Annotated in this window: 40 protein-coding genes and 1 pseudogene (1 of these 41 running past the window's edge); 14 read left to right on the forward strand and 27 right to left on the reverse strand. The window is 42.5% G+C overall.

Going from position 1 to position 57,671, the window contains the following annotated elements:
• Positions 1 to 112: 112 nt before the first annotated feature.
• From H5181_RS14615 to H5181_RS14630, 4 genes are all read right to left on the reverse strand, one after another.
• Positions 113 to 427, reverse strand: a complete 315-nt coding sequence (locus H5181_RS14615) for a hypothetical protein (protein WP_182751386.1) — start codon at positions 425 to 427, stop codon at positions 113 to 115.
• A gap of 1,306 nt (positions 428 to 1,733) precedes the next feature.
• The gene (locus tag H5181_RS14620; protein ID WP_182751387.1) at positions 1,734 to 2,780 is read right to left on the reverse strand and encodes an oxidoreductase; all 1,047 of its coding nucleotides are present in this window, start codon (positions 2,778 to 2,780) and stop codon (positions 1,734 to 1,736) included.
• Positions 2,781 to 3,922: 1,142 nt separating this feature from the next.
• A complete protein-coding gene (locus H5181_RS14625; RefSeq protein ID WP_059747951.1) occupies positions 3,923 to 4,231 on the reverse strand; it encodes a DUF962 domain-containing protein in 309 nt (102 codons plus the stop codon).
• Positions 4,232 to 4,300: 69 nt separating this feature from the next.
• Positions 4,301 to 4,930 (reverse strand): GNAT family N-acetyltransferase, encoded by a 630-nt coding sequence (locus tag H5181_RS14630; RefSeq protein WP_011636729.1) that lies wholly within the window; start codon positions 4,928 to 4,930, stop codon positions 4,301 to 4,303.
• A gap of 173 nt (positions 4,931 to 5,103) precedes the next feature.
• On the opposite strand from H5181_RS14630, the gene H5181_RS14635 reads away from it, so the two are divergent.
• Positions 5,104 to 5,340, forward strand: coding sequence for a DUF2789 domain-containing protein (locus tag H5181_RS14635; protein ID WP_011636728.1), 237 nt, complete (start codon positions 5,104 to 5,106; stop codon positions 5,338 to 5,340).
• A gap of 34 nt (positions 5,341 to 5,374) precedes the next feature.
• Here H5181_RS14635 and H5181_RS14640 read toward each other — a convergent pair.
• Positions 5,375 to 5,758, reverse strand: a pseudogene (locus H5181_RS14640) (DUF3192 domain-containing protein).
• Positions 5,759 to 5,917: 159 nt separating this feature from the next.
• On the opposite strand from H5181_RS14640, the gene H5181_RS14645 reads away from it, so the two are divergent.
• The 3 genes from H5181_RS14645 to H5181_RS14655 all read left to right on the forward strand — a co-directional run bounded on the left by H5181_RS14645 (position 5,918) and on the right by H5181_RS14655 (position 9,768).
• On the forward strand, positions 5,918 to 6,283 hold the full coding sequence (locus H5181_RS14645) for a hypothetical protein (protein WP_123777022.1): 366 nt from the start codon (positions 5,918 to 5,920) through the stop codon (positions 6,281 to 6,283).
• Complete coding sequence (locus tag H5181_RS14650) at positions 6,284 to 7,057, forward strand: Zn-ribbon-containing protein (protein ID WP_123777023.1); 774 nt, start codon at positions 6,284 to 6,286, stop codon at positions 7,055 to 7,057.
• 602 nt (positions 7,058 to 7,659) lie between these two features.
• Positions 7,660 to 9,768: an AAA domain-containing protein gene (locus H5181_RS14655; protein ID WP_259397059.1), complete on the forward strand. Its 2,109-nt coding sequence runs from the start codon at positions 7,660 to 7,662 to the stop codon at positions 9,766 to 9,768.
• Positions 9,769 to 9,902: 134 nt separating this feature from the next.
• Here the strand turns inward: H5181_RS14655 and syd are convergent, their stop codons facing one another.
• Entirely contained in the window at positions 9,903 to 10,553 is a 651-nt protein-coding gene (gene syd, locus H5181_RS14660; RefSeq protein ID WP_182751389.1) for a SecY-interacting protein, read from the reverse strand.
• A gap of 54 nt (positions 10,554 to 10,607) precedes the next feature.
• Between syd and queF the strand changes: the two genes are divergently transcribed.
• On the forward strand, positions 10,608 to 11,465 hold the full coding sequence (gene queF, locus H5181_RS14665; protein ID WP_059747945.1) for an NADPH-dependent 7-cyano-7-deazaguanine reductase QueF: 858 nt from the start codon (positions 10,608 to 10,610) through the stop codon (positions 11,463 to 11,465).
• A 142-nt stretch (positions 11,466 to 11,607) separates the two neighbouring features.
• On the opposite strand, the gene H5181_RS14670 is transcribed toward queF, so the two are convergent.
• The gene (locus H5181_RS14670) at positions 11,608 to 12,570 is read right to left on the reverse strand and encodes a LysR family transcriptional regulator (RefSeq protein ID WP_182751390.1); all 963 of its coding nucleotides are present in this window, start codon (positions 12,568 to 12,570) and stop codon (positions 11,608 to 11,610) included.
• Positions 12,571 to 12,785: 215 nt separating this feature from the next.
• Here H5181_RS14670 and H5181_RS14675 point away from each other — a divergent pair, with 215 nt between their 5' ends.
• Positions 12,786 to 14,777 carry an alkyl/aryl-sulfatase gene (locus H5181_RS14675; RefSeq protein WP_182751391.1) on the forward strand — a complete coding sequence of 664 codons (1,992 nt, stop codon included), beginning with the start codon at positions 12,786 to 12,788 and terminating at the stop codon, positions 14,775 to 14,777.
• Positions 14,778 to 14,933: 156 nt separating this feature from the next.
• On the opposite strand, the gene H5181_RS14680 is transcribed toward H5181_RS14675, so the two are convergent.
• Positions 14,934 to 15,929: a 4'-phosphopantetheinyl transferase superfamily protein gene (locus tag H5181_RS14680; protein ID WP_259397056.1), complete on the reverse strand. Its 996-nt coding sequence runs from the start codon at positions 15,927 to 15,929 to the stop codon at positions 14,934 to 14,936.
• A gap of 466 nt (positions 15,930 to 16,395) precedes the next feature.
• On the opposite strand from H5181_RS14680, the gene H5181_RS14685 reads away from it, so the two are divergent.
• From H5181_RS14685 to H5181_RS14710, 6 genes are all read left to right on the forward strand, one after another.
• Positions 16,396 to 17,277 (forward strand): helix-turn-helix domain-containing protein, encoded by an 882-nt coding sequence (locus H5181_RS14685; RefSeq protein WP_182751392.1) that lies wholly within the window; start codon positions 16,396 to 16,398, stop codon positions 17,275 to 17,277.
• Complete coding sequence (locus H5181_RS14690; protein WP_182751393.1) at positions 17,261 to 25,135, forward strand: type I polyketide synthase; 7,875 nt, start codon at positions 17,261 to 17,263, stop codon at positions 25,133 to 25,135. The genes H5181_RS14685 and H5181_RS14690 overlap by 17 nt, the downstream gene beginning before the upstream one ends.
• Positions 25,132 to 27,231 (forward strand): PfaB family protein, encoded by a 2,100-nt coding sequence (locus tag H5181_RS14695; RefSeq protein ID WP_182751394.1) that lies wholly within the window; start codon positions 25,132 to 25,134, stop codon positions 27,229 to 27,231. Before H5181_RS14690 ends, H5181_RS14695 begins: the two co-directional genes overlap by 4 nt.
• On the forward strand, positions 27,228 to 33,170 hold the full coding sequence (locus H5181_RS14700) for a beta-ketoacyl synthase N-terminal-like domain-containing protein (protein ID WP_182751395.1): 5,943 nt from the start codon (positions 27,228 to 27,230) through the stop codon (positions 33,168 to 33,170). Before H5181_RS14695 ends, H5181_RS14700 begins: the two co-directional genes overlap by 4 nt.
• A 17-nt stretch (positions 33,171 to 33,187) precedes the next feature.
• Entirely contained in the window at positions 33,188 to 34,816 is a 1,629-nt protein-coding gene (gene pfaD / locus H5181_RS14705; RefSeq protein WP_182751396.1) for an eicosapentaenoate synthase subunit PfaD, read from the forward strand.
• A gap of 64 nt (positions 34,817 to 34,880) precedes the next feature.
• Entirely contained in the window at positions 34,881 to 35,138 is a 258-nt protein-coding gene (locus H5181_RS14710; protein WP_059747937.1) for a hypothetical protein, read from the forward strand.
• Positions 35,139 to 35,233: 95 nt separating this feature from the next.
• Here H5181_RS14710 and H5181_RS14715 read toward each other — a convergent pair whose 3' ends face one another.
• From H5181_RS14715 to H5181_RS14735, 5 genes are all read right to left on the reverse strand, one after another.
• Positions 35,234 to 35,926: a fumarylacetoacetate hydrolase family protein gene (locus H5181_RS14715; RefSeq protein ID WP_182751397.1), complete on the reverse strand. Its 693-nt coding sequence runs from the start codon at positions 35,924 to 35,926 to the stop codon at positions 35,234 to 35,236.
• Between the two features lie 315 nt (positions 35,927 to 36,241).
• Positions 36,242 to 37,825 (reverse strand): PAS domain-containing methyl-accepting chemotaxis protein, encoded by a 1,584-nt coding sequence (locus tag H5181_RS14720; protein ID WP_182751398.1) that lies wholly within the window; start codon positions 37,823 to 37,825, stop codon positions 36,242 to 36,244.
• Positions 37,826 to 38,365: 540 nt separating this feature from the next.
• Positions 38,366 to 39,379, reverse strand: a complete 1,014-nt coding sequence (locus tag H5181_RS14725) for a succinylglutamate desuccinylase/aspartoacylase family protein (RefSeq protein ID WP_011636687.1) — start codon at positions 39,377 to 39,379, stop codon at positions 38,366 to 38,368.
• A complete protein-coding gene (gene rimK, locus H5181_RS14730) occupies positions 39,379 to 40,284 on the reverse strand; it encodes a 30S ribosomal protein S6--L-glutamate ligase (RefSeq protein ID WP_011636686.1) in 906 nt (301 codons plus the stop codon). Before rimK ends, H5181_RS14725 begins: the two co-directional genes overlap by 1 nt.
• Before the next feature lie 3 nt (positions 40,285 to 40,287).
• Positions 40,288 to 40,719 (reverse strand): RimK/LysX family protein, encoded by a 432-nt coding sequence (locus tag H5181_RS14735; protein ID WP_011636685.1) that lies wholly within the window; start codon positions 40,717 to 40,719, stop codon positions 40,288 to 40,290.
• A 469-nt stretch (positions 40,720 to 41,188) separates the two neighbouring features.
• Between H5181_RS14735 and H5181_RS14740 the strand changes: the two genes are divergently transcribed.
• Together H5181_RS14740 and H5181_RS14745 are read left to right on the forward strand one after the other, a co-directional pair.
• Positions 41,189 to 41,860 carry a DUF2461 domain-containing protein gene (locus H5181_RS14740; RefSeq protein ID WP_182751399.1) on the forward strand — a complete coding sequence of 224 codons (672 nt, stop codon included), beginning with the start codon at positions 41,189 to 41,191 and terminating at the stop codon, positions 41,858 to 41,860.
• Positions 41,861 to 42,303: 443 nt separating this feature from the next.
• A complete protein-coding gene (locus tag H5181_RS14745) occupies positions 42,304 to 43,680 on the forward strand; it encodes an RsmB/NOP family class I SAM-dependent RNA methyltransferase (RefSeq protein ID WP_182751400.1) in 1,377 nt (458 codons plus the stop codon).
• Positions 43,681 to 43,769: 89 nt separating this feature from the next.
• Here the strand turns inward: H5181_RS14745 and H5181_RS14750 are convergent, their stop codons facing one another.
• The 14 genes from H5181_RS14750 to flhB form a co-directional block, all read right to left on the reverse strand.
• Positions 43,770 to 44,168 carry a DUF2802 domain-containing protein gene (locus tag H5181_RS14750; RefSeq protein ID WP_011636682.1) on the reverse strand — a complete coding sequence of 133 codons (399 nt, stop codon included), beginning with the start codon at positions 44,166 to 44,168 and terminating at the stop codon, positions 43,770 to 43,772.
• A gap of 92 nt (positions 44,169 to 44,260) precedes the next feature.
• Entirely contained in the window at positions 44,261 to 44,755 is a 495-nt protein-coding gene (locus H5181_RS14755) for a chemotaxis protein CheW (protein WP_011636681.1), read from the reverse strand.
• 2 nt (positions 44,756 to 44,757) lie between these two features.
• Positions 44,758 to 45,840 (reverse strand): chemotaxis protein CheW, encoded by a 1,083-nt coding sequence (locus H5181_RS14760; protein WP_011636680.1) that lies wholly within the window; start codon positions 45,838 to 45,840, stop codon positions 44,758 to 44,760.
• Complete coding sequence (locus tag H5181_RS14765) at positions 45,824 to 46,618, reverse strand: ParA family protein (RefSeq protein WP_011636679.1); 795 nt, start codon at positions 46,616 to 46,618, stop codon at positions 45,824 to 45,826. The genes H5181_RS14760 and H5181_RS14765 overlap by 17 nt, the downstream gene beginning before the upstream one ends.
• 45 nt (positions 46,619 to 46,663) lie before the next feature.
• Positions 46,664 to 47,128: a membrane anchored protein in chemotaxis locus gene (locus tag H5181_RS14770; protein ID WP_182751401.1), complete on the reverse strand. Its 465-nt coding sequence runs from the start codon at positions 47,126 to 47,128 to the stop codon at positions 46,664 to 46,666.
• A complete protein-coding gene (locus H5181_RS14775) occupies positions 47,121 to 48,317 on the reverse strand; it encodes a chemotaxis response regulator protein-glutamate methylesterase (protein ID WP_182751402.1) in 1,197 nt (398 codons plus the stop codon). Before H5181_RS14775 ends, H5181_RS14770 begins: the two co-directional genes overlap by 8 nt.
• Positions 48,318 to 48,347: 30 nt before the next feature.
• Positions 48,348 to 50,558 carry a chemotaxis protein CheA gene (locus H5181_RS14780; RefSeq protein ID WP_182751403.1) on the reverse strand — a complete coding sequence of 737 codons (2,211 nt, stop codon included), beginning with the start codon at positions 50,556 to 50,558 and terminating at the stop codon, positions 48,348 to 48,350.
• Between the two features lie 15 nt (positions 50,559 to 50,573).
• Entirely contained in the window at positions 50,574 to 51,311 is a 738-nt protein-coding gene (locus tag H5181_RS14785; protein WP_182751404.1) for a protein phosphatase CheZ, read from the reverse strand.
• A 13-nt stretch (positions 51,312 to 51,324) separates the two neighbouring features.
• Positions 51,325 to 51,708, reverse strand: coding sequence for a chemotaxis response regulator CheY (gene cheY, locus H5181_RS14790; protein ID WP_011919599.1), 384 nt, complete (start codon positions 51,706 to 51,708; stop codon positions 51,325 to 51,327).
• A 44-nt stretch (positions 51,709 to 51,752) separates the two neighbouring features.
• Positions 51,753 to 52,472, reverse strand: coding sequence for an RNA polymerase sigma factor FliA (locus H5181_RS14795; RefSeq protein WP_011636673.1), 720 nt, complete (start codon positions 52,470 to 52,472; stop codon positions 51,753 to 51,755).
• Positions 52,465 to 53,346 (reverse strand): MinD/ParA family protein, encoded by an 882-nt coding sequence (locus H5181_RS14800; RefSeq protein WP_011636672.1) that lies wholly within the window; start codon positions 53,344 to 53,346, stop codon positions 52,465 to 52,467. The genes H5181_RS14795 and H5181_RS14800 overlap by 8 nt, the downstream gene beginning before the upstream one ends.
• Positions 53,347 to 53,350: 4 nt before the next feature.
• Complete coding sequence (gene flhF, locus H5181_RS14805; RefSeq protein WP_011636671.1) at positions 53,351 to 54,736, reverse strand: flagellar biosynthesis protein FlhF; 1,386 nt, start codon at positions 54,734 to 54,736, stop codon at positions 53,351 to 53,353.
• A gap of 29 nt (positions 54,737 to 54,765) precedes the next feature.
• The gene (gene flhA / locus H5181_RS14810; protein ID WP_011636670.1) at positions 54,766 to 56,865 is read right to left on the reverse strand and encodes a flagellar biosynthesis protein FlhA; all 2,100 of its coding nucleotides are present in this window, start codon (positions 56,863 to 56,865) and stop codon (positions 54,766 to 54,768) included.
• A 116-nt stretch (positions 56,866 to 56,981) separates the two neighbouring features.
• Positions 56,982 to 57,671, reverse strand: the 3' portion of a protein-coding gene (gene flhB, locus H5181_RS14815) for a flagellar biosynthesis protein FlhB (protein ID WP_182751405.1). Its footprint extends 444 nt past the window's final position; 690 of the gene's 1,134 nt are visible here — the last part of the coding sequence; its start codon lies off the right edge, out of view; it ends in the stop codon at positions 56,982 to 56,984.

Consider the following 57,671-nt stretch of genomic DNA (forward strand, 5'->3'; position numbering starts at 1 on the left):
TACTTGACTAACAACCGCTAATTTAAAGCCTAACGTGTAATCTCGTTGAGTACGTTTTATATTGATTGATACTGAAGGTTTCATAGATAAGTCTCCAATGTGTCAACTTATCTCAGGACGGGACAAGATCTTGTTGACGCTCTCGGTATTCAGTTAAGCGCTTTTTACCAGGAGTATCACCATTTTCAGACACCAAACTCCAACGTTCAGTTTCAGGTAAGGATGCATTGAATTGTTCAATACGTGTCATGTCGGGCATCACCGTTTGCTGTGAATACTGCCAAAGCACCTTGGTACCGTCATTATTACTATTGAGATCGCTGAACGCTTGCTTAACCCATTGTTGTTGTTCTTCGCTCACGACTGCATTGGCGTTATAGCAAACGAATGAAAAACCAACCAATAGTGCAACTTTAAACCCTTTCATGCTATCTCCTTATACAATGGTGAGTTAGATGTTGTGTACTTAAATGAGGTACTCAAATGAAGTACTCAAATGAAGTACTCAAATGAAGTACTCAAACCCTGCACATAGGCACTTTACAATTTGACAACATAAACACCATTAGTTCCACCGATACTGAAAAAAAGCCAAAAGAAAGGCCGCGACAGTAACTGTCGCGGCCTCTTTATCTCTTGTTAAGCTTTCCAGCTATAAATGTGCTCCCTGCACCATCCATGCGTATCGCTTGCTTCCTGCTCTATCCTTGTTCAATCCTTGATGTTCCTTGTACAATTAAGTACTTTCCCTCTTACTCGATTATCCTTTTACCGAGCCTGCTCTATCCTGAGCGTGTCCTTATATCATCCATGAAATTCTTAACGTATCCTGTCGCAAATCATTTGCGTAGAATCTTGCATCCATTGCACACTATCATCCTGATAATGTTATAAAACTTGCTTAATCCGCTATTGCGTCCATTGAGCAAGCTTAACGTTTCATCCTGAAACTCAATATCGTCCGTTATTTCCATATACTTATGGTCTTCCAAGACCTCTTTACTACCTTGTAATGTTCCCGTCCTAGGAACGAGATAAATAATAATTCATTTACCGCTACGTAAACAGGTACCTCTAAATGATTAAAATATCTCACAGATAACACAAAATAAAATAATCAGTTAAATCAATTAGTTGAGCACCATGGAGAAATGCCACCCCATAATTAAGTGATTTGGCTCACATGCTTTGTGAGATATATCTCACAAAGCGTCAGGCAGAAAAGGTAAGCGCCAAGTTAACTATTAACATTAGATAAACATCGGCAACTAACAAACAGCTCAAATTCCGACGCGAACTAGCAAATTCGGTTTGATCTTAATTGACGTAATCTGAAAAAGTTCAGCTTAGTGGCATATCTGTTAATTACATTGAATAGAGCTATTGTTGAGAGTTTTTGTATTGAACCATTCTGGCGATAAACATTGAGATGCGCTGCATTTGTTATCAGCCGTCAATACCTAATAACATGTTAATTCGCCCAATAGTCCACGCGATGTCACTTTTGAGTAAGAGTAATATTTAACCTTTACACGTAACACAACCACAAGCGCTTACTGATTTAACACTTAATGCTTACTTTTATGACTTTAACTTAAACAAGAGTTAAATAGCGACTCATTGAAAAGTATAAATAAAGCTTATCGACTATGACTTCATTACAGAACATAAGTTAATTGTTAATCAAGCAAACATTCTTGCTCGATTAACAATAAATGGACTAGGGTATGTGCTTATCGTTCAGACACTAACAACTTACGACCTTCTTGAGCACTGTCAATGCCGAGTTCAATAAGTCTCATGACCAAAAGAGCCTGCTCTGCTGTTACTGGATTTGGGCTCCCAAGACAAATCGCATCGCGGATGCCTTCATAATATGCTTGGTAATTACCTGGAGTCGTTATGATGTCTTGCTCGATAATCGCGTCTTTGTGTTTCAGCGATAATTTGCAAGAAAGTGGATCGTTCCCCCACCCCGGAATTCCAGGTTGCTGACCTGACTTAAGCGCATTTTCCTGCGTATCAAGACCAAACTTAGTAAAACTGCCACTAGTGCCATGCACGGTCATACGTGGGCCAGAGTTAGCAACCAATGCACTACCATGAAGAATTACCCGCATTTCGTCATATCTCAGCACAGCATGAAACCAGTCGTCTGCGACTGCTCCATCACGTTGTTGGGCAAGGTCTAACCACATTGTTTTTGGTGTACCGAACAACTGCAGTGCCTGATCGAGTAAATGCGAGCCCAAGTCAAACCACAAACCTCCGCCTAGAGCTGCCGACTCACGCCAGCGCGTTTGAACTTCAGGCCTATAGCGGTCAAAGTGTGATTCAAAATGTGTCACACGGCCTAGTGAACCTTCCCGCAGCACCTTCTGTAACGTCAGAAAATCGGAATCCCAACGGCGATTATGAAATACTGATAGCTGTCGATCACATTGCTGAGCGAGCTTAATAAGCTCTTTACCTTCATCGGTAGTGAGGGTGAACGGCTTATCCAAGACGACGTGCTTTCCGGCAGCTAGCGCTGCTGCCGCTAGTGGAAAATGCGTCTCGTTGGGAGTTGGAATAACCACCAAATCGATATCAGCACAGGAAAATAACTCTTCGGGGGATGAGTACACAGGCAAATCAGGTTGGTCTATATGCACCTTTGCCGGATTGCTGGAGGATATTGCGGCGAGTTGCAGGCCCGGTACAGCCTTAATCAATGGTGCATGAAACGTTTTTGCGGCATAGCCGTAACCAACAATGCCTGTTTTGAGTATCTTTGTCATAAACTAATTCCTAACATGGGCGGCAAAATATAATATTCATCAATACCTAAAAAAGCGGCTTTATTTTGTGAATTTACCTTACACAACGATTTGCAGCTGGACGATTTAAATTATAGAAAATGAACCATCATTATTTTTATAAATCGATTTCTAACCAGCCAGATACGACTATATAAAGTATTGTACTTAATAAAGCTTCAGGCTGAAATTGGCGGGGCAGTAACATCGATATTTTAGCGTTAGAACATAACATGATCTACTCACAACTGTATTAGCGTTAGTGTCGATTAACACACCGAAGGCTTAGCAAAACATATCGTGAAGTAAAATGTATTCACCACGATTTTAGTAAAATCAGTAAGGGTTCGCTGATGTTAGGATCGTTGGCTCAAACATGGCATGTAGCAAAATGAGTTAGTAGTTTATCAAGCTTGCTTAAGCTCTTTTTGCGACTGCAATCGCACAACTCAAATTCCAGAAATTTTTACGCCAGAAAGCAAAAAGGCACAACCTTAAGTTATAAGGTTGTGCCCGTTAACACTTTTGTCAGCAATCCGGCTGAAAGTTTGCTCCCTGCACCATCCATGTAAACATGCTTCCTGCAGTCCTTTTCCCTGTTCTCATTTCCTTGTCTATTTGTGTAACGCAAATAAACGCATGAGTTTCATTCCGTTGAACAGCCTATCCATTGGCTGAGCGATAAATCTATTCAATCCGTTGAATTTTCCCAGCTGCATCCTGCAGCTTTATCCTTTTTGTCCTTGTGTCGACTATTTACTGTCTTCACCCATCCTTGATTCGGCTATCCATTTGCCGAGCTTATGCCCTAATCCGTGAGCGTGTCCTAGTATCATCCTTAATATTCTTAAGCATCATTAGTCTTATTTCTCATCCTAAGAAAACCAACTGATGACCCGCTTTCGATAACTACATTCTAGCCAAAATAAACGCCGATAAAAGTCACTCAACTCCATTTAAATAAACATCCCACATGTCTGCAAAACGTTAAAACAGTGTAAACAGCTGATTTTAAAGGGTTAAAAACAATTTACAACGTTAAACACTGACAGCTTTAGATAAGATCCCTTACACACTTGTAGGATATTGCTTACAAAAGCGTGAGCAAGTTAATACTTCCAGGGTTATTTGCGCCATAAACGCCTTATCATTTGGCCAAACATTACCCAATCTGCCCATAAGCTGTATAGCGGATAAGTGAATGTTGCGGGGCGATTTTTTTCAAATATAAAATGCCCTAACCATGCAAAACCATAACCTACTACCGGCAACCATAATAACTGCCACCAATGTTGGTTAATCAAAGTGTTAATAATGATCACTAAAATAATGCTACTGCCAATGTAATGCAGTCTTCGACAAACGGGATCTTGATGTTGCGACAGATAAAATGGATAAAACTCTGCAAATGAAGAATAACGCTTAGGTTCCATTACTCACTCCTTATTAACAACTCGCTAATGGCATGCTCTGTTAGGGTTAGATTATTCTCAGTTTAGGCGCTAGGCCTTGCTGTAAAACAATATTTCGCCGTCAACATTGCCAATACTAACAGTGGCAATGCTGGTAAACTCTTGTTTAACGAACGCCTGATGGTGCGAAGGATTACTCACAAATACCCCGATGCCATCAAGCCCAGGTTGCTCATCACACCAACTCAATACCGCTTGAATTAATCTGGCACCATAGCCTTTGTGCTGTTCATTGGGGGATAACGCAATAAATTGTAAAACCCCGCATTTTTGCGAAGGAAGATGTTCTAAAATGCAGGTTTCTTTTTGCATTAATCCTTGAGTTGATTTCCATCCTGTTCCCAGCATCATTTTAAAACGCCAATGCCAATAACGCCCCTCCCCCAAAGGCACTTGTTGCGTGATCACACAGGCAACCCCGATTAAACGGTCGCCGTCAAATAGGCCAATTAAAGGTTGTTCTTGTTGCCATAACTCGTTTAACTCTTCACGAATCGCAGCTCGAAGTTTTTGTTCATATTGTTGATTGTCATGTTGGCCAAGTACTTCGATAAAATAGGGGTCATCATGATAAGCGTTATAAAGTATTGAAGCCGCCACTCGTAAGTCTTCTGCCGTCAAATACACTGCACGTAAAGTTTCCAAGGTGTTATTGTCCATTATTATTCCTTGTTGATTAACTCGCTAAACTTAACTTAACAAGTTTGAAACATTGTACAAGTTTTGTTTACCCATTTTACTTTTTAGCGGCAGTGAGTGTCAGTTGTTTGCTATTTATCTCATCAAGACGGATACTAAAATTGTTTATCTAACCATCACAAGGAATGCGTCAAATGGACACTACATCAAATGATTTAAGTCACTTATTTAAGCAATTAGGGTTACCTCATGATCAAGAGGGAATCGACGACTTTGTTATCCAAAACAAACTTGCTAAACACACATTGATTATTGATGCTGATTGCTGGAATCCAGGTCAAAAAGCATTTTTAAAAGAGGCATTATTAGAAGACGCCCAATGGTCAGAAGTGATTGACCAATTGGACGTGATGATGCGAGCTAAATTGTAATTAACGCTTAATGTCTGATAACGTCACTCGGCAATTAGTGTTGTCTATAGGCTGTGTCGCCCCAGCCCACTAAGACGTCATCTCTGAACACAATTGGCGTGCATTCATCTTTGGTTGTTTTACCATCTCCTTAAGCCCATTGGGTACGATAAAACAACACTTTGATGGATTGTTCTGCATTATTTTGAGTCGACTTAGTATAAGCTTCACTAAAATCAGCAGTTCCCATTAAAGTTGTCACTTGATCACTGCTCATTCCCATAGACAATTTGCTCAACAAGTCACGATTTTTATCTTGTTGCACTTGCCAATAATCAGCACTTTTACCCGATTCATGGTCACCGACACTGATAACACAACCACTTAATCCTAGTGATGTCGCGCCAATTAATGCCGCTGCGATAAGTTTTAATTTCATGTTGCATCCTTTTTGTTAAAATAAAATCCACATTGTATTTACAGATCCTTTAAGCCAAAATCGTGCCATAAAATAATGCACTGATTTATATAGCTTTATGTTTTAACTCAACAAGAATTAGTTAATCTCACTATATGGAATTAAGGAATTAAACCAACAATGAGTCCAATTGAACAAGTGCTTGCCGCAGCAAAATCGATTGCTAACAATGGGCATACGCCCAGCTTGGCCCTGATAAAAAGCCGTTTAGGCAATAGCATCCCAATGCCTACCCTTATCCAAGGTTTACAACAATTTAAGGCATTGCCTAAATCTGAGTGGCAACATTTACCGGAATTAGCAGACATTCCATCAATAGCCGACGTCCCATCACATGACCAACCCGATCTTGCTCAAGTGATCCAACAGGTTATAACCCTACAGCAACACATTGCTCAGCTAACCCAACGAGTTACTGAGTTAGAGCACCAAGCACAAAATAATATGGCTCAAAGCAACATAATCAATAATAAGGCTGACCAATAGATGTTTGTCACCGAACTACGCTTTGAATGTTTTGCCGATACGACGATTGAGACGGTAGAGAAAGCCATTAACGCTTTTCTTGAAGCCTTACGAGCTAATGGACAAATTTTAGGACGTGAATTTGCGGTAGCATTTAATGATGGTGAATTTAGAGTTCGTCTGCTGCTACCTGAAAAAACCAGCTTAGCAAACCGTCACAGTAGCCCATGGGTAAAAGTGACCTTAGCAGGCTTAACCGCAGCCAAACTATTGGCCCCTAGAGAAAAGTTTATCGGCCAAGACATTAATTCAGAAGCTAGCAATACCGACACGCCTTCATGGCAACTGCTGTATACCAGTTATGTGCACATGTGTTCGCCACTGCGTAATGGTGACAATCTATTACCGATCCCTCTTTATCAACTGCCTGCTACTTTCAATGGCGATCATAAGCGCATCATAAAATGGCAAACAGAATGGCAAGCATGCGATGAACTGCAAATGGCCGCAGCCACTAAAGCAGAGTTTGCAGCTTTGGATGAGATAACTCGGACGGACAGTGACCTGTTTAGACGCGGTTGGGATTTACGTGGCCGGATAGAATATCTAACTAATATCCCCACTTATTATTACTTATACCGTGTGGGCGGCGAATCATTGCAAGCAGAGTTATCTCGCCCCTGCCCAAGCTGCGGCGCTGAAGATTGGAAGCTAGATGAACCACTTTTAGACATGTTTCACTTTCGCTGCGAGCCTTGCCGTATTGTGTCTAATTTGTCTTGGGATCATCAATAAATGGAATTGTGCCATTGAGTTATCAGCAGATTATTTCCTACTACAAAGATTGTTATAAGGAAGATAGCGCCTCCATTAATCTTTGGAATGTGAACAAGTTTAAACAAGAAGATCGTCTCATTCTTGAGGGGCAAGATGAACTAGGTAAAGGTTTTTTACCTCGTTTACCTATCCCGCAAGAATTTGCCGAGCCAATGCTTAAACGAGTGGCGATGTATCAAAGGGAAAGAATACTGCTGTACGCACGATTTCTATTTGTCGGTAAAGTAACCATAAAAGGTGAGCTCAAAACGGTTGTCTCGCCGCTACTGTTTAATGAAGCCACCATTGAACAAGATAACCATAGTTTCTATTTTGCGGCCCAAGCTGAAGACACTGAAATCAATGAAGCCCTGCTGCTGCAATTGCTACCAGAAGATAATGAGCTATCACAACAGCTCATTAATGAAGACGTACATTCACCGTCGTTTTGGACGTCATTCTTTAATCACAATCACATAGACATTCATTCGCTTGAATTACTGAACTATCCAAAACTTGCCGAACACCAAGACATTAAAAAAGCGTTAACCCAAAAAATACCCCGTTTGTTACCTATTTCGATGCTACTTTTTGTTGAGCGGTCTTCGAGCAGTCGTGGTGTTCTTCACGAATTAGAAAGTATCATTAACGCCAATGAGCAATCGGCTCCCATTTGTAAGCTGTTTAACCAAACGTTTGAAAAACAGGCTGTAAGACTCAGAGAGCCGATACTTAAATATGACTTTTTACCGGGGTTATTATCTACGCCACAAAAGAAAGTTATTCATATCGCTGCCAATGCCGATTTAGGCTGCGTGTCTGGTCCGCCAGGAACGGGCAAGAGCTACACCATAGCGGCTGTTGCTGCCGAACATATGGCGCGCGGTGAGTCGGTGCTTATTGTGGCCAATAATGACGTAGCCCTTGATGTGATTGCAGCTAAATTGGCGAGTAATTTTAACTTGGGCGAAGTGTCTATTCGCGCAGGACAAAAAGCATTTTTAAAACAATTAAAAGATTATACCGCGGACTTACTCGCAGGATACTTTAGCGATGACTTAAGCCAAAACCCGCAAGCATGTGAAGACGAACTGAATAAGCTGCAACGATTACTGATAAAACTGGAAAAACGTTTCCTGGCGTTCAGTCGCAGGTCTATTAGCCGTGGGTTGCACCTACATAAACTTCAAGCACAACAATCAACATGGCTAAAACGGGTTTATTTGTTTTTTACCCAAGGGTCAATAAACCAATGGCATCGACAATGGGATGCGTTAAACACTATCAACAAGCACACTGTCACGCGGGAAACACTGGCAGCTGAATATCTTAACGCACTAAAAAAGAATAACTTAACCACTTTAGTTAATCAGCACCGTAAATCGCTACAGGCCTTTAACCAAGCTATTCGCAGTAGAACGTCTAGTAAACAACTCGCGTTATTTGAAAAAATAGAATACACCACATTATTTGCTGCATTTCCCATCTGGCTCGCCAGCTTAAACAGCCTACACAGAGTATTGCCGCTTAATCGCGAAATGTTTGATTTAGTGATTATTGACGAGGCAACACAGTGCAATATTAGCAGTTGCTTACCTGCGCTATACCGTGCAAAACGTGTACTGATTGTTGGCGACACTAAGCAATTAAAGCACTATTCCTTTTTAGCCAGAAGCAAACAAATTCAATTACTTGCCAAAAACAATGTGCCCGAAAGCAGCCCAGGAGCCATCAGTTATCGAGATAACTCCATCTTAGATCTAGCGTTAAAAACATTAGCTAGCGCACAAGAGTTGGCATTTTTAGATGAACACTTTAGAAGTAAGCCTGAGCTTATTCATTTTAGTAACCAGTCTTTTTATCAATCTAAATTAAAAATCATGCAACATCGCCCCTGCACCAGCTCAGGCCATTTGCACCTTCATCGTGTTGAAGGCACTCGAGACGCATCGGGCGTTAACCCACAAGAAGCTCAGAGTTTATTAGCAGAGATCCAACACCAAATAACACAAGATGCCCAAACAGGCATCACTCATAGTATTGGGATTATCTCGCCTTTTAGCGCACAGGCTGAATATATCGCCACATTGATTGAGCAGAAGATCCCTCAAGCAGATGTCATTAAACACAGCATACGTGCAGCCACGCCGTTTGGGTTTCAAGGCGAAGAGCGGGATATCATGCTGATTTCGTTTGCGATTGATAACGACAGTAAACGTGCGGCTGCGTATTTGAATAAAGCGGATGTGTTTAACGTCACCATTACCAGGGCACGTCAAAAGCAGTTGATATATTTGTCTATTGACGACTCGTTATTACCAGAACACAACCTGTTACGCCAATATGTTACTTCTATAACAACCTTTAATGCCAAACACAGCGTGACCTCAGAGATAGACACATTTCAGCAAGAGCTTATAGAGGCATTAACACAGTACAATATTGATACTTGGCCTGGGTATACCATTGCCGGTACCGAAATAGACCTATTGTGTCGTTATGCAGACAAATACATTGCTGTTGATCTTATTGGTTTCCCTGGACCTTGGGTTAACTTTTTTGAGCTAACAACCTACAAATTATTTAAACGGGCTGGCGTTGATGTTTTGCCCGTAAGCTACGGATTATGGATTGTGGATAAACAAGCGTGCATAGATAAAATCACTCAAACGCTAGAGTTTAGAGTGTAGAGTGTAGAGTCAATAACCTAAGCGAAGCATAAAAGCGGCAGTTGTTACGAGGAAGATGAGTGTTTGAATGCTCGTGTTTGCATTCAATGAACGCATTGAAGCCCCCTAAAATGGCACTTCAATGCTTCATGCGGTTACTTTTTACGTAACAAATAATCCCACATGGTTTTAATGCGTTGCCAAATCCCTGGATGATCTACCGTATGAGGTAATTCCTCGACGGGTTTTGATGGCGGTTTTATCATCGGAGATAGGTTTTCTAAAAACTCGGTCAATGATTCGGCTAATTTAGTGCGCTGTTTTTCACCAGGAATTTCAATCCACACACTGCCATCGTCATTGTTTACCGTCAGCATTTCGTCGCCTTCGCCTAACACACCAATAAACCAAGTTGCTGGTTGTTTAAGCTTTTTCTTCATGATCAAATGACCAATTACATTTTGTTGCAAATTTTCAAAGTCATCTTGATTCCATGCTTGGAGTAATTCACCGTCACCAAATGATGCAGTAAACGGTAATGGCGCTGAAAAATATTGGCCATAAAATGCATGAATATCTTGGTGTAATTGAATATTTAATGCATGCTCCACGTTACTAAAGTCAGCGACATTGTCACGTTTAACAGGCTGCCAGAACACGGTATCATCAGTGTCCGCATTAAATGTACCTTGAATACATATTGAGTCTTCGCCCAAAGGATAATAGCGCGGAAATTCAGATAGCGTATCTTGATAAGATTTAAGATAATTTTTTATAAAGCAATCTAATGCAGATGAACAAGACACTTAAGCCACTCGTAGTTTATAATAAAACCATATTTTGACACGGAAACCGATTAGATGACACACAATCACGACCCTTATAGTGATGCAGCAGCATTAAAAGGCCTTACATTAGGCCAAGCAACTGCTTATCAAGCTGAGTATGACGCGTCACTGCTGCAAGGGGTTCCACGTAAACTTAACCGAGATGCTATTGAATTAAGTGGTGAACTCCCTTTTCACGGTACCGATATTTGGACCGGATATGAATTGTCCTGGCTTAATGCTAAAGGCAAGCCTGTTGTTGCCATTTTGGAAGTTCAGTTAGATATCAACAGTGTCAATTTGATTGAATCTAAATCGTTTAAACTGTACTTAAATAGTTTTAACCAAACTAAGTTTGACAGTGTCGAAGCCGTACAAGAAACCTTAAGCCGCGATTTAGCCGCTTGTGCTGAAGGCGAAGTGACCGTAAAAGTCATCGAACCTAAGCATTTTAATCTTGAACGAATTATTGATTTGCCGGGTACGTGTATTGATGACTTGGATATTGAAGTAACCGAGTACGAATTTAATCCAGACCATTTAATCGGTGGTACAGATCCTGATAAAAACGTGGCAGAAACACTGAACTCAAACTTATTGAAATCTAATTGTTTAATCACCTCGCAACCCGATTGGGGCAGCGTAATGGTCCGTTATCAAGGCCCTAAAATTGATCGTGAAAAATTGCTGCGCTATTTAATCTCATTCCGTCAGCATAATGAGTTTCACGAACAGTGCGTTGAGCGTATTTTTGTCGACTTAAAAAAATACTGCCAGTGTACTAAGTTAACCGTTTACGCACGTTACACGCGTCGTGGTGGCTTAGACATCAATCCATACCGCAGCGACTTTGAAAACCCACCTGAATCAAATCGCTTAGCCAGACAATAATCGCGATTGATGATGTGAACGATTCATCATCGCCAATGGTTACTAGCTGAAAAAACATGAAAGCCAACCTAAATCAGGTTGGCTTTTTTATTGGCAGTTTGCTGTGGCTCACAGTCTTATTTACAGCGCGCGATATAAAACCCTAAGTTGAGAGGTTATAAGCCTTTTCTATTAACTCAACGATGGTTTTCCTTAACCAAATACACGACTTGTCTAACGCATGCTTAGTTGGCCAAATGCTGTACAAATCGATTGGACGAGTTTCAAAAGGTAGTTCAAGTAACGTCAGTTTAAACAACTCAGCGTAGTTTTGGGTGAAAATATAAGGGGCAATACCAATCGCGTTAGACTTGCTGATCAACGACAGCATACTTAATAAAGATGACTGCTCACTGTATAAAGTTCGTTGTGGCAAAGGTGCGTTAGCAATAATGTCCGCCACACGCATATTGTCGCGATGAAATCGATACATAACGTGTTCGGCGGCAAAATAGTCGTCTCGACTTAGATGGTTTTTTATCACCGGATGGCCTTGGCGTACCACACAGACTATTCGTTCTTGTGCAACTTTTTGGCAACTAAACATTTTCAGTTTTGGTGGCACGATATCGATGACCAAATCCACTTTTTGCATTTGCAAATCTTGAAACTGCTCAGCCTCAAAAACAGGTGAGTTGCGTAGCACCACCCTGACAGACAAATGCGCTAATGCGTTATCTAACTGCGGTTGTAACAAATCGATAACAGCTTCATTAGCATAAATGGTAAACACCCGTTTAGAGGTACTAGGATCGAACGCTTTAATCCCCATTAACGTTTGTTCAATGGTATCAAGCATAGGTTGTACAGTATCAAAAATATGAGTTCCGATGGCTGTTGGCTCAATACCACGACCGACACGAATAAACAATTCACATTCCAGAGCATGCTTAAGACGGTTAATCGCATTACTGACCGATGACTGCGTTAACCCTAACTGCTCTGCCGCACGAGTGATAGACGAATGCTGACACACAGTACAGAATACCCGCAATAAGTTTAAATCCAGCATGGGCAGTTTGTTATAGACTTGCTGACCTAGCTTATTGGTTATTTCATCACCCATGTTGGCTCCATCGCCCTGCTCTGTTTATTCCATGCTTTTAAACCAAGATTTCCACTTACTGGCTTTAGCGACATTACTAATACGTTATCCATTCCCTATACATTCACAACATAAATGCATTACCACCATTTAGCTATAGTTATCTTTTGATGTTTAGCCACTAAGATAAATTCATCTTTTTACATTTTATATACACATAGGGTGATAACTAATTGATGAAAAAATCCCTCATAGCCATTTCAATGCTAACGACACTTCCATTCACTGTATTTGCAGCTCAACATCAACACGACCACATTAGTGTCGACTATTCAGGCAAGCCTGCTACACCCGTTACGGCGGCGCATAATGCCGAAGTTGCAAAAGGCCTTAACTTTAACGATAAAACAGCTCTTGACCGCTTTAGTCGAAACCAAATTGCTGAGTTCGACCAAGTAACCGCTGACATTTTACGGGCAGAATTTAGCTTTATCAGCGAGCAATACCCAGACTCAGTCAATCCATCACTTTATCGTCAAGCACAACTTAATATGGTACCCAACGGTTTATATAAAGTGACTGATGGTATCTACCAAATTCGTGGCACTGACCTATCGAATATGACCTTGGTGCGCGGTAAATCTGGCTGGATTATTTATGATGTACTGTTAACAAAAGAAGCCGCAGAGCAATCACTAAAATTTGCTTTTGAACACTTACCAGAAGGCAACAACTTACCCATTGTAGCAATGATTTATTCCCACAGTCATGCAGATCACTTTGGTGGAGCGCGCGGGGTTCAAAACTTATATCCTGACGTGAAAGTGTACGGTTCAAATAATATTACCGCTGAAATAGTAGACGAAAATGTGCTTGCAGGTAATGCCATGAGTCGCCGAGCCAGTTACCAATATGGCGTAACACTGGGTAAAAATAATCACGGTATTATTGATGCAGCATTGGCAAAAGGATTATCAAAAGGCGAAATCACTTACGTAAAACCAGATTATGAAATTAATCAACAAGGACCATGGGAAACTCTGGTCATTGATGGCCTAGAAATGGTCTTTATGGACGTGTCTGGTACAGAAGCAGCAAGTGAAATGGTGACCTATATTCCGTCAAAAAAAGCGTTATCGACGGCAGAGCTTACCTACGATGGTATGCACAATATCTACACCCTACGAGGTGCCAAAGTACGCGATGCACTTAAGTGGTCTAAAAATATTAACCAAATGATCAGCTCGTTCGGCCAAGATGTTGAAGTGCTTTTTGCATCGCATTCAGCACCGGTATGGGGCAACAAACAAGTAAATACTTACCTTAAAATGCAACGCGATAACTATGGTTTGGTCCATAACCAATCATTACGATTAGCTAACCAAGGCGTAGTATTACAAGATATTGGCGATGCGATCATGGATACTATTCCGCAAGAGGTTAAGCAAACCTGGTACACCAATGGCTATCACGGTACTTACAGCCATAATGCCAAAGCAGTTTATAATATGTATCTGGGTTATTTCGATATGAACCCTGCCAATCTGAATCCCTTACCCACCAAAAAAGAGTCGCTTAAGTTTGTTGAATACATGGGCGGTGCCAACAAAGTGGTTGAAAAAGCACAAGCGGACTTTAACCAAGGTGATTACCGATTTGTTGCCACTGTATTAAACAAAGTCGTGATGGCGGAGCCTAGTCATCAACAGGCACGTGATTTACTCGCCGATGCCTATGAGCAGTTGGGTTATCAAGCTGAAGGCGCAGGTTGGAGAAACATCTATTTAACTGGCGCACAAGAGTTACGCGTGGGTATTCAACCAGGCGCACCTAAGTCGGCATCGGCTGATGTGTTGGGTGAAATGGACGTGGCTACATTATTTGATTTTCTTGCCGTAAAAGTCGATAGCATAGCCGCAGCTAAACTTGGAAACGTCAGTTTAAATGTGGTCACTAAAACTAAACAAGGTGACGTTGAAACAACCATATTCGTAGAGCTTAGCCATGGAAACTTGAACAATATTGTTGTTGACAGCCCACAACCTGCCGACGCCACATTAACGATTGCCAAAACGGATATGGTCAACATGTTATTAGGTAAAACATCATTAAAACAATTGCTACAAAAAGGTAAAGCTAACATGACCGGCGACAAACAAGCTTTTGGCAAAATCGCCTCAACCTTAGTGCAGTTCAATGACCAATTTGAAATTGTGCCATTAAACTAATCGAATGACTGTATATTTACGTGAATGATGGGCTGATTGGCTCGATGCTAGCGGTTTTGGGATGGGCTGTGCCATGTTGGTTGTATTGATGTTACCTATGTTGGCAAGGTTTAAAAACTGGCACTCACTTGAGTCTTAGCCAAAGCTCTGCTTTGGTTAAGACTCCTTGTATACATTCAGCAAATCATCAAGGCTTAATTGAGTACACGATAACGTGTTGTAAATGGAGTATGACTCAGTTGCCAAGGTAGAAGCTGCTGAGCTAGCCAACCCCAAAGTCACTGCAAAACGGTATTCTTCATCGAGTCGTCCCATCACCGTTTGCCAACTAAAATCGCTTGCGGCAGGCTCTTTACTATCAGTGAACTTCAGCTTTACTAGCTTATGTAACTCGATTGGCTTACTGCCATTATCAATCAACTGTAGCGGGATATGACACTGTTGTGAACGACTAAAATCAACACTAAATGACTTGAGTGATAACGCTAATCCAAGTCCACGCGCCTTAATGTAGGATTCTTTTACAGACCACAGATCAAAAAAACGTTGTCGTTGTAATTCCTCGGGCAATTGCAACAAGGTGTTGGTTTCTGCTTCGGTAAAATAGTGATTCAAAATGGGCACTATATCAGTACTGCTGCGCTCGCGTTCAATGTCGACACCAAAGCAAATAGCTTGCTGAGGACGACATACCCACTCGTTACTTGCATCTTCACTCGTTGGCTCATTTTTTTGTTCGGCATTGGAAGCAATTAATATCCCAACCATTAACCACTCACCGCTGTGACTTAAATTGAAATGCAGCCCTGTTTTCGCCAACAAATCTGGTGTTAGTGCCGGTTTACCTTTAGCACCGTAATTAAAACGCCACTCATTGGGCTTTAGTTCACTATGAAGTGATAACACAGCCCGAAGCCCTAAGCGTACTTGTAAACCATTATTGCGCGCCGACACGCTCCTATAACGGCTCACTTTAGCGACCTCGTCATCAGTTAACCAACCTAATGCTAAACCCGCTTCATAACCAGCAGGTGATAGCGCCCCATTAAGCGGCACAAAATAAACATAGGGCTGAGAAAGCCCTGTAGATCGAGTGGCTGATTGAACAGCTAATGGTGTCGTTGATTGAGTTGCTGAGGACATGACCGACATTAAAAATACATAACACTCTATTAAACGATAATACATCTAAATTACCTCAATAAGACCGATGCTGCGAGAGTTTTGTCAAATATCCCCCATATAACGAGTGGTGAAAATAAACTTTCCCACATCATAAAAGCAGGTAATAAGTTATCTTATTGCCTGCTTTTTATTTAAGGAAATGTATCAAATGATTAACTGACAAAATAATCGCCAAATAAGGTAAATTTAGTGCAGTTTTAGATCTTGAGAGGCCTTGACACATTCCTCAGATAATCATTTTTTACACCTCACATCTTGTTTTCAGTCTCGGGTGATTGTATCGGAGTGAAACCTCAGGTAATGTGCTTTGTGCTAAAAAAAGCATAAATGGATATTTAGACTAATTTTTAACTTCTTTAAGTATGACTTAAGTAAGTATCGGTAAGTTTAAATGCGCTAAAGTCCCAATAGATTATTTGGAATCCCGGTCTAGATGACAAAAAAGATAATTACACATTTAGAATCTGGTCTATTCAAGGGTAAACCTCGCCAAAAAACGGTCCATCACCGTAATGCGACTACGACACCTGAAATGCGTCAATTTATTCAGCAATCCGATTACAGCGTCAGTCAATTATCTAAAATCCTCAATATCAGCGAAGCCACAGTACGTAAGTGGCGTAAACGTGACTCAATCGATAACACCCCAAATACCCCGCACAAACTCAACACGACACTATCCCCAATGGAAGAGTACGTGATGCTGGGCTTGCGTTATCAATTAAAAATGCCTTTAGATAGGCTGCTAAAAGTCACCCAAGAATTTATCAATCCCAATGTCTCTCGCTCCGGTCTTGCCCGCTGCTTAAAGCGTTTTGGGGTCTCTAAACTAGACGAATTTGACAGCCCTTTTGTGCCAGAAAAATTCTTCAATCAGCTGCCTATTACTCAGGGAGCAGATATTCAAACCTATACCGTTAACCCACAGACCTTAGCCGATACCTTGGCCCTACCAAGTCCAGATCCGGACAACGTAGTGCAAGTAGTGTCGTTAAGTATTCCTCCTCAATTAACAAAACAGCAAGCCTATTCTGTTTTGCTTGGAGTCGATTTTAAGTCTGACTGGGTTTACCTCGATATTTATCAAGACAGCCATACTCAAGCGAGTAATCGCTATATAACGCATGTCTTAAAACAAGGACCATTTCATTTACGAAAGTTATTGGTTCGGAACTATCACACTTTTCTTGCTCGTTTTCCTGGAGTAAGTCAACCAGCCGCAGTATCCACCAGCACCATTGATGCAGCTGGATCCCAACACCAGATAACTGAACCTCAGTTATCAAACGGAGACTCAAATGAGCCAATCCAGTAATAAAGACAAGCGTTTAAACAAACGCTTGAAAGACATGCCTGTCGCGATCGTCGGTATGGCGAGTATTTTTGCTAACTCACGTTACCTAAACAAATTTTGGGATTTAATTAGCGAAAAAATTGATGCGATTATCGACGTCCCAGAAACCCATTGGAATACTGAAGATTACTACAATTCTGATAAATCAATGGCCGATAAAACTTACTGTAAACGCGGTGGTTTTTTACCTGAAGTCGATTTCAATCCAATGGAATTTGGCTTGCCACCTAATATCCTCGAACTAACAGACACCTCGCAACTTTTATCGTTAGTGGTTGCCAAAGAAGTGTTGGCCGATGCAGGTATTGATGCACAGTACGATACCGATCGCATCGGTATTACATTAGGCGTCGGCGGTGGTCAAAAAATCAATCACAGTCTTAGCGGTCGCTTACAGTACCCAATACTCAAAAAAGTATTTAAAAATAGTGGTCTAAGTGATGCAGACACTGAGATGTTGATCAAGAAGTTTCAGGATCAATACATTCACTGGGAAGAAAACTCATTTCCAGGCTCGCTCGGCAATGTTATCGCTGGGCGTATTGCTAACCGCTTTGATTTAGGCGGCATGAATTGTGTCGTTGACGCGGCTTGTGCAGGTTCTTTAGCGGCAATGCGCATGGCGATTACAGAATTAGTTGAAGGCCGCAGTGACATGATGATCACGGGTGGCGTATGTACCGATAACTCGCCTTCGATGTACATGAGCTTTTCAAAAACACCCGCATTTACTACCAACGACACCATTCAACCTTTTGACATTGATTCAAAAGGCATGATGATTGGTGAAGGTATTGGCATGATGGCGCTTAAACGTCTTGATGATGCCGAGCGTGATGGTGACCGAATTTATGCTGTTATCAAAGGTATTGGCTCATCATCAGACGGTAAGTTTAAAAGTATTTATGCACCGCGCCCTGAAGGCCAGGCAAAAGCATTAAGACGCGCTTATGATGATGCTGGTTTTGAACCGCACACTGTTGGCTTAATTGAAGCCCATGGTACTGGTACTGCAGCAGGTGATGTCGCGGAGTTCAATGGCCTAAAATCGGTGTTTGCCGACGGTAATGACACTCAACAGCACATTGCCCTTGGGTCAGTTAAATCGCAAGTTGGTCACACTAAATCAACCGCAGGAACCGCTGGTGTGATTAAAGCGGCTCTGGCTTTGCATCATAAAGTGTTGCCGCCGACCATTAACGTCAGTAAACCAAATCCAAAATTAAACATTCAAGACTCGCCATTTTACTTGAACACTGAAACCCGTCCATGGTTGCCAAGAGCAGACAATACGCCACGCCGAGCGGGTATTAGTGCCTTTGGTTTTGGTGGCACTAACTTCCACATTGTGTTGGAAGAATACCGCCAAGAACATGTTCGAGGCGATAAGTATCGTCAACGTTCAGTACCACAAAGTCTATTGATCCATGCTGAAAATAAAGCCGCATTACAGGCTCAATTAACTGCACTGCAAACTGAAATTAAGGCTGTTGATACCACACAGCAAAATCGCCAAGAAATTGTGTTAGCCGATTTAGGTAAACGTTTTGCCTTGAATACCATCGCCCCTAGTGCAGCACGTATAGGCTTAGTGGTTGCTTCATTAGCAGACTTAACCATTCAGCTGACTCAGGCACTTGCGCAGTTAAGCTCGAATACTGCCGACAGCTGGCAATTGCCTTCTGGCACCAGTTATCGCGCAGCAGCATTGATTCATCCTGAATCGGCAAGCCATAAAGTGGCAGCACTATTTGCTGGGCAAGGGGCACAATATCTGAACATGGGCGCCGATTTAGCCTGTTTGTATCCAGAAATGCGTCAACAACTGATGCAAGCAGACAAGGTGTTTGCCCAACATAAACAAACGCCACTATCGCAAATTATGTACCCAAATCCTGCTTTTGAAGCCGAAGACATTGCCGCACAACAGGCCGCATTAACCAATACCGCCAATGCCCAGAGTGCTATTGGCGCGGTCAGCATGGGCCAATATGCATTATTGACTCAAGCAGGTTTTAAAGCCGATATGGTTGCTGGCCATAGTTTTGGTGAACTGTCAGCATTATGTGCAGCAGGCGTCATTAGCCAAGCTGATTATTACCAATTGGCCTTTGCTCGTGGCCAAGCAATGGCGGCAACACCTAAAGATCAAGACGCTGGCGTAATGTACGCCATTATTGTCCCAGCTCAATCTGTTGACAACGGAGTTGAAAAGCTTGAACAGTGCATTAGTGCATTTGAAGGCGTTAAGGTGGCTAATTACAATGCACCAACCCAACTGGTTATTGCAGGCCCAACAGCGTCATGTACCCTAGCGGCACAAGCTATCACCACTGAACTTGGTTTTAAAGCAATCGCCCTGCCGGTTTCTGGTGCGTTCCACACTCCATTAGTGGCACATGCGCAGCAGCCGTTTGCTGCGGCAATCAATAAGATTAAATTTGCTAAGCCAAAACTAAGCCTTTATGCCAATGGCACAGGTAAAGCACATCCTAACGATGCTAAAGCAATCCAAGCAGTATTTAGTGAACATATGTTGCAATCGGTTCGTTTTAGCGAGCAACTAAATGCCATGTATGATGCTGGTGCTCGTGTATTTGTTGAGTTTGGTCCTAAAAACATCCTCCAAAAATTGGTTGAGGCGACCTTAGGCAATAAAGCAGAGTCAGTCAGTGTAGTGAGCTTGAACCCAAATCCTAAAGGCAATAGCGACACTCAACTACGCCAAGCGGCTTGTCAGCTTGCAGTATTAGGTGTTGCATTAACCGAGGTTGATCCATATCAAGCTCCTATCGCTGAGCTTGCAAAAGTGTCACCGATGAACGTTAAGTTAACCGCGAGTAATTATATTAGTCCGGCCACTCAAGCCAAAATGCAAAAGTCATTGCAAACCGGCACCGTTACCAGCCAGACAGTGGAAGTGCCTGTCGAGAAAGTTGTGGAAAAGATTGTGGAAAAAGAAGTCATTAAAACTGAATACATTGAAGTGCCTGCAACATCAGCACAAGCTCAAGCCTCTGTAGTAGACGCACCTTTAGCGGCAACGACTCCTGTAGCTAAAGCTCAACCGGTTAGCTCAAGTGTGCCAGCGTCGGCCGATAGTATCGGTGCATTTTTTGCTGCGCAGCAACAAACAGCTGAATTACATCAGCAGTTTTTAGCCATACCACAGCAATATGGCGACACGTTTGCTCACCTGATGACAGCCCAAGCACAAATGGCGTCATCGGGATTAGCCATTCCAGAAAGCTTGCAACGTTCGATGGAGATGTTCCACCAGCATCAAGCACAAACATTGCAAAGTCATACCCAATTTTTAACGCAGCAAGCACAAGCAAACCAAGCCGCATTAGCCATGTTGCAAGGGCAAACGGTAACACCTTCAATACAAGCAACAGTATCTGTACCTGCTCCATCAGTACAGCCTGCGTTTGTACAGCCAAACCAAGTTGCTCAAGCCACAACGACACCTTCGCCAGTGGTAGCACCAATTGCTCCAGCTCAGGTTCATACAGCTCAAGCGGTTCAACCTCAACCAACAGCCAGTCAACCTGTTCAAGCTCCTGTCGCTCAGCAAGTTAGCTCAGCAGCGGTTTCTGCACCAACAGCCGGACTAACACAGCAACAAGTGTTAGACACTATGCTCAATGTGGTCGCAGACAAAACCGGTTACCCAACAGAAATGCTTGAACTTGGCATGGACATGGAAGCAGACCTTGGTATCGACTCAATCAAGCGGGTAGAAATCTTAGGCACAGTACAAGATGAGCTTCCAGGCTTACCAGAACTGAGCCCAGAAGATCTAGCCGAGTGTCGCACCTTGGGCGAAATCGTTAGCTATATGCAAACCAAATTGCCAGCGGCGAACACGGTTGCTGTAGCGTCAACAGGATCAACATCGGTAGATGCTGTTGCACCAGCATCAACAAGCTTAACGGCTGAAAACGTCCAACGTACCATGTTAGCTGTGGTTGCCGATAAAACCGGTTATCCAACTGAAATGCTTGAACTGGGCATGGACATGGAAGCAGACCTTGGTATCGACTCCATCAAGCGTGTGGAAATTTTAGGCACAGTACAAGATGAGCTTCCAGGCTTACCTGAACTGAGCCCAGAAGATTTAGCTGAGTGTCGCACCTTGGGTGAAATCGTTAGCTACATGCAAACCAAATTGCCAGCGGCAAGCACAGTGGCTGCAGCACCAATTGCATCTGCAGCGCCAGCAACAGGCTTAAGTGCAGAAAGCGTCCAGCGCACCATGTTAGCAGTAGTTGCCGATAAAACCGGTTACCCAACTGAAATGCTTGAACTAGGCATGGACATGGAAGCAGACCTTGGTATCGACTCAATCAAACGTGTTGAAATTCTAGGCACAGTGCAAGACGAGCTACCAGGTTTGCCTGAACTGAATCCAGAAGATTTAGCCGAGTGTCGTACCTTGGGCGAAATCGTCAGCTACATGCAGACTAAACTGCCAGCAGTCAGCACTGCGGCTCCAGTAGCAACTGTATCTGCACCTGCAACTTCGGGCTTGAGTGCTGATACAGTATTAAGCACCATGATGTCAGTAGTAGCCGACAAAACCGGTTACCCTGCAGAAATGCTGGAACTGAGCATGGACATGGAAGCCGACCTTGGTATCGACTCAATCAAACGTGTTGAAATTCTAGGCACAGTGCAAGACGAACTACCAGGTTTACCTGAACTCAACCCAGAAGATTTAGCCGAGTGTCGTACCTTGGGCGAAATCGTTAGCTACATGCAAACCAAACTGCCTGCAGCCAACACTGAGGCTCCAGTATCTGCTCCAGCAACAACAGGTTTAAGTGCTGATACCGTTTTAAGCACCATGATGTCAGTGGTAGCCGACAAAACCGGTTACCCTGCTGAAATGCTTGAACTGAGCATGGACATGGAAGCAGATTTAGGTATCGACTCAATCAAACGCGTCGAGATTTTAGGTACTGTGCAAGATGAGCTTCCAGGCTTACCTAAGCTGAACCCAGAAGATTTAGCCGAATGTCGCACCCTAGGTGAAATCGTTAGTTACATGCAAACCAAATTGCCTGCAGCAACCGCTATTGCGGCGGTCGCACCAACATCAACTGCAAACAAGGTTGACGTTAACACCGCGGCATTACCGCCGCACAGCGAGGTAGCGCTAAAAAAGTTACCAGCGGCGGATAAACTCGCAGATTGCTTTTCAACAGACTCTTGTATTGTCATCACAGACGATGGCCACAATGCAGGTTTACTGGCTGAAAAGCTAAATGCAAAGGGATTAACCGTCGCCGTTATTCGTAACCCACAAACCATTACCGTGGCACATTCACCCTTAAGCAGTGATATTAAAAGTTACACCTTGAGCAGCATTGATGATGCCCAAATTGCACAAGTGATTGCCGATATTAAGGCCGACTTGGGCGCTGAACATGCCATTGCGGGCTTTATTCATTTACAGCCGCAAGCTACCGCTAACAGCAGCGAATTAATGTCGTGCACTGTTGCAGCAAAAGCCGCTGTCGACAACGCGTTTTTATGGGCTAAGCATCTTCACGCTGAGTTTGCCAAACCAACTCAAGCTTCGCGTTTATGCTACTTTACCGTGAGCCGTTTAGACGGTGGATTTGGTTATCTTGATAATACTCAGCTAGCAACAGCAGAGCTTAACCAAGCAGCCTTATCTGGTCTAAGCAAAACCCTAAGCCATGAATGGCCACAGGTGTTTTGCCGCGCATTAGACATTGCCAACAATATTGATACTACAAGCTTTGCCGATGCCATCGTTGCTGAGTTATTTGATATCGATGGTGCCAATGCTAGCGCGGATCGCATTAATGAAGTGGGGATCAGTAATCAAGGTCGAGTCACCTTAGTTACCGGCAACGCTAGCGAACAGTTTGCACCAGCAAGTCTAAACAAAAATGACACTATTTTGGTTACCGGCGGCGCAAAAGGCGTAACGTTTGAATGCGCCCTCACCTTAGCCAAACAATGCCAATCACATTTTGTGTTAGCGGGTCGTAGCCAACATTTTGGCAAAGACTTACCAGCTTGGGCACAAGGCAAAAAAGCCTCTGAGTTAAAAGCCGCTGCCATCGCTTATATTCAATCTCAAGGCAACAAACCGACGCCAAAACAGATTGATGCACTCGTATGGCCAATAAGCAGCAGCCTAGAAATAGATGCTGCGTTAAGTGCTTTCAGCAAGGTTGGCGCCAGTGCTCAGTATGTCTCGATGGATGTCAGCGACGCCACCGCGGTAGCGGCTAGTCTTAAAAGTCTGACTAATGCCAAGGGCGACTCATTAATCATTAATGGGGTTATTCACGGTGCGGGCGTATTAGCCGATAAGCACATTCAAGATAAAACCTTGGATGAACTTAACCGCGTATACCACACCAAAGTAACTGGACTTGCTAGCATTATTAATGCACTCGACCCACAACAGATTAAGCTAATTGCGCTGTTTTCATCGGCTGCCGGTTTTTACGGTAATACTGGTCAGAGTGATTACGCTATGTCGAATGAAATCCTCAACAAAACTGCACTGAAACTGGCGCACACTTTACCGCAAGCTAAAGTGATGAGTTTTAATTGGGGCCCCTGGGATGGCGGTATGGTCAGCTCAGCATTAAAGAAAATGTTTGTTGAACGTGGCGTTTACGTTATTCCGCTACAAGCAGGTGCCGAGTTATTTGCTCACAGTTTATTAAGCCAACAAGGAGCACAACTGCTTATTGGCTCTGATATGCAAGGTTCATCAGAGCAGGATAACGCTATAAAAAAGCTTAATGCGGACGCTTTGCTTATTGCCAAGGGTTCGCTGACATTTGCTACTAATACACTTGTGACTAAAGCATTTACGGCTAACGCAGTTACGACTGAGGCAGTTACGATTGAGTCATCAGCTACTGATATTATCAGTCAGACGGTGACTCGAGTATTAACCCCGGCTGAAATGCTTTTTGTTAGCGATCATTGTATTGCTGGCAATCCGGTATTACCGACGGTATGCGCCATGCAATGGATGCGTGATGCGGCAGAAACTTTATGTCATGTGCCAGTCAGTATTGCTGAATACAAATTGCTTAAAGGGGTTATTTTTGACACCAATGAGCCACATTTGTTGCAACTGGAACTAACGCAAACAGACGCAGGGATCAGCGCACTGATCTCATCTCGTTTGTTAAACGATCCAAGCGCAGTCATGAAACCGCAATACCAAGCTCAATTGGTGATCAATAAGGCAATATTGGCAACTGATGTTGCTAAACCCACTGTTGGCGACAGCAGTTTGGCTCAATGGGCTAACATGTCACCATTGTATTCAGGCGCTGAATTATACCAAAACGGAACCTTGTTTCATGGCCCGCGTTTGCAAGGCATTAAGCAAGTGTTGGCGTTTGATGACGCTCAACTATTGTGTCAGGTTCAATTGCCGAGCATTAATGCTAGTGATTGCCAAGGTTTTATACCGTCATCGGCATTAGGTGGTAGCCAAATTTTCGCTGAAGACTTGCTACTACAAGCCATGTTGGTATGGGCAAGACTGAAATACGATGCCGCAAGTTTACCGTCAACAACCGGTGAGTGTGTTACAGCTTGGCCATTTGCAAATGGTGATAAAGGTTATATTCAACTTGATGTGGTTAAACACAGTGGCAGAATGCTAGTGGCTAACGTGAGTTTATATCATCAAGACGGCCGCCTGAGTTGCCAAATACTCAATGCTAAAGTGACCATTAGTAAGAGTTTGAATGGGGCATTTATTCCACATCAAGCTTCTGCAGAACTATCACACAAGGACACAGTGTGACAGCCACAGATAACATGGCGCTAAAATCCATTAGTGAGCGTATTTTGCAGCAACAAACCAAGCCAATGCGCTTGGCTTTGTTGCTCAGCAAACCCAATATCGACTCGGTTAATGAGCACCACGTTACGATTGATACTCAGCGTGGCGACGGTTTTGAACTGGCGTTATTACACAGCATAGAGCGGCTATCATCCACTACAGATGAAATGATCAATATTGCCGATCGGTTGTGGATAATGCCGGGGTTACTTGCCGCGAAAAATAGCGTCAATGCGCACGCTTATCTCAATGGTGTTGCACTTGCTAGCAATCAGGCTGAAGCAATAACACTGGCGCTGAATCATGCAAAACGTTTACATACTCAACCGCAGATTGTCGCGTTAGATGGCAATGCAAAATCCAATACTGCCAATAATGCACAAACTGCATTAACCGCAATGACCACCCTAGTAGAGTCTATCGCCAGTCGTTGTATACCAACACAGGACAAGGTCAACAGCCAGTATTGGTTTAGCCCACTTCATCAAAGCAGAGTTGCAGCGTTATGTTACCCAAGTGCCAACGGTGTTCAGGCAATGATCTTGACCCAAGGACGTGCATTAGTCGCCTCAAAGCAATTGGTTAACCCCCAACGTTTATGGCTGCCACTGTGTGCCACTTCATTGGTGCAATTGCACACTAAACTGATAGCTTTCTCTGCGCAGGTAAATTTGGCGACAGACGATTTAAGCTTACTTACACTTATCAAAAGTACATTGGCCGATTATCAAACGGATGCGCCCCTAGCTTTAGTGTTAATGGCGCAGAATCGTAACGGATTAATCATAGAAATTAATGCGATGTTGGCAACGATGTCGACTTATCTTCAGTCAGACGTTAGCGATAAGCCATCGATAGAATATAAAACCCCTGCTGGCAGTTGTTTTTATTCCGCGCCGCTGGGTGATCATGGTTTGAGTTTTGTCTATCCTGGCGTCGGTACTGTGTATCCAAACATGCTCAGTCAAATGGGCTTAGTTTTCCCCAATGTGTATGCCGAACTCGAAAACCAAGGTGACATGCAATCGATGCTACAAACCGAGTTTATTTATGCGGCAGATAAAAACCATGCCGCACAGATGAGTTTGAGCCAATTAGCCATTGCCGGTGTGGGCGCCAGTTATGTGTTAACCAAACTGTTGCAGCAAGAATTTGCCATTGAACCCAAGTTTGCCTTGGGTTACTCCATGGGCGAAGCGGCCATGTGGGCGAGTCTAGATGTTTGGCAAGCACCACACACTATGATTGAGGCAACCCAAAACAGCAGTATCTTTACCCAAGATATTTCAGGCGAGCTTCGCTGCGTTCGTCAACAATGGCAATTAGCCGATGACGAAACCATTGTGTGGAACAGCTTTGTGACTCGAGCCAGCATTGACGAACTCACGCCCCATTTAGCGGATTACCCGCGTGCTTATATTGCCATCATTCAAGGCGATACATGTGTTATCGCAGGTTGTGAATCCAGTTGTAAAGCATTGTTAAAACAAGCAGGTAAACGAGGTATTGCAGCCAATCGAATTACGGCAATGCATACACCAGCGGCACTGAATATTACCGACCATGTACGGCAATTTTATCTGCAACCGCTGTTGGCAAATTTGCCCAAGCAATTGCAGTTTATCTCGGCGGCTCAAGTTGCGCCTGTCACGTTAGACTCACACGCTATTGCACAATCGATTGCCGATACTTTTTGTCATCAGTTAGATTTTACTCAATTAATCCACAATGCTCGAGATCAAGGCTGTCGATTATTTGTAGAAGTCGGAGCCGATAGACAAACCACCACCTTAATTGACAAAATCAATGCTCAGAGTGGCAATACGTATACGTCCCCAGCGATGGCCGTTGCCGTTAATGCCAAAGGCGGCGACGATGTCAGCAGTTTACTCAAGTGTTTGGGACAATTAATGGCGCATCGCGTGCCGATGTCATTAACCCCCTTTATTCGCAGCCTTGACGATGCAATTAACTCATTATCTCAGCAGACGGCAATAGCCGACGGCTCACCACCGTCTCGTTGCAGTGAAACATCATTAGAAGGAGAACCTCATTGAGTTCTCAAGCCACCCCTAAAATAGCCATTGTCGGTTTAGCCAATCAGTATCCCGACGCGGATACTCCCGCTAAATTTTGGCAAAACTTATTAGACAAAAAAGATTCACGCAGCCAAATCAGTGCTAGCAAACTCAATGCTTCACCGAGTGACTACTTGGGTGTACAAGGCGAGTCGGACCGTTTTTATTGTGATAAAGGCGGCTACATTCAAGACTTTCAATTTAACCCTCAAGGGTATCGTATTGAGCCCGAGGCATTTACTGGTTTGGATGACAGTTTCTTGTGGGCAACCGACACCGCGCGAAATGCGTTAACCGACGCAGGTATTGACCTTAGTCATAACGTGCTGCAACGCACCGGCATTGTCATGGGCACTTTATCGTTCCCTACAGCCAAGTCTAACGAGCTATTTGTGCCGCTTTATCACAGCGCGGTCGAAAAAGCCTTACAGACTAAACTCCAGCAGCCAAACTTTAATCTGCAATCGTTTAATCAAGCATCGCAAATCAATACCGCAGAAAATGCCAATAACAATAATAATGTAGCGCCTAAAACGGTTAACTTACGTAATGGTGCCATTGCCCATAACGCCTCTAAAATTGTTGCCGATGCTTTGGGATTAGGTGGTACGCAGCTAAGTTTAGATGCCGCCTGTGCCAGTTCGGTTTACGCATTAAAATTGGCCTGCGACTACTTGCATACCGGCAAAGCAGACATGATGCTGGCTGGCGCGGTGTCGGGAGCAGATCCGTTTTTTATCAATATGGGCTTTTCGATATTTCATGCTTACCCAGACCACGGTATTTCCGCCCCATTTGATAGTAACAGTAAAGGTTTGTTCGCTGGTGAAGGTGCAGGGGTATTAGTGCTCAAACGCCTTGAAGATGCCGAGCGTGATGGCGACCATATTTACGCTTTGGTCAGTGGCATTGGCTTGTCGAACGATGGTAAAGGCCAGTTTGTGTTAAGCCCAAACAGCAAAGGCCAAGTGCAAGCATTCGAGCGCGCTTATCGTGATGCCGCCGCAATCGACCCAAGCATAACCCCTGCCAGCATTGAAGTGATTGAATGTCATGCTACGGGGACACCATTAGGCGACAAAGTTGAATTAACCTCGATGGAACGTTTTTTTGAAGATAAACTTCAAGGTAGCGCCACGCCATTAATTGGTTCCGCAAAATCCAATTTAGGCCATTTACTCACCGCAGCAGGCATGCCGGGGATCATGAAAATGATTTTTGCGATGCGTGAAGGCGTGTTGCCACCGAGTATTAATATCAGTGCCCCTATCGCCTCACCTAATGGCTTATTTGGCCAAGCGACTTTGCCAAATGCTGTGCTACCTTGGCCCGATAAAGTTGGCAATAAAGCCCGTCATGCAGGTTTATCGGTATTTGGTTTTGGCGGTTGTAACGCCCATTTATTACTTGAGTCGTATCAAGCTAAAGCCGTCGCAGACAAGACGCTGAACAATCATTCTCAAAATAATAATTCTCAGAACAATAACGCTCAAACTCGCATCACAGTATTAGTTGATGCAGAAACGCCAATGCACATTACCGGCATGGCGGCGCATTTTGGTCAATGCAGCAGTATTGATGCACTGGCGAAAAAAATCATCGCCAAACAAGCCATCTTTAGCCCGCTACCCACTCAGCGCTGGAAAGGCTTAGATAAACATCCTGAGCTATTAGCCCAATATGGCATCACCCAAGTGCCGCAAGGCGCGTATATCGCTCGGTTCGATTTTGATTTTTTGCGTTTTAAAGTGCCACCCAATGAAGATGATCGCCTGATATCGCAACAACTACTGTTGATCAAAGTTGCCGATGAAGCTATCGCCGATGCCAAGCTAACGCCAGGCAGCAAAGTCGCGGTATTAGTCGCCATGGAAACCGAACTCGAACTTCATCAATTTCGCGGTCGAGTTAACTTACACAGCCAAATAGCGCAAAGCCTTAACGCTCAAGGTATTCAATTATCTACAACAGAATATGACAGCCTTGAAACCATTGCGATGGACAGTGTGCTCGACGCCGCTAAGCTTAACCAATACACCAGTTTTATTGGCAATATTATGGCGTCGCGGATAGCCTCATTATGGGATTTCAACGGCCCAGCATTTACGATTTCTGCGGGCGAACAGTCAGTTAACCGCTGTATAGATGTGGCGCAAAACTTGTTTGCTTTAGGCTCGTTACAAGAGCCATTAGATGCAATCATTATTGCCGCTGTAGACCTGTCTGGCAGCATTGAAAATATGTTGTTCAATACCGCAAAACTTAACGCCAAAGGATTAAGTTCAACAGATTGGTTAGTGGGTGAAGGGGCTGGCGCACTAGTGCTGCAACAAACCAATGCAGCACACACTCAGCTTGACAGCTATGCCAGTATCGATAGCGTCAACTTTACGCCATTGTCACAATTACCAACACAATTACCAACACAACTGCCAACTGAATTATCGGCAGACATTGTTGAGTTAAACCAATCGCCGGAATGTATATTATCGACTCAAGGTCAACAGTTTGCCCAAGGATTAACTGACGCTGTTACAGCGGTCAGCTCAGCGCCATTATTGAGTAAAGCCCATGATATTCTCGGTCATACATTTGCCGCTTCTGGCATGGCCAGTTTGCTGCACGGTTTAGTGCAAACTCGCCACATCGACAAACCGTCTATCAATGCCAGTGTATTCACCAGCAGCGACAATCAATACTCACAAGTTAATCTGTCGGTTTCTGCGGCGCAACAACACGCATTGCACGCTCGACTGGGTAATAATTTAACTCAACAACTCGCCACGGGCAGTAAGTTAAGTTTAATTAAACAAGTCAGTTTAGGTGGTCGCGATATTTACCAACACATTATCGATAGCCCACTTGATACCCTCGACAGTATTATCAATCAATGTGCTGATATCGCCCCTACTGCAGTCAATACCATTGATAGTAGGCCACCCACTATTGGTGATAATAGCCCTCTTAGCGTCAATAATAGCGAGAATATCGCCGAGCCTCTTATGTCAGAAAATATGCCCGATAAAACAATTCCAAAGCAGCCAAGGGTTGCCAGTATGACAAATCATACGATTCCACCAGCACATTTAACGGCATTCCAACAAAATCAGTGGTTAGCACAACAAGCACATTTAGCTTATTTAGCCAGCCGAGATGCAGGCTTGAAAGTAGCCGACAGTTTATTACGATCTCAATTGGCTGGTTTTAGCCATCAGCCAACTGCGACTCAAGTCGCGTCTCCGGCGGCTAATACTTATGCCGTTAATGCTGCAGTACAAACCGCGGTTAAGAGTGAAACCATTAGCCCTGCCAGGTTAATCCAACCTAATCATGCTTGTGTGCCCGCTTACACTGCACCTATTCCGGCGAATAAACCGTGTATTTGGAATTACGCTGATTTAGTTGAATATGCCGAAGGCGATATCGCTAAAGTATTTGGCTCAGATTACGCCATTATCGACAGTTACTCGCGCCGAGTTCGCTTACCGACCACAGATTATTTATTGGTGTCACGCGTCACTAAACTCGATGCCACCATGAATCAATACAAACCGTGTTCAATGACTACAGAATACGACATCCCCGTCGATGCCCCGTATTTGGTGGATGGTCAAACCCCTTGGGCTGTCGCGGTAGAATCGGGCCAGTGCGATTTAATGTTGATCAGTTATTTAGGCATTGATTTTGAAAACAAAGGCGAGCGGGTTTATCGCTTATTAGATTGTACTTTGACCTTTTTAGCCGATTTACCTCGTGGCGGCGACACACTGCGTTACGACATTAAAATCAATAACTTTGCCAGCAATGGCGACACGTTATTATTCTTTTTCTCTTACGAGTGTTTCGTAGGCGACAAGATGATCCTAAAAATGGATGGTGGCTGTGCAGGCTTCTTTACCGACCAAGAGCTGGCCGATGGTAAAGGGGTTATTCAAACTGAAGATGAAATAAAACATCGTCAGCAAGTGCTCAACAATCCAAATAAGCCAACCTTCACTCCATTATTACACTGTAGCCAAACGGCATTTGATTATGGTCAAATTCATCATTTATTGACTGGTGATATTGGCAGCTGTTTTGGCGGCGAACATGTTGCGCACCAACTGCAAACTGGAATACAAAAATCGCTTTGTTTTGCCTCAGAAAAATTCTTAATGATTGAGCGAGTGAGTCAATTACAAACACAAGGTGGCGCGTGGAGCTTAGGCTTACTCGAAGGTCATAAACACATTGCGCCAGACCATTGGTATTTCCCTTGTCATTTCCAAGGCGACCAAGTGATGGCCGGTTCGTTAATGGCCGAAGGTTGTGGCCAACTATTACAGTTCTTTATGATCCACATCGGCATGCATACTCTAGTAGAAAATGGTCGATTCCAACCATTGGAAAATGCTTCGCAAAAAGTCCGTTGTCGTGGCCAAGTGTTACCACAAACGGCTGAGCTGACTTATCGCATGGAAGTGACTGAAATCGGTATTCATCCCCGCCCGTATGCCAAAGCCAATATTGATATTTTACTCAATGGTAAAGTCGTGGTCGATTTCCAAAACTTGGGTGTGATGATTAAAGAAGATGCCGAATGTACTCGTTATCCGCTTATCTCGTTAGACGCTAGCCCTGCCATTGATTCAAACGCTAGCAGTAAAGTGATTGCTAACAAAGCGCCGTTAATGGCGCAAATTCCAGATTTAAACGCCCCGACTAACAAAGGCGTTATTCCGCTAAAACACGTTGAAGCCCCCATAGTCAGTGCCGATTCAAAGTACGCTAATCGCGTGCCTGATACCGTGCCATTTACCCCATACCATATGTTTGAGTTTGCTACTGGCGATATCGAAAAATGCTTTGGCCCTGACTTTAGTATTTACCGCGGACTTATCCCACCGCGCACACCTTGTGGCGACTTACAGTTAACCACTCGCGTGGTTGAAATTAACGGTAAACGCGGCGAATTGAAAAAGCCATCATCGTGTATCGCAGAATACGAAGTGCCGGCAGATGCTTGGTACTTTGCTAAAAACAGCCATCAAGCGGTAATGCCTTATTCTGTGTTAATGGAAATTTCATTACAACCCAATGGCTTTATTTCTGGCTACATGGGCACCACCCTAGGTTTTCCTGGGCAAGAGCTATTTTTCCGTAACTTAGACGGTGGCGGAAAATTATTACGTCATGTGGATTTACGCGGTAAAACTATCGTCAATGATTCAAAGCTATTATCAACCGTCATTGCTGGCAGTAACATTATTCAAAGCTTCACCTTTGAGTTAAGTGTCGATAACGAGCCTTTTTACACCGGTAGCGCGGTATTTGGTTACTTTAAAGGTGATGCGCTTAAGAACCAGTTAGGCATAGATAACGGCAAAATCACTCAGCCATGGCATGTTGATAACAATGTCGCGGCAGACATTAGCGTTAATTTACTGGATAAACAGTCACGGGTGTTTAATCCGCCAACTAGCCAACCGCATTATTGTTTAGCGGGTGGCCAGCTTAACTTTATCGACAAAGCAGAAATTGTTGAAGCAGGCGGCAAATACGGTAAAGGCTATCTTGCTGCATCACGCACTATTGACCCAAGTGATTGGTTCTTCCAATTCCACTTCCATCAAGATCCGGTGATGCCAGGTTCATTAGGTGTTGAAGCCGTGATCGAGTTGATGCAAACTTACGCCATCAGCACAAACCTAGGTAAAGGTTTCACTAATCCAAAATTCGGCCAAATATTGTCGGATATTAAATGGAAATATCGCGGTCAAATTAACCCACTGAACAAACAAATGTCACTTGATGTACATATCAGTGCAGTAAAAGATGAAGACGGTAAACGCATCATAATAGGCGACGCAAACCTCAGTAAAGATGGTCTGCGCATTTATGAAGTCAAAGATATCGCCATCTGTATTGAAGAAGCTTAGGCCAAAAAGGAATAATAATGACAACTCAAGTGCACAACGAAAAGCTTTCTCCTTGGCCATGGCAAGTTAGCCAGCAACACGTCAGTTTTGACTCTACTGGCATGGACAAAAAGCTTAAAGATTTATCACAAGCGTGTTATGTGGTTAACGACACACAACAAGGCTTAGGGGTTGCTCAGCAAGCCCAAGTCGTAACTGATGCTATTACTGCAGCAAATGCTCTGCCAGTCAGCGCATTTGCCCCTGCCCTTGGCACCCAAAGCTTAGGCGATAGTAATTTCCGCCGCGTTCACGGAGTAAAATTTGCCTATTATGCTGGTGCGATGGCCAATGGTATTTCTTCTGAAGAACTGGTTATTGCGTTAGGTCAGGCTGGTATTTTATGCTCGTTTGGCGCAGCGGGGTTAATTCCATCTCGAGTTGAACAAGCCATTAACCGTATTCAAACGGCATTACCAAATGGTCCATACGCATTTAATTTAATTCACAGCCCAAGTGAACCCGCGCTAGAGCGTGGCAGTGTCGAGCTATTTTTAAAGCACAAAGTGCGCACTGTTGAGGCTTCTGCCTTTTTAGGCTTAACCCCACAAATTGTCTATTATCGTGCAGCCGGTTTAAGCCGTGATGCAAACGGTGATGTGCAAATAGACAATAAAGTGATTGCGAAAATCAGCCGTACTGAAGTGGCGATTAAATTCATGCAGCCTGCACCCGTTAAAATACTGCAACAGTTGGTTGATGAAGGTCTTATCAGCGCAGAGCAAATGGAGTTGGCTCAGCTAGTGCCTATGGCTGATGATATTACAGCTGAAGCAGACTCAGGCGGTCATACCGACAATCGACCATTAGTCACTTTACTGCCCACTATTTTGGCATTAAAAGATCAAGTACAAGCACAATACAAGTATAAGACCCCTATTCGTGTTGGCGCCGGTGGTGGTGTTGGCACGCCTGACGCAGCACTGGCGACATTTCATATGGGCGCAGCCTACATTGTTACCGGTTCAATCAACCAAGCCTGTGTCGAAGCCGGAGCCAGCGAGCATACGCGTAAATTACTCGCCACCACAGAAATGGCCGATGTGACTATGGCTCCTGCTGCCGATATGTTCGAAATGGGCGTTAAGCTGCAAGTGGTAAAGCGCGGCACCTTATTCCCAATGCGCGCTAACAAGTTATACGAAATTTATACCCGCTATGACTCGATTGAAGCCATTCCAAGCGAGGAACGTGAAAAGCTTGAAAAACAAGTATTCCGCTCAAGCCTGGATGATATTTGGGCTGGCACAGTAGCGCATTTTAATGAGCGCGATCCAAAGCAAATTGAGCGCGCTAAAGATAACCCTAAGCGTAAAATGGCGTTAATTTTCCGTTGGTATTTAGGTTTATCAAGCCGTTGGTCAAACACTGGTGAACTTGGTCGCGAGATGGATTATCAAATCTGGGCAGGTCCGGCACTCGGCGCGTTTAACGCATGGGCTAAAGGCAGTTATTTAGATGACTACACCCAGCGTCATGCAGTAGACTTAGCCAAACACTTAATGCATGGCGCAGCTTATTTGGCCCGAGTTAATTTATTAACGGCACAAGGTGTTAGCCTCCCAGTAGCATTACAACGCTGGCGTCCAATTGACCAAGTAAAGTGATCGACTAAATGAAATAGATTGATCTCGCTTTATTGCGAGATCAGCTAGAAAGATAGGAACCGACATGAGCGATACACAGAAACTCGATTTTTCAGCGATTAATGACCCAACATTGGCATCCTTTAATCAACAAAAAAATCTGATAAAACGCATGCTCAAAGGTAACAGCGCGACTTGCAGCGACTGCAGTAAACCGCTGACACTGCAATTACCGCCTAACACTAAAAAGGCACCAAAAAGTGCTAAAGCCCCAGGGATTTATTGCGCGAAAGGTTGCACCGATATCGAGCTAGACATGGAAGCCGTAGCGTTAATGAAATAGCATTAATTAAGCGAGCCAATTTAATGCCTTCATAAAAAATGACACTCTGTTAGAGGGTCATTTTTTTCGAGCATGCTTTATTTCACGGCCTAACGTTATTTAGCCTGCCATTGCTTAACGATTTCTGGGTTACCACAAAGCTGTTCAATCGGTTTATCGCCCGACAGTGCAGCTTCAAATACAGTAAATGGCACATTAGCCCATAAGCTCAGCTCAAAAGTAGTATTTTCTGTCACCACACCTACGCCTTTAGGTGTCCCTGTCATGACAATGTCACCATCGTTTAAGGTCATAAACTCACTGACGGCGTTATAAATAGCGTGTGGCTGGTACATCATTAATTGCTGATGGCCTAATTGCGTCACGACATTATCAATGGTTAATTGAAAGCACCAATCTTTGATGTCTGGCGTTACTGCAATAAATTCGCTGAATAACGCCGAACCATCAAAAGCTTTAGAACGTTCCCACGGTAAGCCTTTGGTTTTTAACTTGGTTTGCAGCTCACGCTTGGTCATATCAAGCCCAACACCAACCGCACTAAAATGACCATTATTCACCATAAAGCACAACTCGGCCTCGTAATGTAAGGGCTCACCTAAGTGACTACATAAGGTGTTAGTAATGGCTGAGTTTGGTTTAAGAAACACTACCATATCATCAGGAATGTCATTACCGAGTTCGTGAATATGCTCGGCATAATTACGCCCAATACAAATGATTTTTGATGGGGAGACGAGGCGTACTTGCCCATCTGATTGCGTTAGCGAAACGGATTGTAAAGTCACATTAACCTCGAATAATTGAAATAGTGATAAGAGTAATCCTTCTAACAATAAAGCGAATCATTTCAAAATAGAACAACCACTCTTTTTAAATAATACTCAAAGCATTATCGCTTGCCTATTAGATTGTGAATGGTTCAATAATAAACTTGCAAGCAATCAAATCAATTAGCCCACTCGCTTACCACCTCTGTTGAACATTTTACACTCTAATCAATAATCTAATAAAATCTGTAGGAAGAAACACAATAAAATAGGCCAGTAATCGCATGATCTCTGGCCTATTTTGATTCTGTAAAAGATGCTATCGCGTATCGTCTATTTCTTACCTAAGGTCCCTACAGCAAAACGCCTAATAATGGATCGAACCATCAACACTGATTGGCCCAACTCACTGCTGTTATGTAGCGATTTTTCTGATGAAGCTTTAGTAATTTCTGCAGAATCCGCAATATCAATAATTTGCTGATTAATATGCTCTGCGACTGCACTCTGCTGCTCTACCGCTGCGGACATATCTAAAGTAAGTTGGGTGATTTGTTCAACGGATAAGTTAATCGACGCTAATGCGTTACGCGTTTTATCAACAATCTCAACACCTTTACAGGCTGCTTGTTCACCGCTAACCGACACTTGAACGGCATTGCTCGCTCGCTTCGTTAATACGCTCACTATGCTGTGAATTCTATCGGTCGATTCTCGAGTTTTCAGTGCTAGGGAACGTACTTCATCTGCAACAACACTAAATCCACGACCTTGTTCTCCCGCCCTTGCGGCTTCAATCGCGGCATTTAAGGCCAACAAATTGGTTTGGTCGGCAATACTCGAAATAAGGCTAGCCGCTTGACCGATCTCACTTGTAGAGTCTGATAACTCGCGTACTGTTTTAGCTATATCCGCGACAGATAGATTTAATTCATCAATAGACTGTTTAGCTTGATTGGCCAGTTGAGCTCCGTCGTTAACATTGTCTAGCGCTTCTTTTGCGCTGTAAGCATTACGCTCGACATTAGCGGACACTTCTTGAATAGCTGTAGACATCTGGGTAATTGCCGAGGCAATCTGTTGTGTTGATACGCTTTGTAAACTTACCGCTTTAGCCGTTGATTCAGCCTCGAGTTGAGTGTGCTCGACAATGCCATCTAATGATTTTGCAGCATCTTCAATACGCGTCATCGCTGTACGACAACGAGCCACTTCGCAACCCAGAGCCAATTTTGCCTGCGCTTTAGCGCCAAAATCAGCAAAATAGGTTTCTGCAACAATAAGATCTGTAAACGAATTAGGATTAAGTTTGACGACTTCAAACCAATCTTGTTGCTGTTTGTAGCCCAACCAAGCAGTTGATAATACAAGGGTGACTAATCCCATTGCACCAGGGACAACACCCCAAAATTCGGTTAATACAATAGACAAAATAAACATCGGTAACCAAGCAGGTAATAATTTAATTACATGATGTTTTATTTTTGCATGAAGTGGCCTTGGTGACTTTTTAGCTTTTATTCTGGCATAAGCCGCTTCAGCACGGGCAATTTCACTTGGTAATGCAGTAACCCTAACAGACTCGTAACCTGCTATTTTATTATTTTCGAATACTGGCGTAACAAATGCACTAACCCAATAATAATCCCCATTTTTACGACGGTTCTTAACCAATCCCATCCACACTTTACCACTTGAGATACATGCCCACATAGCATGAAACACTTCACTTGGCATGTCTGGATGACGTACAAGGTTATGTGGTTTAGCGATTAACTCACTTCTTTCAAAGCCGCTGACCTCAACAAAATCATCATTACAATAGACAATATGGCCGCGCAGATCGGTTCCTGAGATTAAACGAAGAGCATCATCGAAGTTGTATTGATTGAGGGTAACGGGTTGATTATTGCGCATAGGCACTGACATCCTTGTTTTGAATCGTGTATATAAGAAAACCCATTATTACAGTCTGTGACACCGAAGGTGCATAGACAATACTTCCATTTAATGAGGTGGTGGATTTACGTCATCACTGTCGTTAATGAGCCATAAACCTATTTTTTTATAGGTTATTATAGTTTGGTATGTATTTGAAAATTGTCAATTATATAATTTAATAGACACGACAGATTTTCCGGAAAAAAAATGATGTAGTAGGATTATTCAAAAGTCGTTTTTGTTTTATCGCAAAAGATGATTTAAAATAAAAAACCTTTAAAAATAAAAAATTACGAACTTTAATTAACTTATTTCAAAGTTGAAGTTAAATGGGTTAGTCACAAAGCAGAACAGGCTATTAATCATGTATTGTGGTAATAAAATTAACATGTAGGGCAAAGTGTGCCCTACATGTTAATCAGACACTCGAATGACCCAAGTGGTATGTCTAATCCGTTAGCTATACCTACTTGAGTGACAACTGAGCCAATAACTAAAGACGTCAATACAAAAGTATTAAGCGTATTCTTGCATAAAATCGTCAAGGTTATCGTTGATGATTTCTATCTCGTCACCGCTAAATTGCGCGATATGAAACAAGGCTTCACCTTCATTGGTAACAGGAATATTACTGTTACCAATAATAATTCCGTCAGTAGGTGCAAGCAAAGGCGATGGTTCACCACCCAAAGGGTTAACGATGTTTGCTAGCACCTGCCCTTTAGAGACGCGCTCACCCAATTTAAGCTTAATATTAACTAATCCATCTGACTCACTGCGGACCCAATAACTGCGGCTGGCATTAACACTGGTACTTTTAGTTTTAATTTTGCCTTTAGTCATACTTAAACAGCGCATCACATTGATAACACCGTTAACGCCAGATTTAATCGACATATCACTAAAGCGCAGCGCTTCACCTGCCTCATATAAAATACAAGGAATATTTAGGCTGTTAGCATAACCGCGCATGGAACCTTCACGCGCTTTTGATGACATGATCACCGGAGCACCAAAAGCATTTGCCATGTCGAGCATCACTTCATCGTCGGTATCACAACGGATCTGCGGTAAATTATCACGATGGATAGCACCGGTATGCAAATCGACAATATGCGTTGCTCGTTTAACTAAAATACTACTAAACAAATGGGCCAAACGACTCGCTAACGCACCTTTAGCAGAGCCCGGAAAGCAGCGATTTAAATCGCGTCGATCCGGTAAATAACGAGATTGTTGAATAAAACCAAACACGTTAACAATAGGAACAATCAACAAGGTTCCCGTTAAGGTTTTAGCATTAACACGACCGAGCAAGCGTCGACATATTTCAATGCCATTTAACTCATCACCATGGATTGCTGCGCAAACCAATAAAACAGGTCCCGCTTTAGTGCCGTGAAACACTTCAACGTGCAAATCCATCGGTGTATCGTTATACAGTTTTGCTGCGGGCAATTTGACACTTTGTTGAGTGCCTGCCGCTACGCTAACATCACCGATAACAAACGGTTCATGCTTTTTTGCCATTAACCAACACCTTTCGTTTTTGAACTTGTGGATTTAACGTTTTTCTCAATAAACTGAATAATTTTTTCAGCAACATCAATACCAGTAGCTTTTTCGATTCCTTCAAGACCTGGAGATGAGTTAACTTCCATCACTAATGGGCCGTGTTTTGAACGTAAAATATCTACACCAGCGACATTAAGACCCATTGTTTTGGCAGCACGCAACGCGGTCGAACGCTCTTCAGGCGTTAACTTAACAATGCTAGCAGAACCACCACGGTGTAAATTAGAACGGAACTCACCGGGTAATGCTTGGCGTTTCATTGCTGCAATCACTTTATCACCAATAACGAAGCAGCGGATATCTGCACCACCAGCTTCAGCGATATATTCTTGCACCATGATGTTAGCTTTTAGACCCATAAATGCTTCAATAACAGATTCAGCCGCTTTACGAGTTTCAGCTAAGACAACACCAATACCTTGAGTACCTTCAAGTAACTTAATAACACAAGGGGCACCACCAACCATGTCCAATAAATCAGGAATATCAGCAGGCTTACTAGCAAAACCAGTCACGGGTAAACCAATATTCTTACGAGACAAGAGTTGCAATGAACGTAATTTATCCCGTGAGCGAGTAATAGCAACAGACTCGTTTAACGGGTGAGTGCCCATCATCTCAAACTGACGCAATACCGCGGTGCCATAAAAAGTGACAGATGCACCAATACGTGGAATAACCGCATCAAATTTTGGCAGTTCTTCACCACGAACATGAATGCTAGGGGCATTCATATTGATGTTCATATAACACTTTAATGGGTCGACAATTTTTATGACATGACCGCGAGCTTCAGCAGCTTCTTTTAACCGACTTGTCGAGTATAAATTCTTATTTCTCGACATTATTGCAATATGCATTTGTTATTCTCCTGCTAGAAATGATTCTGCTGAATTAACCAAAAAACGCCCTTCTAATGCGCGGCGTCCCAATAACATTCTAAATTTCATGTGATCTCTATTGGTTAACGTCAGTTCGATGTCAAAAAGTTGGTCACCGATTAAGATCGGCGTTTTTATCACGTAGCGTTTCGTTACATGACCACCAGAGTCACTAACATCTCGGCGATCAAATACATGGAATTCACAGACGACTTCACGATCTGAACCTTGGTCAGGGTGAAGCCAGACTCGAACCCATTTTTGGTTTTCTTTTTGAAACGGTTTTATTTTGAACGCATGTAAACAAGATGTTTTTGCGCCAGTATCCACTTTGATTTTGACTCTTTCGTTGCCAATATCAGGAAAAGTGCCCCATTCACGCCAACCCACAATACCGAGGGAATGTTCAGTCATGGTCAATCCTTTCTTGTAGAGGAATTATTCATTCCAAAGTGTTATCTTTCTAAAAATTCAATATTTGAGCAGACACCACAATTAAGTTTTTTCATTGCACTGCTCAACGTATATTTTTTGTTAACCAAACGTTAACCGACAAAGTCTTTGTCAAAAATGTAGCTTTCAAAACAATTTTAACACCAACACTTTATTTATATCAAACTAACATTGACAACATATCTAAAATAAATTTCTATGTCAGTAAGTTACGATAACAACACGACCATATCTAAAGCGCTAAAAACTAACATCTACCATGACTTACAATACAAAAATCACGTAATTAAAATTAAAACGTTCAAATAACGTGCATAATATTAATGGCTTAAAACAACTCTAGCTATTTCACTCAGGGTAGACATTGTTTAACATGATAGCCAAATTATAACATTAATATCTGCATCGCTATTGTAAAAAAGGTATCGTCATGTTCAGTCAACATAGTTTCGATTTTTTAAACAGTCTAGCAGTTAACAACGATAGAGAATGGTTTAAAGCCAACCAACAGCAATACGAAGATCAAGTGAGAACACCAGCATTACAGTTTATAGAAGCCATGCAAGGGCCTATTTTAGGTTTGTCTCCACGCTTCACTGCAGTGGCTAAAAAAGTTGGTGGTAGCTTAATGCGCCCACAACGCGACAGTCGCTTTAGTAAAGATAAAACACCCTATAAAACTAATGTCGGCATTCAGTTTAAACACTTTCAAGCCAAAGATGTCCATGCTCCGGGATTTTATGTTCACATCGCTAATGATGAATGCTTCATTGCCGCGGGTATTTGGCACCCGGAATCAAAAAATCTCAATGCCATTCGTCATTGTATTGATGAAAACCCTAATGCTTATCAAAAGGCATTAACTCAACTATCACAAGCAGGATTTGAATTAACGGGAGATAGTTTAATTAGACCTCCACGAGGATTTGATAAACATCACCCAATGATTGATGAGCTCAGGCGCAAAGACTTTATTGCCATCAAACCAATTAGTTCAGAACAAGTATGCCAGGCTGATTTTATTGAATTTTGTACACAAGAATATCAACATACGCGCGCCTTGATGGCTTACTTATGTTTTGCATTAGATTTAGACTTTTAAGTGCGAGTGAATCATAACATCATCATAGAAGCGTCGTTTCGACGACGTGAATAAGCGTATTTAACCTAAACTCGGGATAAGGAATGAACTTAGCTATTTAAAATCAGCATGTTAACCAAGCTCACTTTCAAGCTTGTCATTTGTTATGCTAACAAGGCGAATTGACGCGTCAATAGCTAGCCTATAGTAAGTCGATTCAACACAGTTAGCAGGACAAAGGGCTGTTTGAAAGGCGTTTATTATCCCGAGCTCAGGTTATTTAGCACAGACGCTGGTGATAACCTTTTAGAAATATTTAATATTACAAGATTATCACTAAGATATGATGTCATTTTCGCCAACATAGTTTTAGCTCATCATTTAGATAAGCCGTGTTAAACTAGCAAAAAATAGTCCCCTGTACAGCATCAGTTATGTGCTGTGCGGCAATATCAGGTCAATTCATGAGTCATAATATTCCCGCCATGTCTAACGCAACCACATCAGACGAGACACATGCGCAAGAAATAGCTGCGACGACACCAGCACAAAAGCGAGCCCTAAGTTACTCAACCACTATTGAGACACTATTTAATCAGGTTATGAGTACCAACATGCCTGCCGATCGAATCATTGGCCAATATTTTCGTGAACATAAAAAACATGGGTCAAAAGATAGGCGAGTGATCCGTGAAAGTTTGTTTGGTCTATTTCGCTGGTGGGGCTGGTTAAACCAATTAAATTCAAGCCAAAAACACACTACATGGTTTCAACAGTTAAGCACATGCGCGATGTTGGAACAACATGAATGGAATGACGTTGCTACTGCCTGGAATGACTTCGCGAGTTGGCCTCAAACCCGCCCGGACCAAGTTGAACTGATAAATAATGCTTCATTGAATGACAAATTAACCGCCTTTATGACGGTAAGTGGCATTGATACCTGTCAACTAACCCAGTTGTTGCCACAATGGTTTTGGCAACTGTGTCCTATAAATGATGTTGATCAATATGCAGTTGTTAATGCTATGAGCAGCCGCCCTCCGATCTGGGCTCGTGCACAAACATTATCAACAGAAAAAGTGATCAAATCTCTTGGCCAAGCTGGTATTGAAGCAAAAGCGAATAGTTACTTTTCAGATGCCATAAATTTAGGTCATAAGAGTATTAACTTAAATGAAGTTAATGTTTATAAACAAGGTTATCTTGAAATCCAAGATTTAGCTTCACAAGTTATTGGACAAATTTGTCAGCCAAATAACCATGATAAATGGTGGGATGCTTGTAGTGGTGCTGGCGGTAAAACACTGCAATTATATTCATTAATGTTACAGCAAGGCTCTGCCTTAACGGGCAGTATTATTGCATCAGATATTCGAACTAAACCGTTAGAAGAGCTACGCAAGCGTGCCAAACGTGCAGGTTTTGATAATATTAGTGTTGCACCTTGGAAAGGCGACGTATTGCCTGTAGACGCGAATGCTTTTGACGGAGTATTAGTCGATGCTCCTTGTAGCTGCACAGGTACTTGGCGTAGAAACCCTGATATGCGATGGCTTGATGATGCCAGTGCAGTAACAGATAAACCGATGCTACAATTAGCCATTTTAAGACGTAGCGCAGTGGCGGTAAAATCAGGCGGTCAATTGGTTTATGCAACGTGCTCTTTATCACCTAGTGAAAATGAACAAATTGTAAAAGACTTTTTATCTGAAACAGCCGAGTTTGAACTTGAACCGGTCACGCATCCTTTTACAGGGCAACTCTGTGATATGCTGACAATTTGGCCTCAGCAAGCTAACAGTGATGGCATGTTTGTCGCAAAAATGCGCCGCAAGTAGTACGCCTAGCCGAAAGAGAATTAAAATTTCCCACTAAAAAGCCATCATATCGATGGCTTTTTTATTATGGTGAAACAACGACTAACTGTCTATCTTCGATGAAGGCGTAATATTAATTCAGCTTCTGCTTTAGGTAACTCACACTCTTGCATTAGCTCTTCAATACCGGCCCCCAAACCCACCATTTTTACGGCTCTAGAATATAACTTGGCTTGTGGGTCTTGCTGGCTAGCTTCTTCTAGCATATCAAACTGCTTGGAGAGTTTTTTCTCTAATTCGACAACGCGCCTTCCTACACCAATAGTACCACTACGCAATTCGTGTAATTCACGTTTAACAGCTTCTCGCTGACGATCGCTTTCTTTTACTAGCACTGTCAGAGCATTAACTTTAGTCTTTAATTTGCTCGACTGTTTTTGTAAGTAAAGTACCAAACCAAGGCATGCAATAACGTACACTAAAGCTGCAATTAGAAATTCATCACCCATTAACATACCTTTGTTGCTTCAACAAAAAACAAAACTAAAGCCAAAACAAAAAGCCAACAGTTATTCGGTTGGCTTTTTTCATCAGATTACGATTAAATTTGTGTTAATTCTACCCACTCATCATCAGACAATAATTTGTCCAAATCGACTAGAATCAATAATTCATTATCGCGGTTACTCACACCTTGAATATATTTAGCACTTTCTTCAGTGCCCACATTTGGTGCGTTATCAATTTCTGAGCGACGTAAATAAACCACTTCAGCTACGCTATCAACCAAAATACCAATAACTTGTTTTTCAGCTTCAATGATAACCACTCGAGTAGAATCATCTAGTTCGGCTGATGGCAAACCAAAACGTGAACGCGTATCGATAACCGTTACCACGTTTCCGCGTAAGTTAATAATACCTAAAACGTAATCTGGTGCACCTGGTACAGGAGCAATTTCGGTGTAACGTAATATTTCTTGAACTTGCATTACGTTAATACCGTAGGTTTCATTATCTAGCTTAAATATAACCCATTGTAATACCAAATCGTCTTTAGCTGCAGTAGCCGCTGCTACACTTCTAGAATTGCTCATAGTTAACCTCGGTCAATCGAATCCTGACAACCTAAACCTGCATCAAGCATTTTGATTAATGCTTGAACATGTAAAATGCCACACATTTGTTGTTTTACGACCCCAGCAAGCCAAGGACGCTTACCCGGTTTTTCACGCCAATTGACGTGTGATTTATCTATTTTAACTGCGTTAACTAACGATTCGCACGTTAATCCCCACTGACTATCTTCAAGCATAACAAGATATTGATAATTTACTGTTTGTGCTAATTCTGGAGAATATTTTTCAGGCATCACCCAAGCACACGTATCAACCACATTTATTTTAGTATCTCGATGGGTTTGCACCCCTTTAAACCAAGAGGGCCTACCTATAAGATGGCTTATCTTCTCAATTTTAATAATCCCACCCAAACTGACCAATGGCACCGCGAGTGTTAACCCTGCTACATTGAAGAATAACACCTGAAATTCATCATCAAGTAATTCTTGTAAATCATGGGTAATACTGGGCGGTTGATACCCAACCTGAGTCTGTGGCGCATCGTGCTCTTGCGACGCCGAGTTCTCTACCAACTGATCATGCTTAATGATAGCGTCTTTTATATCGGCATGTGAACTTTCGTTATTGTTTATATCGACTAACGGCTTGATTTCTTTATCCGTTAATTCTGTTTGTTGTATTTTTGTATGAGTAATGTCCGTTTCAGGCTCAATATGAGTGATAGCCTGACGAACTCGTTCTGCACTGGCTTTAATCTGTTGCGATAAATCGGTTTCAGCCTTGGGTTTAGACACTGCAGATAATAATTTTTCAAGTGCCAGCTTATCGACACTGGTTGTTGGCTCTGCATATTGCCTAGCAATAACAGGAACAACCTTAGATGATGTTAGTTGCGAATAATGTGCCGACAGCGTCATTTCGGCCGATGTATGAGTCGATTTTTCCTCGCTAATGCTTGACGTTTTATTGCCGCTGTCTTTAACGGTATTAGCAGAAATACTTGGTTTTACCTCAAGGCTTTGTTCAGTAATCGGCTTAGGCGATTCCTGTAATAAAAGACTGAAATAATCAAAAACAGTTTCATCAACCGATTTTGACATGGGTAAACTCCTGAGAAAATAAAAAATCCAGCAGGCGATTATATGCTTTTACACCTCGGCTACTGGCTGAATAATGTGATGCGGGTAAATGAGCCAAACTTGCATCTCTAAATTTTGTATCTACAGGTATTACATCATTAGGCCACAGTGTTGGACCATATTTATCCTGCAAAAATTGTAATGCGATTGGGGACGCTTTAGTGCGCTTGTCATACATTGTAGGTAATACAGTATAGCTATAACGAGTTTTCTTAGAACGCCCCATTATTTCCATCGTTTTCACCATACGTTCGAGTCCTTTTATAGCCAAAAACTCAGTCTGGACTGGAATAATAATGTGATGACTTGCTGCTAATGCATTAACCATTAACACCCCTAATACTGGTGGACAATCGATAATAGCAACATCATATTTATCTTCAAGCAATGCCAATAAGTTGCGCAACACCAACCCCATTCCTTCTTGATGACCTAATGACCTATCAAGTGTCGCTAACGCCATGTTCGCAGGAATGATATCAAGCCCTTCGATTTGAGTTGGGAGCACATTCTGTAGAATAAACTCTTGGGTCAGCGTCTGATGATTCAAAAAGACATCATAAAGTGAACAAGGCACTTCATCGGAATCAATACCTAAATAATAGCCCAATGAAGCGTGAGGATCGGTATCGATCATCAGCACTCGTTGACCACGTTTAACCAACGCTCCGGCTAAACTGGCTACTGTGGTGGTTTTACCTACTCCACCTTTTTGGTTAGCTACCGTCCATACTTTCAAAAAAGCCTCTCAACTCATTATAATGGTACTATTATGGAATATTGACTACTGCTTGTGTTTTTTATCATCACGGGTTGTTACACGGATCCCACCATTAGGTAAACGGATCACTTTAACCCCCTGAGCATCTTCTGATACTATGATTTCTTGATCAATTTGTTCAGCAGCAACATCAGCATCGAGCTCAACCTTATCAATATCAGTAAGCGGTGCGTCATCTAAAGTACCCGGACCAAACAACACACTTTGGGCTTGTTTTTTTCCTGCAGACGCTATAATTGCTTGAGTTTGTTCAGGATGCTGCGTTAGCCAATTAGCAATATTAGCGGCTTGATCATCGGGTACCATTAATAACACTTGAGATGCCGTTAATCTCGCAACATCTTGCTCTAATAACGTCACCTTTTGATGAGCATCAATATACAAACCCGCTAATACTACGATGGCTATAAAGGATAAAAAAAATCCCAGCATTTGTTTAGTCTGTAATGAGTACTCTGGCTTAGCCACGACTAGACTCTTTTAAAATAGCTTCAGCCATATTGTCCAACGAAATAGAGTGAGACGAGATACCGGTTGATGCCACAGCTTGAGGCATACCATATACCACACAGCTTGCTTCATCCTGTGCCCAAATAGTGGCACCAACAGACTTCAACATTCTGGCACCTTCTCTACCGTCAGCCCCCATTCCGGTTAATACAACCGCTAAAACATCACCGCCAAAAGCTTTGGATGCTGATGCAAAAGTAATATCAACACACGGTTTATAGTTCATTTCTTGAGTTCCAGAAATGACTTTAAGTCTTCCAGAAATACCGCTTCGCTCAATCATGAGCTGCATGCCACCGGGCGCTAAATAAGCACAACCAGGGCGCATAACATCACCATTTTCGGCTTCTTTTACCTCAATTTTACACAAGGTATTTAAACGAGCTGAAAAGGCTGGAGTAAACGCCGCTGGCATATGCTGTATCAACACAATAGGATGAGGATAATTTGCTGGAAATGCAGTTAATACTTTCTGTAATGCTACTGGTCCACCGGTTGAAGTCCCAATGAGTAACAACTTATATTGCTTACCACTGGCCCGAATAGACGATATTGAAGACGTTGTCGGATTAGCGCTATGACGATCTGCCGAGATTGTGGATAAACTGGAACGAGTCGCTACTGGTGTTGTTGTGGAAGCCAAACGACTACTTAACGAGCGACGAGGCGTATTTGTCTCTGGAGCAGCAATCGTTGAACGACGAGATTCTATTGTTGAAGTAGGTGTTAACGAACTTGACCGATACATCCTACGTCGACCTAACGCTTTAATTCGTTGCTGTAACAAAAGAATCGCATCGTCTTTATTCGTTGCTATATCTTCAAAACGTTTCGGCAAAAAGTCTAATGCGCCAGCTTCTAACGCATCAAGTGTCGCTTTAGCACCATCATGGGTTAACGATGAAAACATCAAAATAGGAGTCGGATTATTAGCCATAATTTCACGGACAGCAGTTATACCGTCCATCACAGGCATTTCAATATCCATCGTAATGACTTGAGGCTTTAATTTTGCAGCCATTTCAACAGCTTCTTTACCGTTAACGGCAACTGCGACGACTTCGAGATCAGGATCTTGATTGACAATCTCACTGACTCGACGTCGAAAAAAGCTAGAATCATCTACAACTAGTACTTTTATGGCCATTTAATTCCTTAAATAATGGAACTTTTATTCTTATTTTTTGCTTTTAGCGTAATGTTTTAGCAGTCCTGGCACATCTAAAATCAGTGCAATACCACCATCGGATGTAATAGTCGCACCCGCCATTCCTGGAGTACCTTGTAACATACTACCAAGCGGTTTAATGACAACTTCTTCTTGGCCTATCAATGCATCAACAACAAAACCAATTTGCATCGTACCAAGCTGAACAATAACCACATGACCATGCTTTTTATCGCCATGTTTAAATGTTGATTTTTTACTGTGCAGCCAATGTTCTAGGTAGAATAATGGCACGGCCTTATTACGGAAAATTACCGTCAGTTGACCGTCTACTATATTGGTTTTTGTTAAATCTAAATTAAAGATTTCATTCACACTCGATAATGGTAGTGCAAAAACTTGATTAGACACATCAACCATCAATGTCGGCATAATAGCCAAGGTTAATGGCACTTTAATTTCGAGAACCGTGCCCTTACCTTTCATAGAATCAATATAAACAGTACCGTTTAGTTGGTTGATGCGGGTTTTCACCACATCCATACCCACTCCACGTCCTGAAATATCTGAAATTTCAACCTTGGTTGAAAATCCTGGGGCAAAAATCAAGTTATAAGCTTCGTTATCGGTCATTCTCGAGGCGGCATCTTCATCAAGCACACCACGACTTATCGCGATTTGTTTTAGTTTCTCAGGATCCATTCCCGCGCCATCATCCTCAATTTTAAGCAGGATATGATCACCTTCTTGGCTAGCCGATAAGGTAATTGTACCGGTTCGAGATTTACCACTCGCTTCACGAGTAATCGGCATTTCGATTCCGTGATCAACTGAGTTACGAACCAAGTGGACTAAAGGATCGGCTAATGCCTCAACTAAGTTTTTATCAAGATCGGTGTCTTCACCAATCATGATTAAATCAATTTCTTTATTTAAGGTACGAGCTAAATCGCGAACAACACGCGGGAAACGCCCAAAAACTTTCTTAATCGGTTGCATGCGGGTTTTCATCACCGCACCTTGTAAATCAGCCGTAACCAAATCTAGGTTTGCAAGCGCCTTGGACATTTCTTCGTCTTCACGATTAATGCCTAAACTAACCAATCGGTTACGCACTAAAACTAACTCACCGACCATATTCATGATTTGATCTAAACGAGCAGTATCAACGCGAACTGTTGTTTCGCCTTGTGGGACAGACGCCGCTTTTGCAGGCGTTTTATCTTTTACTGGCTCAACCTTTGAAGCAACAGCCGGGGCTGATGTCGCTACTGGTTTAGCTGTAGGGGCTGGACTCGTTTTTGCTGCTTGTGGAGGTGCGACGGCTTTAGTCGGTTGAGCTGGAGGAGGCGTTTGCGATTTAGCGACTGGCGCAGTACCTTTACCGTGTAATTCATCTAAAAGACGTTCAAATTCATCGTCTGTGATTTCATCAGAATCAACCAAGGGTTCAACAATAGGCGTTGCAGCAGGCTTAGATGGAGCAACTGGTTTGGTTTTAGCTTCGAATGAACCTGAACCATGTAATTCATCTAATAATGCTTCAAATTCATCATCAGTAATTTCATCGCTACCACTTGTTGTAGCAGGCTTTGAGTCAATATTGTCTTTTTTTACTTCAGAAGGTTTAGCTGCAACAGGACTTTTACCCGGACCATGTAAGGCATCAAGCAAAGCTTCAAACTCTGACTCATCAATGTCATCAATACTGCCAGTGTCAGACATTTCCGTTGATGGAATACTGATATCTTCGACGTATTCAGGCTCACTAAATTCAACAATATTTTCAATTGGTTCCGGTTCATCCGCCGACATTTCTGAAGGTAATGGTGCACCCGAACTTAATAATTTGAGTTTAGCAAGTAATGCAGAATCAGCAGGGTCTTGTGATTCTCCCTGTTGAGTTTGAGCAAACATGGAATTAATGGCGTCGACCGCTTGCAAAATAATATCCATTAATTCAGCATTTACGCCACGTTTACCGGTGCGTAATAAATCGAACGTGTTTTCTGCTTCATGACATACGTCAACCATCGGTTTTAGACTTAAAAAACCAGCCCCACCTTTAACGGTATGGAATCCACGGAAAATAGCATTAAGTAAATCACTGTCATCAGGATTATTTTCAAGAGCAACTAGCTGCTCCTGTAGAAGCTCTAAAATCTCGCCAGCTTCAATTAAAAAGTCCTGGAGTATCTCTTCATCAACATCAAAAGACATTAAATTGACTCCTAATTAGAAACCCAGACTTGATAGCAGATCGTCTACTTCATCTTGACCTGTCACCACATCTTCACGCAGTTCAGCATGCATGATGGGACCTTCTGCTTCTATTTTATTTTCGTTTATAGTTGGCGATGATTCGGTAGTATGATCACCGAATACCGTTAGCATTGAGACCAAATTACTTTCTACTTCACGAACCAAATCAATCACTCGACGGATCATCTGCCCCGTCAAATCTTGGAAGTCTTGCGCCATCAAAATTTCATTTAATAACTCGCGAAGACGATTAGAATCATTTTCACTATGTAACATAAACTGCTGAACATCATGACAAAGCGACTTAAACTCACCCATTTCAATGTCACGACGCATCAATTTATCCCACATTGGCGTCACTGATTGTATATTGCTAATGATGGTATCGGCCAAAGGCAGACATTCTTCAACTGCATCCATAGTTTTATTTGCAGCTTGTTCTGTCATGTCGATAACATAATTCAATCTTTCTTTAGCATCTGGTATTTCAGTGTTAGCTAATTCAGATAAACGGTTATCAACTTGAAAATCTTTTAGTGCGCTATGGAGTTGTCGAGTTAGCTTACCGACTTCTTCAAAAAGCTCACGCTGCAATGGCATAGCAAGCTCTCTGATCATTTCATCGGCTTTATCTTGTTGACCCAAGGTAAGCAATTCAACAAGTTCTTGGGCCTGTTCGAGGGTGATTAACCCCGATATTGATGCCTGCATGACTTATCCTTGCTTATGCGAGTCGTTCAAAGATTTTATCTAACTTTTCTTTTAACGTAGCTGCGGTAAAAGGTTTTACTACATAACCATTTACACCAGCTTGCGCGGCAGCAATAATCTGTTCACGCTTAGCTTCTGCAGTTACCATTAGCACAGGTAAATGCTTTAACGAATCATCTGCACGGATTGCTCTAAGTAAGTCAATGCCTTGCATTCCAGGCATATTCCAGTCTGTTACCACAAAATCAAAATCGCCTTTTTGTAACATAGGTAGGGCTGTTGAGCCATCATCTGCTTCTTGGGTATTATTAAATCCCAAATCTCGCAACAAGTTCTTAATGATACGCCTCATTGTTGAAAAATCGTCAACAATAAGAATCTTCATATTCTTGTCCAAGGTTTCCTCCGGTGAGCTGACACTCGTTTGCTCTAGATAAGTTATTATTCTTGTGTCCAATGCTTGAGCTTCGCTTTTAATCTGAGCATTGCCTGACTTAATATCTGGCTTACTCGCGATTCGCTAACCTCAAGGATGGCACCGATTTCTTTTAAATTTAATGCTTCGTCGTAATATAACGACAACACTAATGCATCTCTTTCTGGCAATGTCTTAATTGCTTCAACCAATGCAGATTGGAATTGAATTTCAGCAAGCGAGTCAAAGGTTTCATCTGGTGATTCGTTATCTGTGATTAACACATCTTGCGAAACACCAAGATCTTCTATGCCTATGATTTTACCAACAGAAACATCATTTAAGATATGATGGTACTCATCGAGCGACATATCAAGTTTTTCAGCAATTTCTGTATCGTTGGCATCTCTTCCAAGCAGCTGCCCCAATTCATCAATTGCATGCGCTACTAGACGATTATTACGATGAACTGAGCGCGGAACCCAGTCACCACGGCGAATTTCATCAATCATTGCACCACGAATTCTGATGCCAGCAAAGGTTTCAAACTTAGCCCCTTTACTATTATCAAATTTAGAAGAGGCCTCAAGTAACCCCATCATCCCTGCTTGTAATAAATCATCAAGTTGCACCGATGCTGGTAATCTTGCCAGCATATGATGAGCAATTCTTTTTACCAACGGTGCATACTGTTCAACAATAGACGTTTTGTTATCGAACTGAGTATACGCTGCGGCTTTATTCACTCGTTCTTCCTTCTTGTATCGGTTTACGTTGTACAAGACGTTCAACAAAAAATTCTAAATGACCACCTGGCTGTTGTGGAACTGGCCAAGTCATAATTTTATTGGCTAATCCATGATAAGCAATAGCTGAAGGAGACTTAGGATACGCTTCTACAACTAACTTTTGCTTACGAACAGCTTTACGTAAATTTTCATCAAATGGTATTGTTGCCACTAATTCTAAAGCAACATCTAAAAATCTATCAGTCACTTTACTGAGTTTAGCAAATAATTCCATACCTTCTCGAAGACTACGAACCATATTTGCCACAATTTTGAAGTGGAACACACCATGTTCACGACTTAATATTTTAATTAGCGCATAAGCATCAGTAATTGATGTTGGTTCGTCGCAAACGACTATCAATACATCCTGTGATGCACGAGAAAAACTCAGCACCATGTCCGAAATACCCGCGGCAGTGTCTACAATTAAAATGTCGAACTGAGTGCGCATTTCACTAAATGCACGGATAAGTCCAGCGTGTTGTGCTGGCGATAACTCAACCATCGCTTGAGAACCAGATGTGGCAGGAACAATACCAATACCTTTAGGTCCGCGTACAATGATGTCATCTAATTCGGCATCTCCAGACAAAACATGAGATAAATTTTTCTCAGCACGTATCCCGAGCATGACATCGACGTTGGCTAAACCTAAATCGGCATCAAGCACTAATACGCGTTTGCCTTTTTCAGCTAGTGCTACCGCAGTATTAATTGACACACTGGTTTTGCCCACTCCGCCTTTACCACCGGATACGGCAATTACTTTAACTTTATCGTTATTTGGTTGATTCATCATACGTAAACCACTTGCTTGATCCCGAGTCATATCTTTACTCAAATGCATAGGCTGTGTCATTAGACCACACTGTGTCTTGTGACGATTGTTGTTCTGTTTCATTTAACGCCGCGAGAGCTTTCTTAGCCAACTCTAACGTATCTGCCACTTTCATGTCCTCAGGAACACGTTGACCGTCAGTAACATAGCTCAATGGTAACTCATTTTGAATCAATACGCTCAATGCACCTGCAATTGATACCGATTCATCTAACTTTGTTAAAATCGCACCGGCTAATGGAATTCGTTTAAAATGTTCTACAGCATCTTGTAACACACGACGTTGGCCAGTCGCTGATAAGACTAAATAGCTCCGTATTGGGATCCTACTATTTGCTGTTAAATTATCCAATTGCTGATATAAGCGCATATCACGCTGCCCCATACCTGCCGTATCAATTAATACTAACTTACGATTTCTAAATTGATATAAAATTTGTTCTAATTCGGTTAAATCATGTGCTTGCTTAACCGGACAGCCCATTATTTTGCCATAAGTCGCTAATTGCTCATAGGCACCAATACGATAATGGTCAGTGGTAATCAATGCTACCTGTTCTGGGCCATGATGGGCGGCAAATCGAGCGGCTATCTTAGCTAAAGAAGTTGTTTTACCGACACCAGTTGGACCAACAAACGCCACAACACCACCGCGTTTGACAATGTCATCGCCTTGATTATCGAGTAAATTGGCTAAACTCTGTGGTAAAGCTCTTACTAAATCTGCTGGGGTGTAGTGTTGACTTAACCCAGCTAGTTTAGCAGCAACTGCTGGAGAAAACTCTGCTGCAATCAATTTACTTTCTAACATTGCGCCGACAGGATCGGTACGCTTTTTTTGGTCTTTCATCAACGATGAAACTTGATGGGTCAATAAGTTACGCAATGAAGCCATTTCTTCGCGCAGTGCATCCATATCAGCAGATTGATTTTTATTGGTTTTTTTAACTTGCTCTGGTGCCGCTTGCGATTGAAAAGTTGATGCTGGTTTAGCAGATTTTGCCCCTTGTAATTGGCGGGCCCATTCTGGTAAATCTGGTTCATCTTGGCTCACAGACATTTGTTGTGTCATGCGATTATGTTGTTTTTGGAGTAATGCTTGTAAAGAGTCAGCCTCAGGAGGTGGGTTCACCTTTGATTGGGCTTTCATGGCAGGCTTAGTGCCTAATGACACTCGATCATCACTGACATCCATAAAACCAGTTGTCGGCGCTTGTGATGCGATGGCAGCTTTAGGTTCATCATAATCTACAGCAGCGACAATTTCGATTCCGCCTGTGACTTTTTTATTTGACATAATGACAGCGTCAGAACCCAAGGTTTCTTTTACTTGAGCCAATGCCGCGCGCATATCTTTGGCAAAAAATCGTTTAATTTTCACTTATGCACCTCTATAAACTGACGTTATCACTATTGGCCTACTGCAGAAACAATTCTAATTTGTTTCTCGTCCGGGATTTCTTGATAAGAAATCACTCGTAAATTTGGAATAGTGTATTTAACAAATCTTGACAGGGTTGACCTAAGCATACCCGATGTCAATAAAATGGCTGGTTGCCCTACCATTTCTTGCTTCTGTGCAGCGTCTAATAATGACTGCTGCATGCGTTCTGCGAGACCAGGTTCAATATTAGGTCCTTCACCGCCAGTCGCCTGCATAGACTTATGCAACATCTGTTCCAACTCTGGTGCCAATGTTATGACAGGAATTTCGAGTTCTGGTCCTGAGATTTCTTGCACTATCATACGTTTTAACGCTATACGCACTGCTGCCGTTAATACTTCTGTGTCATTGCTCTTAGTACCGTATTCTAACAAGGTCTGCACAATGGTGCGTAAATCTCGTACCGATACCCCTTCGTTAAGTAAGTTCTGCATCACTTTAACAACGGATCCCAGAGGCATAACATCTGGTACAAAGCCATCCACTAATTTAGGAGAGTTCTTGGCAAGCATATCCATTAACTGCTGTACTTCTTCATAACCTAATAATTTGGCAGCATTATTACTCAGTAACTGGCTTATGTGAGTTGCTACAACCGTTGCAGTATCGACTACGGTATAACCTAATGTTTGTGCATGTTCACGTTGCTCTGGCGCTATCCACACCGCCTCTAAACCAAAAGCTGGGTCACGAGTTTCAATACCGTCTAGCTTACCGTAAACTTGGCCTGGATTAATCGCTAATTCACAATCATGTCTAACTTCAGCCTCACCTACCACTACACCCATTAATGAAATGCGATAGGCATTAGGTGATAAGTCTAGATTGTCACGAATATGCACTGCAGGCACTAAAAAACCCAATTCTTGTGACAGTTTTTTACGTACGCCTTTGATTCTGCCTAATAATTCACCACCTTGAGACTTATCAACCAGCGGAATTAAGCGATATCCGACTTCAAGACCAATAGTATCAACATGACGCACATCGTCCCAGCTTAAATCTTTAGGTTCTTTATCCTTGCTCTCAACCGGCCCTTTAGTCGCTAACGTTAGTGCAGCTTGCTTTTTGTCAACATTACGCTTGTAAATAAAATACGCAGCACCAGCGGTAATAAAGGCAAATGTCAAAAACGCAACATGAGGCATACCAGGCACAATACCCATAATAAAGAGTAACCCAGCTGCAATGGCTAATGATTTATGACTGTCAAACATCTGACTGAACATCATTTGGCCCATATCGCCAGACTCGTTTTGACGAGTTACCATTAAGGCCGCGGCAATAGACAGCAATAAACCGGGAATTTGCGCAACTAAACCATCACCGATGGTTAGTAAGGTATAAATTTCAACCGCGCTAGAAAAGTCTAATCCATGCTGGATCATACCAATCACAAATCCACCAATCATATTGATGACTAAGATCATGATCCCTGCTATGGCATCACCTTTAACAAACTTTGAAGCACCATCCATCGCACCATAGAAGTCAGCTTCTCGAGTCACTTCGGCGCGGCGAATACGTGCTTGGTCTTGGGTTAATGTGCCAGCATTTAAATCTGCATCAATGGCCATTTGCTTACCCGGCATTGCATCTAAGGTAAAACGAGCGCTCACCTCAGCAATACGCCCCGCACCTTTCGTTACCACAGCAAAGTTAATGATAATCAGAATAATGAATACGACCAAACCAACGGCATAATTGCCGCCAATGACCACTGAACCAAACGCTTCAATGACTTTACCCGCAGCAGCACCACCATTATGGCCTTCAAGCAATACAATACGGGTAGAGGCGACGTTTAGGGCAAGTCTTAGTAACGTTGCAATTAATAATACGGTAGGGAAAGCAGCAAAATCGAGTGGTCTGTCAGCATAAATAGCAACTAAGAGTACAACTAAAGCCAACGCAATATTGAATGAAAACAGGATATCGAGCAAAAAAGCAGGAATGGGTAAAACGACCATGCCTAACGCAGCAAGTACTAATAAAGGTGTTCCTATCCCTTTAAAAGTAGATACTTTCATTTGTTTCATTTGGCCAAAAGCTGCTTTTGCATCCATATTAAGACGAACCCTTCATGTCTGATCACGGCGTCAATGGACTATTATTTGACGCGAATAGACATACAAAGCAAAAATTAAGCCACAAATATTATCTATCTAAAATAGATTATTTATTAGTGTTTTAAATCATCTGGTATGGGTTGTTTAAGCGGGATAGGTTTTGGTCGACGGCCTTTACCTTTTTGATACTGTCTCAACTGGAACACATAAGCCAATACCTGCGCAACGGCGGTAAATAAACCTTCTGGCACTTGTTGATCCACTTTAGTCGTGTGGTAAATAGCACGAGCCAACGGCGGAGCCGATACAATAGCAACGTTATGTTCTCGAGCAATTTCACGTATTCTAAAAGCTACATCATCGACACCTTTGGCGATTAAAAAAGGGGCTGATGAGCGGCTTACATCGTATTTAACTGCCACAGCATAATGCTCTGGGTTAACCACAATAACATCCGCATTAGGCACTTCGGTCATCATGCGTCGTTGTGCCATCTCCTGCTGCATTTGTCTTATCCGGCCTTTAACTTCAGGTTTACCTTCAGTGTCTTTATATTCGTCTTTGACTTCCTGTTTAGTCATTTTTAACTGTTTTTTGTGGTTCCAAATTTGAAATGGCACATCAATAATCACAATCAATAACATCGAACTGCAGAGTAAGATGAACATCCAGATAAGCAAATCTAGAGCATGATAAACATTGCCCGGCAGGTGATCGCTGGACAGAGTCAAAATATCGTAGAAATAAAATTTTAATAAAAAATAAGCCGATAATGCTACCACCGAAAACTTAGCAATACCCTT

It is taken from the genome of Shewanella sp. SG44-2 (assembly GCF_014164215.1).
Classification (GTDB): Bacteria; Pseudomonadota; Gammaproteobacteria; order Enterobacterales; family Shewanellaceae; genus Shewanella; species Shewanella frigidimarina.

Bases quoted from the DNA above. Each gene is read 5' to 3' on its own strand.
- H5181_RS14690 (WP_182751393.1), top strand. From the start codon at position 17,261: ATGAGCCAATCCAGTAATAAAGACAAGCGTTTAAACAAACGCTTGAAA.
- H5181_RS14760 (WP_011636680.1), bottom strand. From the start codon at position 45,840: ATGTCAAAATCGGTTGATGAAACTGTTTTTGATTATTTCAGTCTTTTA.
- H5181_RS14710 (WP_059747937.1), top strand. From the start codon at position 34,881: ATGAGCGATACACAGAAACTCGATTTTTCAGCGATTAATGACCCAACA.
- H5181_RS14720 (WP_182751398.1), bottom strand. From the start codon at position 37,825: ATGCGCAATAATCAACCCGTTACCCTCAATCAATACAACTTCGATGAT.
- H5181_RS14775 (WP_182751402.1), bottom strand. From the start codon at position 48,317: ATGGCCATAAAAGTACTAGTTGTAGATGATTCTAGCTTTTTTCGACGT.
- H5181_RS14755 (WP_011636681.1), bottom strand. From the start codon at position 44,755: ATGAGCAATTCTAGAAGTGTAGCAGCGGCTACTGCAGCTAAAGACGAT.
- H5181_RS14785 (WP_182751404.1), bottom strand. From the start codon at position 51,311: ATGCAGGCATCAATATCGGGGTTAATCACCCTCGAACAGGCCCAAGAA.
- H5181_RS14615 (WP_182751386.1), bottom strand. From the start codon at position 427: ATGAAAGGGTTTAAAGTTGCACTATTGGTTGGTTTTTCATTCGTTTGC.
- H5181_RS14630 (WP_011636729.1), bottom strand. From the start codon at position 4,930: ATGGACAATAACACCTTGGAAACTTTACGTGCAGTGTATTTGACGGCA.
- H5181_RS14725 (WP_011636687.1), bottom strand. From the start codon at position 39,379: ATGGCAAAAAAGCATGAACCGTTTGTTATCGGTGATGTTAGCGTAGCG.
- H5181_RS14685 (WP_182751392.1), top strand. From the start codon at position 16,396: ATGACAAAAAAGATAATTACACATTTAGAATCTGGTCTATTCAAGGGT.
- H5181_RS14675 (WP_182751391.1), top strand. From the start codon at position 12,786: ATGAAAAAATCCCTCATAGCCATTTCAATGCTAACGACACTTCCATTC.
- queF (WP_059747945.1), top strand. From the start codon at position 10,608: ATGACACACAATCACGACCCTTATAGTGATGCAGCAGCATTAAAAGGC.
- H5181_RS14750 (WP_011636682.1), bottom strand. From the start codon at position 44,168: ATGGGTGATGAATTTCTAATTGCAGCTTTAGTGTACGTTATTGCATGC.
- pfaD (WP_182751396.1), top strand. From the start codon at position 33,188: ATGACAACTCAAGTGCACAACGAAAAGCTTTCTCCTTGGCCATGGCAA.
- H5181_RS14655 (WP_259397059.1), top strand. From the start codon at position 7,660: ATGCTACTTTTTGTTGAGCGGTCTTCGAGCAGTCGTGGTGTTCTTCAC.
- H5181_RS14745 (WP_182751400.1), top strand. From the start codon at position 42,304: ATGAGTCATAATATTCCCGCCATGTCTAACGCAACCACATCAGACGAG.
- H5181_RS14670 (WP_182751390.1), bottom strand. From the start codon at position 12,570: ATGGGTGATGAAATAACCAATAAGCTAGGTCAGCAAGTCTATAACAAA.
- H5181_RS14635 (WP_011636728.1), top strand. From the start codon at position 5,104: ATGGACACTACATCAAATGATTTAAGTCACTTATTTAAGCAATTAGGG.
- H5181_RS14735 (WP_011636685.1), bottom strand. From the start codon at position 40,719: ATGACTGAACATTCCCTCGGTATTGTGGGTTGGCGTGAATGGGGCACT.
- H5181_RS14780 (WP_182751403.1), bottom strand. From the start codon at position 50,558: ATGTCTTTTGATGTTGATGAAGAGATACTCCAGGACTTTTTAATTGAA.
- H5181_RS14680 (WP_259397056.1), bottom strand. From the start codon at position 15,929: ATGTCGGTCATGTCCTCAGCAACTCAATCAACGACACCATTAGCTGTT.
- rimK (WP_011636686.1), bottom strand. From the start codon at position 40,284: ATGCATATTGCAATAATGTCGAGAAATAAGAATTTATACTCGACAAGT.
- H5181_RS14625 (WP_059747951.1), bottom strand. From the start codon at position 4,231: ATGGAACCTAAGCGTTATTCTTCATTTGCAGAGTTTTATCCATTTTAT.
- H5181_RS14740 (WP_182751399.1), top strand. From the start codon at position 41,189: ATGTTCAGTCAACATAGTTTCGATTTTTTAAACAGTCTAGCAGTTAAC.
- H5181_RS14620 (WP_182751387.1), bottom strand. From the start codon at position 2,780: ATGACAAAGATACTCAAAACAGGCATTGTTGGTTACGGCTATGCCGCA.
- H5181_RS14800 (WP_011636672.1), bottom strand. From the start codon at position 53,346: ATGACTCGGGATCAAGCAAGTGGTTTACGTATGATGAATCAACCAAAT.
- flhA (WP_011636670.1), bottom strand. From the start codon at position 56,865: ATGGATGCAAAAGCAGCTTTTGGCCAAATGAAACAAATGAAAGTATCT.
- H5181_RS14645 (WP_123777022.1), top strand. From the start codon at position 5,918: ATGAGTCCAATTGAACAAGTGCTTGCCGCAGCAAAATCGATTGCTAAC.
- H5181_RS14650 (WP_123777023.1), top strand. From the start codon at position 6,284: ATGTTTGTCACCGAACTACGCTTTGAATGTTTTGCCGATACGACGATT.